Origin of the sequence: Clostridioides sp. ES-S-0108-01 (genome assembly GCF_020662285.1) — a bacterium.
Classification (GTDB): domain Bacteria; phylum Bacillota; class Clostridia; order Peptostreptococcales; family Peptostreptococcaceae; genus Clostridioides.
On record NZ_JADGMN010000003.1, the window covers coordinates 230,687 to 271,157 of the forward strand.

At 29.5% G+C, this 40,471-nt stretch carries 41 protein-coding genes (1 of these 41 only partly in view); 36 read left to right on the forward strand and 5 right to left on the reverse strand.

Annotated features, from left to right (window positions below):
* From IR152_RS04930 to IR152_RS05020, 19 genes are all read left to right on the forward strand, one after another.
* On the forward strand, positions 1-2 hold a 2-nt sliver of the coding sequence (locus tag IR152_RS04930) for a 1-propanol dehydrogenase PduQ (RefSeq protein WP_227450688.1). The gene continues 1,129 nt to the left of window position 1, outside the view; just 2 of its 1,131 coding nucleotides fall inside the window; its start codon lies beyond the left edge, outside the window; its stop codon straddles the left edge of the window (only 2 of its three bases are visible, at positions 1-2).
* A 240-nt stretch (positions 3-242) separates the two neighbouring features.
* Positions 243-593 carry an ethanolamine utilization microcompartment protein EutS gene (eutS, locus tag IR152_RS04935; protein ID WP_003423973.1) on the forward strand — a complete coding sequence of 117 codons (351 nt, stop codon included), beginning with the start codon at positions 243-245 and terminating at the stop codon, positions 591-593.
* Between the two features lie 6 nt (positions 594-599).
* Complete coding sequence (locus IR152_RS04940; RefSeq protein WP_227450689.1) at positions 600-1,049, forward strand: EutP/PduV family microcompartment system protein; 450 nt, start codon at positions 600-602, stop codon at positions 1,047-1,049.
* 100 nt (positions 1,050-1,149) lie between these two features.
* On the forward strand, positions 1,150-1,725 hold the full coding sequence (locus IR152_RS04945) for an ANTAR domain-containing response regulator (RefSeq protein ID WP_227450690.1): 576 nt from the start codon (positions 1,150-1,152) through the stop codon (positions 1,723-1,725).
* The gene (locus IR152_RS04950; protein WP_227450691.1) at positions 1,718-3,127 is read left to right on the forward strand and encodes a histidine kinase N-terminal domain-containing protein; all 1,410 of its coding nucleotides are present in this window, start codon (positions 1,718-1,720) and stop codon (positions 3,125-3,127) included. The genes IR152_RS04945 and IR152_RS04950 overlap by 8 nt, the downstream gene beginning before the upstream one ends.
* A 183-nt stretch (positions 3,128-3,310) precedes the next feature.
* Positions 3,311-4,744 carry an ethanolamine ammonia-lyase reactivating factor EutA gene (gene eutA, locus IR152_RS04955; protein WP_227450692.1) on the forward strand — a complete coding sequence of 478 codons (1,434 nt, stop codon included), beginning with the start codon at positions 3,311-3,313 and terminating at the stop codon, positions 4,742-4,744.
* A gap of 17 nt (positions 4,745-4,761) precedes the next feature.
* Positions 4,762-6,126 carry an ethanolamine ammonia-lyase subunit EutB gene (locus IR152_RS04960; RefSeq protein WP_227450693.1) on the forward strand — a complete coding sequence of 455 codons (1,365 nt, stop codon included), beginning with the start codon at positions 4,762-4,764 and terminating at the stop codon, positions 6,124-6,126.
* Positions 6,127-6,138: 12 nt separating this feature from the next.
* Complete coding sequence (eutC, locus tag IR152_RS04965; protein WP_227450695.1) at positions 6,139-7,020, forward strand: ethanolamine ammonia-lyase subunit EutC; 882 nt, start codon at positions 6,139-6,141, stop codon at positions 7,018-7,020.
* A 19-nt stretch (positions 7,021-7,039) separates the two neighbouring features.
* Positions 7,040-7,693 (forward strand): ethanolamine utilization microcompartment protein EutL, encoded by a 654-nt coding sequence (gene eutL, locus IR152_RS04970; RefSeq protein ID WP_003423987.1) that lies wholly within the window; start codon positions 7,040-7,042, stop codon positions 7,691-7,693.
* Between the two features lie 9 nt (positions 7,694-7,702).
* The gene (locus IR152_RS20215; protein ID WP_285894786.1) at positions 7,703-8,410 is read left to right on the forward strand and encodes a BMC domain-containing protein; all 708 of its coding nucleotides are present in this window, start codon (positions 7,703-7,705) and stop codon (positions 8,408-8,410) included.
* 2 nt (positions 8,411-8,412) lie between these two features.
* Positions 8,413-9,882: an acetaldehyde dehydrogenase (acetylating) gene (locus tag IR152_RS04980; RefSeq protein ID WP_227450696.1), complete on the forward strand. Its 1,470-nt coding sequence runs from the start codon at positions 8,413-8,415 to the stop codon at positions 9,880-9,882.
* A gap of 94 nt (positions 9,883-9,976) precedes the next feature.
* Positions 9,977-10,264: an ethanolamine utilization microcompartment protein EutM gene (gene eutM, locus IR152_RS04985; RefSeq protein ID WP_003423991.1), complete on the forward strand. Its 288-nt coding sequence runs from the start codon at positions 9,977-9,979 to the stop codon at positions 10,262-10,264.
* 126 nt (positions 10,265-10,390) lie between these two features.
* Positions 10,391-11,152, forward strand: a complete 762-nt coding sequence (locus tag IR152_RS04990; RefSeq protein ID WP_227450697.1) for a cobalamin adenosyltransferase — start codon at positions 10,391-10,393, stop codon at positions 11,150-11,152.
* 12 nt (positions 11,153-11,164) lie between these two features.
* Entirely contained in the window at positions 11,165-11,794 is a 630-nt protein-coding gene (gene eutD, locus IR152_RS04995) for an ethanolamine utilization phosphate acetyltransferase EutD (protein ID WP_227450698.1), read from the forward strand.
* A 41-nt stretch (positions 11,795-11,835) separates the two neighbouring features.
* Positions 11,836-12,561 (forward strand): TIGR02536 family ethanolamine utilization protein, encoded by a 726-nt coding sequence (locus tag IR152_RS05000; protein WP_227450699.1) that lies wholly within the window; start codon positions 11,836-11,838, stop codon positions 12,559-12,561.
* A gap of 12 nt (positions 12,562-12,573) precedes the next feature.
* On the forward strand, positions 12,574-12,846 hold the full coding sequence (locus tag IR152_RS05005; protein ID WP_003428697.1) for a EutN/CcmL family microcompartment protein: 273 nt from the start codon (positions 12,574-12,576) through the stop codon (positions 12,844-12,846).
* Positions 12,839-13,390 (forward strand): BMC domain-containing protein, encoded by a 552-nt coding sequence (locus IR152_RS05010; RefSeq protein WP_227450700.1) that lies wholly within the window; start codon positions 12,839-12,841, stop codon positions 13,388-13,390. The genes IR152_RS05005 and IR152_RS05010 overlap by 8 nt, the downstream gene beginning before the upstream one ends.
* Before the next feature lie 11 nt (positions 13,391-13,401).
* Positions 13,402-14,493: an ethanolamine utilization protein EutH gene (gene eutH, locus IR152_RS05015; RefSeq protein ID WP_227450701.1), complete on the forward strand. Its 1,092-nt coding sequence runs from the start codon at positions 13,402-13,404 to the stop codon at positions 14,491-14,493.
* Position 14,494: 1 nt separating this feature from the next.
* Entirely contained in the window at positions 14,495-14,968 is a 474-nt protein-coding gene (locus IR152_RS05020; RefSeq protein WP_227450702.1) for a cupin domain-containing protein, read from the forward strand.
* A gap of 194 nt (positions 14,969-15,162) precedes the next feature.
* Here the strand turns inward: IR152_RS05020 and IR152_RS05025 are convergent, their stop codons facing one another.
* A complete protein-coding gene (locus tag IR152_RS05025) occupies positions 15,163-16,212 on the reverse strand; it encodes an AraC family transcriptional regulator (RefSeq protein WP_227450703.1) in 1,050 nt (349 codons plus the stop codon).
* Positions 16,213-16,383: 171 nt separating this feature from the next.
* Between IR152_RS05025 and IR152_RS05030 the strand changes: the two genes are divergently transcribed.
* The 14 genes from IR152_RS05030 to IR152_RS05095 all read left to right on the forward strand — a co-directional run bounded on the left by IR152_RS05030 (position 16,384) and on the right by IR152_RS05095 (position 32,963).
* The gene (locus tag IR152_RS05030) at positions 16,384-17,742 is read left to right on the forward strand and encodes an MFS transporter (protein ID WP_227450704.1); all 1,359 of its coding nucleotides are present in this window, start codon (positions 16,384-16,386) and stop codon (positions 17,740-17,742) included.
* A 26-nt stretch (positions 17,743-17,768) separates the two neighbouring features.
* Positions 17,769-19,337 carry a sugar hydrolase gene (locus tag IR152_RS05035; RefSeq protein WP_227450705.1) on the forward strand — a complete coding sequence of 523 codons (1,569 nt, stop codon included), beginning with the start codon at positions 17,769-17,771 and terminating at the stop codon, positions 19,335-19,337.
* 138 nt (positions 19,338-19,475) lie between these two features.
* Complete coding sequence (locus tag IR152_RS05040; RefSeq protein ID WP_227450706.1) at positions 19,476-19,997, forward strand: MarR family transcriptional regulator; 522 nt, start codon at positions 19,476-19,478, stop codon at positions 19,995-19,997.
* A gap of 388 nt (positions 19,998-20,385) precedes the next feature.
* On the forward strand, positions 20,386-21,555 hold the full coding sequence (locus IR152_RS05045; RefSeq protein WP_227450707.1) for a M20 metallopeptidase family protein: 1,170 nt from the start codon (positions 20,386-20,388) through the stop codon (positions 21,553-21,555).
* Between the two features lie 40 nt (positions 21,556-21,595).
* Positions 21,596-23,134: an AbgT family transporter gene (locus IR152_RS05050; RefSeq protein ID WP_227450708.1), complete on the forward strand. Its 1,539-nt coding sequence runs from the start codon at positions 21,596-21,598 to the stop codon at positions 23,132-23,134.
* Between the two features lie 31 nt (positions 23,135-23,165).
* The gene (locus IR152_RS05055) at positions 23,166-24,368 is read left to right on the forward strand and encodes a MalY/PatB family protein (RefSeq protein WP_227450709.1); all 1,203 of its coding nucleotides are present in this window, start codon (positions 23,166-23,168) and stop codon (positions 24,366-24,368) included.
* A gap of 362 nt (positions 24,369-24,730) precedes the next feature.
* On the forward strand, positions 24,731-25,729 hold the full coding sequence (locus tag IR152_RS05060) for a LacI family DNA-binding transcriptional regulator (RefSeq protein ID WP_227450710.1): 999 nt from the start codon (positions 24,731-24,733) through the stop codon (positions 25,727-25,729).
* Positions 25,730-25,830: 101 nt separating this feature from the next.
* A complete protein-coding gene (locus IR152_RS05065; RefSeq protein ID WP_227450711.1) occupies positions 25,831-28,188 on the forward strand; it encodes a glycosyl hydrolase family 65 protein in 2,358 nt (785 codons plus the stop codon).
* Positions 28,189-28,289: 101 nt separating this feature from the next.
* The gene (gene pgmB / locus IR152_RS05070) at positions 28,290-28,958 is read left to right on the forward strand and encodes a beta-phosphoglucomutase (RefSeq protein ID WP_227450712.1); all 669 of its coding nucleotides are present in this window, start codon (positions 28,290-28,292) and stop codon (positions 28,956-28,958) included.
* A 73-nt stretch (positions 28,959-29,031) separates the two neighbouring features.
* On the forward strand, positions 29,032-30,003 hold the full coding sequence (locus IR152_RS05075; RefSeq protein WP_227450713.1) for a carbohydrate ABC transporter permease: 972 nt from the start codon (positions 29,032-29,034) through the stop codon (positions 30,001-30,003).
* A gap of 19 nt (positions 30,004-30,022) precedes the next feature.
* Positions 30,023-30,847 carry a carbohydrate ABC transporter permease gene (locus IR152_RS05080; RefSeq protein ID WP_227450714.1) on the forward strand — a complete coding sequence of 275 codons (825 nt, stop codon included), beginning with the start codon at positions 30,023-30,025 and terminating at the stop codon, positions 30,845-30,847.
* A gap of 18 nt (positions 30,848-30,865) precedes the next feature.
* Positions 30,866-31,162: a hypothetical protein gene (locus IR152_RS05085; RefSeq protein WP_227450715.1), complete on the forward strand. Its 297-nt coding sequence runs from the start codon at positions 30,866-30,868 to the stop codon at positions 31,160-31,162.
* 38 nt (positions 31,163-31,200) lie between these two features.
* A complete protein-coding gene (locus IR152_RS05090) occupies positions 31,201-31,548 on the forward strand; it encodes a hypothetical protein (protein WP_227450716.1) in 348 nt (115 codons plus the stop codon).
* Positions 31,549-31,700: 152 nt separating this feature from the next.
* Complete coding sequence (locus IR152_RS05095; RefSeq protein WP_227450717.1) at positions 31,701-32,963, forward strand: ABC transporter substrate-binding protein; 1,263 nt, start codon at positions 31,701-31,703, stop codon at positions 32,961-32,963.
* A 93-nt stretch (positions 32,964-33,056) separates the two neighbouring features.
* Here IR152_RS05095 and IR152_RS05100 read toward each other — a convergent pair whose 3' ends face one another.
* Positions 33,057-33,689 (reverse strand): ABC transporter ATP-binding protein, encoded by a 633-nt coding sequence (locus tag IR152_RS05100; protein WP_227450718.1) that lies wholly within the window; start codon positions 33,687-33,689, stop codon positions 33,057-33,059.
* 169 nt (positions 33,690-33,858) lie between these two features.
* On the opposite strand from IR152_RS05100, the gene IR152_RS05105 reads away from it, so the two are divergent.
* From IR152_RS05105 to IR152_RS05115, 3 genes are all read left to right on the forward strand, one after another.
* Positions 33,859-35,217 (forward strand): hypothetical protein, encoded by a 1,359-nt coding sequence (locus IR152_RS05105; protein WP_227450719.1) that lies wholly within the window; start codon positions 33,859-33,861, stop codon positions 35,215-35,217.
* Positions 35,210-35,842: an OmpA family protein gene (locus IR152_RS05110; RefSeq protein WP_227450720.1), complete on the forward strand. Its 633-nt coding sequence runs from the start codon at positions 35,210-35,212 to the stop codon at positions 35,840-35,842. Before IR152_RS05105 ends, IR152_RS05110 begins: the two co-directional genes overlap by 8 nt.
* Positions 35,843-36,170: 328 nt before the next feature.
* A complete protein-coding gene (locus IR152_RS05115; protein ID WP_227450721.1) occupies positions 36,171-37,328 on the forward strand; it encodes a ComEC/Rec2 family competence protein in 1,158 nt (385 codons plus the stop codon).
* Positions 37,329-37,442: 114 nt separating this feature from the next.
* Here the strand turns inward: IR152_RS05115 and lexA are convergent, their stop codons facing one another.
* The 3 genes from lexA to IR152_RS05130 form a co-directional block, all read right to left on the reverse strand.
* Positions 37,443-38,078, reverse strand: a complete 636-nt coding sequence (gene lexA, locus IR152_RS05120) for a transcriptional repressor LexA (RefSeq protein WP_227450722.1) — start codon at positions 38,076-38,078, stop codon at positions 37,443-37,445.
* 103 nt (positions 38,079-38,181) lie between these two features.
* On the reverse strand, positions 38,182-39,309 hold the full coding sequence (locus tag IR152_RS05125) for a tyrosine-type recombinase/integrase (RefSeq protein ID WP_227450723.1): 1,128 nt from the start codon (positions 39,307-39,309) through the stop codon (positions 38,182-38,184).
* 321 nt (positions 39,310-39,630) lie between these two features.
* Positions 39,631-40,278, reverse strand: a complete 648-nt coding sequence (locus IR152_RS05130; protein ID WP_227450724.1) for a hypothetical protein — start codon at positions 40,276-40,278, stop codon at positions 39,631-39,633.
* Between the last annotated feature and the right edge of the window lie 193 nt (positions 40,279-40,471).

Consider the following 40,471-nt stretch of genomic DNA (forward strand, 5'->3'; position numbering starts at 1 on the left):
AACTATATTTTATTACATGTAAACATAATATTATACAAGTAGGGAAAATGTTTTTAAAAATATAAATTATATATTGACAAATATAAAACATAAAACTATAATGAAAGTATCACAAAGGCGTGATACTTTAGTAGAAAGCAATGGAGCTTCTTAGGAATATTAATATTATTCTTATGAAGCTTCTTTTATTTTAAGCAAATAACTTTTTAGTAAACTATATTTAAAGAAAGCAGGGAATAAATTTGACTGAAGAATCTAAGCAAAGAGTTATTCAAGAATATGTTCCTGGAAAGCAGGTTACATTAGCACATATAATAGCTAACCCTAATGAAGATATATATAAGAAGTTAGGATTAGTACTTGATAAAAAAGATGCAATAGGAATACTTACAATAACACCAAGTGAAGCATCAATAATAGCAGCAGACGTTGCCACAAAAGCTTCAAATGTATCTTTAGGTTTTATAGACAGATTTAGTGGTTCTGTAGTAATATCAGGTGATGTAAGTTCTGTAGAATCAGCGTTAAACGATGTTTTAGAAGTCTTAGGAAATATGTTAAACTTTTCATCTACAAAAATAACAAGGACATGATGTACAATGAAGAATATAATATTTATGGGAAAGACAGGTAGTGGCAAAACTACTTTATGTCAAAAACTAGACCAGTTAGAATTGAAATATAAAAAAACTCAGTCAGTAGAACTTTATAATAATGCAATAGACACTCCTGGTGAGTATATGGAAAATAGAAGCCTATACAATGCCTTAATAACAACATCAGCAGATGCTAAAATTATAGCAATAGTGTATGATGCTACACAAGAAGAAAATTATATAGCACCAGGTTTTGCAAGTATGTTTTGTAAAGATGTAATAGGGATTATAACTAAAATAAATAAAGCTACTGAAAACGAGGTAAATATAGCTTATGAAAGACTATCACTAGCAGGAGCAAGCCAAATCTTTAAAATAGACACAGTTGATGATATAGGACTTGAAAAATTATTTAAATATCTAGAAAAATCTAAAAATATAGAGGAAATTTAAGGGGAAATATTTTTTTACTCAAAAATATGATAAAAATATGATAAAATAAAAGATATATAAACTATTCTAAGAAGATTTAATCTTTAAGTGAGGTAGGAACATGGGGAAAAAAATACTATTGGTTGATGATGAACCACTGTTAAGGATGGATACAAAAGATATACTAGAAAGTTATGGCTATGAAATAATAGGAGAAGCAAGTGATGGGTTTGAAGCTGTTGAAATGTGTAAAATGCACAAACCTGATTTAGTTATAATGGATATAGAAATGCCAATATTTGATGGGATAAAGGCAGGCAAAATAATCTGTAAAGAAAATCTAGCGGGTGGAGTACTTTTATTAACTTCATTTGAAGATAAAGAATACGTAGAAAAGGCCAAAAGCATAGGTGCTTATGGATACTTAGTAAAGACAGCAAGTGAAAAATCACTTATACCAACTATAGAAATGTGTTTAAATAAGGTGAATGAATTTGAAAAAATGAAAAAGGATTTAGAAAAGGTAAATTCTAAATTGAATGAAAGAAAATTGGTAGAAAGAGCAAAAGGTATACTTATAAGAGAGTTTAAAATTTCTGAGGATGAAGCATACACTAGAATAAGAAAATTAAGTATGGATAAAAGAACTACAATGATGGAAATTGCCAAAATGATTATAATAGGATACGATGACTAATACGATAAAAAAAATAGCAACTACACAAACATACTTAAATAATAATGAAATTGAAAAAATTATAGAAGTATCAAAATCCTTAGATTTAATGGCTTCCTTTTATGAGGCTGATGTTTTTATAGATGTACTAAGTAAAATTGATGATGAAGCAATTGTTGTGGCACATAGTAGACCTAAAGAGAAGTCAGTGTACTGTGAAAATGTTATAGGCAAAAAGGCTCTACTTGAAAATGAACCAGGAGTTATAAAGTGCTTAAAAACAGGAGAAAGAGTAAGAGATATAAAAGCTTTAACACAAGAATATAAACTGGTTAAACAAAATATTCAGCCAATAACATTGGATGACAAAGTTTTAGCAGTATTAATAGTTGAAAAAGATATAAGTAGTGAAGTTAAAAATGAGTTTAACACTAGTGAAGATGAAGAAAATAAGAATTTGCATCAGTTTATAAAACTAATAGGAAATAATGATTTTTTAGTTGATAATTTAAATTCAGCTATACTCATATTTGATAAAAATGGAAAATTAAAAATTAAAAATCGTATTGCAACTGAGATATATAAAAATCTTGGATTTGAATGTGATATACAAGATATGCATTATAACGACTTGTATATAGAGACTAAATTATTTGAAGATATATTAATGGATGAAAATTATGATGAGACAAATGAAGTTTCAATAGGTAATATGTTTTTCAAAATAAAAACCATGTACATCAAAGATGATGAATTTAAGGTTTGTAAAATAGTACAAGATATAAGTGATTTAAAGAGAAAAGAAGAAGAACTAGTTTTGAAAACAGTAGCTATAAGGGAAGCTCATCATAGGGTAAAAAATAATCTTCATACAGTAATATCTATAATAAAAAAACAAAGTAGATTATCTCAAAACGACGAGGTTAAACAGTGTTTAGATAATATAATAAACAGAGTATTTGCAATACTTTCGACTCATTATTTATTATCTAAGGAAGTGGATAATAATATATCTATACGAGAAGGTATCAATTTATTAGTGTCAAATATTCAAGGCGGGTATTTATTTAGTAAGGATATAGATATACGTATAACAGGTGAAGATTTTAAAATTAGTGGAGAAAAAGCAACAGCAATACTTTTGGTTATAAATGAAATACTACAAAATTGTTATGACCATGCCTTTACTGATAGGGAATATGGTAGTATACAAATATTAATAAACAAAGATAATGATTCGAGAAACATTGCCATTATAGATGATGGAATTGGATTTGATAATAATAATATAAATAAAAATAGTTTAGGGACATATATAATAGATAGTTATATAACACAAATGTTAAAGGGAAGTATAAATAGAAAAAGTAGTAAAAATGGTACAGAAGTATTAATTACTATACCTACACAAATTAATATTTAAATAATAACTCATCTACAAAGTAGTAGTTTTAATTGAGCAAAGAGGCTTAAGGTTATTAATAGATTAAGTTAGTTGAATGTATTTATAAAAATTATAAGTATATATTCAATTTAACAGATATTTATTATAACTTTGAGCCTCTTTGCTTGTTTAAGACATACTTAAATTTTAGGAGGTGAGAAAATGAGAGAAGAGTTATTAAGTGTTGGTATTGACATTGGAACAAGTACTACTCAGTTGATTTTTTCTAAATTAATAGTAGAAAATACTGAATCAAATTTTTCGGTACCTAGAATAAGTATAGTAGACAAAGAAATTATTTATAAAAGTAAAGTTTATTTCACTCCTCTTATTTCAAATAATGAAATAAACGGTCAACAGATAAAAGATATAGTTGAAAATGAATATAAAAAAGCAAATATATCTAAAGTGGACATACATACAGGAGCAGTAATAATAACTGGTGAAACAGCTAGAAAAGAAAATGCAAATGATGTACTTCATACTTTAAGTGGATTTGCTGGAGACTTTGTTGTTGCAACAGCAGGACCTGATTTAGAAAGTATAATATCAGGAAAAGGAGCTGGAGCTCATATCTATTCAAAAGAACATTCAACTACAATTGTAAATATAGACATAGGTGGGGGAACTAGTAATATAGCTTCATTTAAAAGGGGAGAAGTAACTGATACTGGGTGTTTGGATATAGGTGGAAGGCTTATAAAGATAGATAAAATAAGTAAAAAAATAACTTATATATCACCTAAAATAGATAAAATCATAAAAGATAATAATTTAAATCTTCAGGTAGGTACAGTAGCTACAGTAGAAAATACAAAACCAATAGTTGACATAATGGTTGATTTATTAATGGAAAGCATAGGATTAAAAAAACAGACACCTTTGTTTGATTTTATAATAACCAATAAGTCAATAAGTGTAGATGAAAATATTAAAAATGTTTCATTCTCTGGTGGAGTAGCTGATTATATTTACTACGATGGAGAAATAAATGATTATTTTGAATATGGTGACTTGGGAATTTTACTGGGGCAAGCAATAAAAAATTGCGAATACCTTAAAAAAGTAAATGTAGTTAAATCTATGGAAACAATAAGAGCCACAGTAGTTGGAGCAGGTTCTCATACTACTGAAGTAAGTGGAAGTACAATAACTTATACTAGCGAAAAGTTTCCACTTAAAAATTTGCCAGTTTTAAAATTGTCAATTGATGAAGAAACAGGTACTTCAAAACAAATCAGTGAAGCTATAAAAAACAAACTTAACTGGTTTAAACTAGAAAATGATTTACAGAAAGTTGCTATAGCTATGATAGGAAAGAAAAATCCAACCTTTTTAGATATACAAGAGTATGCTAAAGGTTTTGTAGATGGAATGCAACAAATCCTAGAAAATGATTTGCCTTTTATAGTAATCGTTGAAAATGATATGGCAAAAGTATTAGGTCAAGCTATATATGCATTATTAAATTATAAAAAAGAGATTGTTTGTATAGACAGTGTCAAGGTTGAAAATGGAGACTATATAGACATTGGAAAACCTATAGTTGAAGGTAAAGTTTTACCTGTGGTAATAAAAACATTAGTTTTTAATTAATAGAAGGAGGTAAGTAAATGATTTTAAAGACAAAATTATTTGGACGTACTTATCAGTTTAAAGGCTTATATGATGTAATGGCTAAAGCTAATGAAGAAAAATCAGGAGATAAATTAGCAGGTCTTGCAGCAGAATCAGCTGAAGAAAGAATAGCAGCAAAAGTTGTTTTATCACACATAAAGTTAGAGGATATAAGAAATAATCCTGCAGTAGCATATGAGGAAGATGAAGTAACAAGAATAATACAAGATGCTGTAAATGAAAAAGTTTATGAAGAGATAAAAAATTGGACAGTATCTGAACTTAGAGAGTGGATATTAGATTCAAATACTACAAGTCTTGATATAAGAAGAATATCAAGAGGATTAACTTCTGAAATGATAGCAGCAGTTGCAAAATTAATGTCAAATATGGACTTAGTTTATGCAGCTAAAAAGATAAAGGTTACTGCTCATTGTAATACAACTATAGGAGAACAAGGAACATTATCAGCAAGACTTCAGCCTAATCATCCAACGGATGACCCAGATGGAATACTTGCATCGCTTCTTGAAGGTTTAACTTTTGGTATAGGAGATGCAGTACTTGGATTAAACCCAGTTGATGACTCTGTTGAAAGTGTTACTAAAGTATTAAAGAGATTTGAAGAAGTAAAACAAAAATATCAAATACCAACTCAAACATGTGTATTAGCACACGTTACTACACAAATGGAAGCAATAAGAAATGGTGCTCCTGCAGATTTAATCTTCCAATCTATAGCAGGTTCTGAAAAAGGAAATGAAGCATTTGGATTTAATGGCAATACCCTAGAAGAAGCTAGAAAGCTAGCTTTAAAACATGGTACAGCTACGGGTCCTAATGTTATGTATTTTGAAACTGGACAAGGTTCAGAATTATCTTCAGAAGCACATCATGGAATAGACCAGGTTACTATGGAAGCTAGATGTTATGGATTTGCTAAAAAGTATGAACCATTCTTAGTGAATACAGTTGTTGGATTTATAGGACCTGAGTACTTATATGATGCTAGAGAAGTTGTAAGAGCAGGGCTTGAAGACCATTTTATGGGTAAATTACATGGATTACCAATGGGTGTTGATGTTTGTTACACTAACCATATGAAGGCTGACCAAAATGATATGGAAAACTTAGCTATACTATTAACAACAGCAGGATGTACGTATTTTATGGGAATACCTCATGGAGATGATGTTATGCTTAACTATCAAACAACAGGATACCATGAAACAGCATCACTTAGAGAAATGTTTGGACTAACAGCAATAAAAGAATTTGATGCTTGGATGGAAAAGATGGGATTCTCTAAAGGTGGTAAGTTGACAGAGTTAGCGGGAGACGCATCTGTATTATTAGGATAGGAGGTATTTAGTATGAATGAGAAGGATTTAAAAGCATTAGTAGAACAGTTAGTTGGACAAATGGTTGGAGAATTAGATACTAATGTTGTATCTGAAACTGTTAAAAAGGCAACTGAAATTGTAGTAGACAACAATGCTTGTATAGATGATATAACAGAAGTTGATATAAGAAAGCAATTACTAGTAAAAAATCCTAAGGATGCAGAAGCTTATTTAGATATGAAAGCAAAGACACCTGCAAGATTAGGTATAGGAAGAACTGGTACTAGATATAAAACAGAAACAGTTTTAAGATTTAGAGCAGACCATGCTGCTGCACAAGACGCTGTATTCTCTTATGTAGATGAAGAATTTATAAAAGAAAATAATATGTTTGCAGTAGAAACTTTATGTAAAGATAAAGATGAATATTTAACAAGACCAGATTTGGGAAGAAAATTTTCTCCAGAAACTATAAATAATATAAAATCTAAATTTGATACAAATCAAAAGGTTTTAATATTAGTGGGAGATGGACTTAGTTCAGCTGCGATAGAAGCAAATTTAAAAGACTGTGTGCCAGCTATAAAACAAGGTCTAAAAATGTATGGTATAGACTCAAGTGAAATTTTATTTGTTAAACATTGTAGAGTTGGTGCTATGGACCACTTAGGTGAAGAACTAGGTTGTGAAGTTATATGTATGTTGGTTGGAGAAAGACCAGGATTAGTTACTGCTGAATCAATGTCAGCATATATAGCATACAAGCCATACATAGGAATGGCAGAGGCAAAGAGAACAGTTATATCAAATATTCACAAAGGTGGAACAACTGCAGTTGAAGCAGGTGCTCATATAGCTGAACTTATAAAAACTATGTTAGATAAAAAAGCTTCAGGAATAGACCTTAAATAAAGTCGAGGGAGTGTAGAATATGAAAAACGATGTAATTCGTCCTAATATACTAGGAATTAAAATAATTTCGAATATAAGTCCAGAAATGGCACAAAAACTAGAACTAAAATCACATCATAAAAGTTTAGGTTTAATAACTGCAGATTGTGATGATGTTACGTACACAGCTCTTGATGAAGCAACTAAAGCTTCAGAAGTTGATGTTGTGTATGCAAAATCAATGTATGCAGGTGCTGCAAATGCTTCAACAAAACTTGCTGGTGAAGTTTTAGGAATAATAGCAGGTCCAAGTCCAGCTGAAGTAAGAAGTGGTCTAAATGCAGTAGTTGATTTTCTAGAATATGGAGCAACTTTTATAAGTGCAAATGATGATGATTCAATAGCATATTATGCTCACTGTGTATCAAGAACAGGTACATACCTTTCAGAGGTAGCAGGAATAAGAGAAGGTGAGGCGTTAGCTTATTTAGTTGCACCACCACTTGAAGCAATGTATGCTCTAGATGCAGCAATGAAGGCTGCTGACGTTAAGATGTGTGAATTATTTGCACCTCCAACTGAAACAAACTTTGGTGGAGCATTACTTACAGGTTCTCAATCGGCTTGTAAAGCAGCATGTGATGCATTTGCAGAAGCAGTAAAATCAGTTGCAGACAATCCAACAGGATTTTAGGATAGTTAGATGGATGCTATAGGCTTAATAGAAGTAATAGGATATGTTGCTGCAATAGAAGCTTCTGATGCTTGTTTGAAATCTGCAAATGTTAATATTGTAAGAATTGATAAGGTTGGAGCGGGTATTGTTACTTTAACAATATGTGGAGACGTTGGTGCTGTAAAATCTGCTCTAGAAGCAGGTGAAATTGCAGCTTCTCGAGTTGGTACATTAAGAACATCACATATTATACCAAGAATCCATAATGAAGTAACAGATGCTTTATTTAAAAATAAAGAACCTAAAGTCTGTGAAGTTTCAGAAGATAAAGAGAAAAACTTTGAAATTACATTAGAAATAACTGATAATGTATCGAAAAGTTTATTGGAAAAAAATAATGTAATTTTAGATGTCACTGGGAATAGTGAAAATAATGATGAAAAACTATATAGTGATGTAAATAAAATTAACAAAGAAATTGAAATAGTTGATAATAGTTTAACTGAAATTAATGAAGAAAAAATAGAAAATACTAATGATAATAAAGAAGTATTAGAACAAGTTAAAATAGAAAATTCTGATTTTGATAGAGATGATTTATCAAAGAACAGCGTGAAAAAACTTAAAGCTATGGCTAAGAAATTAGACTCTTCAATAACTTATAAAGATTTAAATGTTCTTAAAAAAGAAGAATTGATAAACTTAGTTAAAAATCTTAGCAGAGGGGATAGATAGTTATGACACTTTTAGATAAAGATTTAGTATCTATACAAGAAGTCAGAACTCTTGTAAAAAGAGCTAAAGTGGCTCAAGAAAAACTTTCTAAAATGAGCCAAGAGCAAATAGATAAAATAGTGAAGTCTGTTGCAGATGCAGCATTTAACAATGCTACTAAATTAGCTAAAATGGCAAATGAAGAAACTGGATTTGGAAAATGGGAAGATAAAGTAATTAAAAATACTTTTGCATCTATGGGAGTTTATGAAACTTTAAAGAACACAAAAACTATTGGAATAATTAGGGAAGATAAAGAAGCAAATACAATAGATATAGCTACACCAGTTGGAGTTGTAGCAGGTCTTATACCTTCAACAAACCCTACATCAACAGTAATATACAAAACTATAATATCTTTAAAAGCAGGTAATACTATAGTTTTCTCTCCACATCCAAATGCAAAAAAATGCATACTTGAAACAGTTAATATAATAAGTGAAGCAGCTATAAAGGCTGGAGCTCCAGAGGATTCAATATTATGTATAACTAATCCAAGTATCGTTGGAACGAATGAATTAATGAAACATAAAGATACAAACTTAATATTAGCAACTGGAGGAGAAGCAATGGTTAGAGCTGCTTACTCTTCGGGAACACCGGCTATAGGAGTTGGACCTGGAAATGGACCAGCGTTTATAGATAAATCTGCAAATGTTAAGTTGGCAGTTAAAAGAATTATAGATTCTAAAACTTTTGATAATGGTGTTATATGTGCATCAGAACAATCTATAGTAATAGAAAAATCTATGGAAGAAACTGTTTTAAAAGAACTTAAAAATCAAGGTGCATATGTTTTAAATGAAGAGGAAAGCGAAAGATTAGCAAAATTCATATTAAGAGCTAATGGTACTATGAATCCACAAATAGTTGGAAAGAGTGTTGAGGTAATAGCAAATTTAGCAGATTTAACAAATGTGCCTAAAAATACAAAGGTCTTAGTTGCAAGAGAAAATAAAGTTGGTCATAATGTAGCCTATTCAAGAGAAAAACTCACACCAATACTAGCGTTCTATGTTGAAGAAAATGTAGAGGCTATTATGAATAGATGTAGAGAAATATTGTTAAATGAGGGTGCAGGTCATACCTTCTCAATGCATGCAAATGATGAAGAGTTGGTAAAGAGATTTGCTCTTAACATGCCAGTATCAAGAATACTTGTGAATACTCCTTCAGCACTTGGAGGAATAGGTGCATCAACAAACCTTGTCCCAGCATTAACACTTGGTTGTGGTGCAATAGGTGGAAGTTCAACTTCAAACAATGTAGGTCCACTTGATTTAATAAATGTTAAAAGAATAGCTTATGGAGTCAAAGAAATAGAAGAACTTGGAAGAGATAAATCTCAAGTTGAAAAATCAATGTTTGACTCAATGGATAAAGAAGAATTGATAAATCTTCTAGTTCAAAGATTAGTCAAAGAACTAGCATAACTAAAATAAACAATGAAACTTATAGCTATAGCTATAAATTTCTAAAATATAAACTATATAAAACTATAAAATTAAATTTTTGGAGGATAAGATTATGGCAAGTGCAAACGCATTAGGAATGATAGAAACTAAAGGATTAGTAGGAGCAATAGAAGCAGCAGATGCAATGGTTAAAGCTGCAAATGTACAATTAGTAGGAAAAGAACAAGTAGGTGGAGGATTAGTTACTGTAATGGTAAGAGGAGATGTTGGAGCTGTTAAAGCTGCTACAGATGCAGGAGCTGCAGCTGCTGAGAGAGTTGGAGAACTAATATCAGTTCATGTTATACCAAGACCACATTTTGAAGTAGATGCTATATTACCAAAAGTATCAGCTGAGTAATATAAAAGTAATTTTAAAATTTAAATTTTGATTAAAAAAGAGGCTATCTCAAAAATGAGTCTTACTAATAAACTCAATGTATTTTGAGGTAGTCTTTTTTATACATCTAATAGGAGATGTGATAAAATGGGTGTTTTAACAGAAAATGAAGTAAAAAGAAAACTTGGAAAAAACAAAGATAATATAACTGAATTCTATATAGAAAAAGGTCAAATAATAACTCCTTCTGCAAAATCTTATTTAGCTGAGAGAAGTATTGAACTTAAATATGTTGATAAACTTTCAGATATAAATAATGAACCTAAGGAAGTTATAAAAGAAGTAGTTAAAGAGAAAACATATAGATATACTACTGTGTTTGGTGCTAAACTAGATGAAAAACCAGAACATATGACTCAATTAAATGGAAATCTTTTAGTCTTTAAAGACCATAAAAGAATAATACTAAGAGGTAAAATCGACTCTCTTGAATCAGAAATACTAAAAGCACAGATTCTTTGTCAAAAACTAGGTATGCCAAAGCTTGTTAAGGAATTACAAGAAGTATTAGACTTTGTAAGAAATATAATGAGATGTGAAGTTTTGGAAGAGAAACTAGAAGACTTTAAACTTTTAGGGTTAACTCCACAAGAACTTAGAGAACAATCTCACTATCCTAAAAAATATTTTGGCATAGGACACGAATTCCCAAGTTATGAAATGGGGGAAGTAGTAGTAGCTATAAACAGTATAAGAAGTAATACACGAGAGGTTGAACTTGCAGCTTATGAAGCATTTAAAGGTGAGTATGGAAATGTTCACAGAGAAGATTTAATAAAGGCACTTAATAGATTATCATCAGTATTTTGGATAATGATATATAAAGTTAGAACTAATAAGTATAAGTAGTTGGAGGACACAATGGAGAGTCTATTAAATGAAATAGTAGAAGAAGTAATAAATAGAGTTAAAAAAGAAGCATTCATAGAAGTTGAAGCATCAGGAAGACACGTTCATTTAAGTAGAGAAGATGTAGATAAACTATTTGGAGAAGGATATACTCTTACAAAATTAAAAGACTTATCTCAACCAGGTCAATATGCTTGTAAGGAAAGAGTTACAATAACTGGTCCTAAAGGAAGTATAAAAAATGTAGTTGTACTTGGACCATGTAGAAATGAAACTCAGGTAGAAATATCTTTAACAGATGGTTCAACTCTTGGATTAAAAGCTCTTATAAAACAAAGCGGAGACTTAGAAGGTACTTTAAGTATTAAAATATCAACACAACATGGTGAAGTTGAACTTGACAAGGGGTTAATGGTTGCTAAAAGACATATACATATGACTCCTAGTGATGCTGAAAAATTCAATGTATGTGATAAAGAAATAGTTGAAGCTAAAGTTATGGGTCAGAGACCTTTAACATTTGATGATGTAGTAATAAGAGTTAGTGACAGCTTTAAAACTTACATGCATATAGATTATGATGAGGCCAATGCATGTGGTTATTCTAAGGGAACTGTTGCTAAAATAATAAAGAAAGCATAAATTTAACCTACTATATAGATTACCTCTAGGGAGGATTTAATATGAATTATGATAACCTTGTAGATTTAATAATGGAAGAAATCTATAAAAAAATAAACAGTAATGAACTAAAAGTATCTAATAAACCTAAGGCTGTGATTGTATTTGAACAAGACAACAATAAATTTAACTTATTAAAAGATGAATTTGAAATAGTAGAATTTGATAAAAGTATAAAAGAATGTGAAATAGTGATAGTTTCAAGACTTTGTATGAGAGGATTATCAAATATAGCACTTGGAAATTCAACAAGTGAGGAAGAAAGATTTATACTAAAAATGATTATGAAGGGCAAAAAGGTATATGTCCTAGATGAAGGAATTGAATATAAAAAATATAAGGATACTGCACCAAAAGCGCTATATAAGAAATTTATGTCATTTGAAGATGAAATGTGTAAATTTGGTATAGAAATTATAAAAGACTTAAATACTATAACTAAAAATAAGTTAAGTATAAAAAATGAAGTATCAAGTGCTATAGTTTCTAAAATAGAAAATACAAAAGCTTTAAATAAAGATACTGTAAATTTAACCAGTGTAGAAAGTATGAAAATAGATAATGAATTTAGTTTAGATTTAAGAAATAAAAAACTTATATCAGAAGCTGACTTAAGAAAACCAACTATAAATGGGGTCAAAAACATACTAGTTAATAAAAAAAGTATAATAACACCATTAGCTGTAGATTTTATGAGAATACACCATCTCAAACTAAAGAGAGTGTAAGGAGGTAATTTTATGGATATAGGAAAAGTTGTAGGTAATGTTTGGGCCACAAGAAAAGATGAAAAATTATGTGGTCAAAAACTTTTAGTTGTAAAAATTTTAAAAACTAAAGACACATACAAGGAAGGCTTCATGGTTGCAGCCGATAATGCAGGAGCAGGAAATGGAGACTTAGTTCTTATATCCAAAGGTTCCTCAGCTAGAGAATCGATTGAAAAAGCTCATGTTCCAGTAGATGCAACTATAGTTGGAGTAGTCGATTCATTTGAGGTGTTTGATGAATAAAAGTATAGGAGCTATAGAGTTTAAAAGTATTGCTAAAGGTATAGAAGTATCTAACGAAATGGTAAAGAAATCTTCAGTTGATGTATTGTACTTAAAAAGTATTTGTCCGGGTAAATTTTTAATAATAGTAGGTGGAGAAACTTCTTATGTAAATGAATGTGTAGACTATGGAATAAAACTTGGAGAAGGATATATTGTAGATAACTTTGTAATAAATGCAATTTCTAAAGAAATATTAGATGGATTTAAAAATAAGTACCAAGAGTTAGATAATATAGTCTCTATAGGCGTTGTCGAAAGTAGTAAAGTATGCGCTGGAATAAAAATGCTTGATAAGACTTTAAAATCAGGAGACTTAGTATTAGTAAAACTTCAATTATCTTTTGCTATAGGAGGAAAATTAGTATATATAGTAGCAGGGGATTTAAGTAGTTTAGAATATGCATTAAAAGAAAGTGAAAATGTAGTAAGAGAAAAGGAAGTAATATATAAGACTGTAATATCATCAGTAGACAGTCAAATAGTAAAAAGTCTTATAAAATAATGGGGGTAATTATGAGTATAAACGAAATTATAATCTATGTAATGGTAGTCTTCATGGTATTTGGAGCTATAGATAAATGTATAGGTAACAAATTTGGTCTTGGAGAACAATTTGAAGAAGGTATAATGGCAATGGGTTCACTTGCAGTTGCAATGGTTGGTGTTATATGCCTAGCTCCAGTGCTTGCTAATGTATTAAGACCAGTTGTAGTACCAGTGTTTAATATTCTTGGAGCTGACCCAGCTATGTTTGCTGGAAGTTTATTAGCTAATGATATGGGTGGTGCACCACTGGCACTTGAACTTGCCAAAGACCCTAATGCTGGGTTATTTGGTGGATTAATAGTAGGTGCTATGATGGGACCTACAATAGTATTTATAATACCAGTTGCACTTGGAATAATCGAAAAAGAAGACCAAAAATTCTTAGCAACAGGAATCCTTGCAGGGATAATAACAATACCTATTGGAGCATTCGTTGGTGGATTAGTTGCAGGATTTGAAGTAATGATGGTTCTTAGAAATTTAATACCAATAATAATATTTGCAGTAGTTATAGCACTTGGATTATTGAAATTTGAAAATGCTATGATAAAAGGATTCACATATTTTGGAAAAGGTGTAGTAATAGTTATAACTTTAGGACTTGCTGCAGCAATAGTTGAAGCTTTAACAGGAATAGTTGTAATACCTGGAATGAAACCAATAGGTGAAGGTATAAAAATAGTTGGAGATATAGCAATAGTCTTAGCAGGAGCATTCCCATTAGTATTTGTTATAACAAAGGTATTTAATAAACCATTAATGGCTTTAGGAAAAGTTCTTGGAATGAATGACGTATCAGCAGCAGGGCTTGTTGCAAGTTTAGCTAACTGTATACCAATGTTTGGTATGATGAAAGACATGGACAATAGAGGAAAGATAATAAACGTAGCATTTTCTGTATCAGCAGCATTCGTATTTGGAGATCACTTAGGATTTACAGCAGGATTTAATGCTAATATGATAACACCAATGATAGTTGCTAAATTAGTTGGTGGTATAACAGCAGTATTATTAGCTATGGTTATCGCAAATAAGACACTAAAAAAGGAGAATGCATAAGATGGATATAGCAAATATAGATAAAAATTTAATTGAAACATTAGTAAGACAAATAATAGAAGAAAAAATAAATGGAACTAAAGATACTGTAGACTTTGTTAGAAATAAAGATGTTAGTGGAATCACTTCTATAAAATTACCAACTGTAAAGGTTAGTGAGTCTGATAGATTAGATACAGGAAACCCAAGTGATGTAGTTTACACAAAAGATTTATTTACATTAGAGGAAAGCCCAAGATTAGGCTGTGGTATGATGGAAATGAAAGAAACAACTTTTGACTGGACTCTAAACTATGATGAAATAGATTATGTAATAGATGGAACTTTAGATATAATAATAGATGGAAGAAAGGTTTCTGCTTCTTCAGGTGAGTTAATATTTATACCAAAAGGAAGCAAGATACAATTTTCTGTACCTGATTATGCTAGATTTATATATGTAACATATCCAGCAGATTGGGCATCTCAAAATTAACAAGAAACTAAATTAAGTTAATAATAATCAAATAAATAATTTAAAACACAAACTATCAATAATTAGGGGTGTCTCAAACTGAGCTTTTTAGTTCATGAGGCACTCTTTTTGTATGAAATCAAATATATTTTCATAATTTCAACAATAAGAAGCTTATCTCTATTTAAGACAACCCTTTTTAATTATGAAGAGTGTTAGACTTTAGGCGTGCTTTTTCTATATTTACTAGGAGACATATTATATTTTTTATTAAACAATCTAATAAAATGCTCTACATTTGGATAGCCGACATTGTTGCTAATATCAGCAATAGGAATATTTGTGTTAATTAACAAACTTTCAGCTCTTTCAAGTCTAATTCTTTGTAATAATTGAGTAAAATTACAACCGGCAATCTCTTTAATAATCTTAGAACAATAAGGTATAGAAAAGTGAAATTCATTAGCAAGTTCTTCTAGAGTTATATCAACATAATTATCTTGAATATAAGTAAGAATATTTGTATGTTTTAAATTATCTTTCTTCGTCATATTAGGAACTTCTATACTATCTTCATAGTCTCTAAGTAACTTTGCAAAAAACACCATTATTAAATGATTAAGTATACTATTGTAATACCTATCTTGTTTATTATATTCTGAAAACATCTCTAAAATAGATACTTCTATTGATTTATCATCATTTGTATGAAAAAGGATATAGTCATTTTGCTTGTCCTTATAAATACTATTTAAAAAGAAGGAGGAAAGTAAATTGTTGTTTCTTAAAAAATCAAAGAAAGCATCTTCAAAAGTACTTCTACGTATTAATACATTGATAATAATACTATCATCAAATACTCCTACAGAATGTTTTACTCCAGGTGAAACTATACAAATATCTCCTTCTTTCATATGTATGCTATGATGACTAATTACCTGGTGACACTTACCTGATAAAACATAAATCATTTCAAAGAATATATGCTCATGCATAAATTGAGGTGTGTAGCGATTATGTTTTATAAGTATAACATTATCCTTGCTATTACACTTAAAATAAGTTTCATCTCTCATAAGTTGGGGAATCTTTTCATTATAAATATGTGGAATAATTAGATTATTCTTAATTATGTAATCTTCATTTAAGTTATCAATAAATAGCTTTAGGGATTCTGGATTTTGCTTTGCAAAATAATAATTTTTATAAAATAACTCAGATTCATTGTAAATATAAAGACTTTGAAATAATTTAGTCAAACTCATAAAATCTCCTTCACCTCTATGATTGTTAAGTATAAAATAAAAATATCATAAATATAAAAATAAATCAATTAAATTGGTTAAAAACGACAATAGTACAAACGTTTTCTAAAGGATATAATGATGTTAAGTCATTAGAAATAATAAAAACGACAAAATAAGGGGGATAACAAAATGACTACTTTAGAAGTTGTTAATGAAAAGAATGGACCAGGAATTTGGCGTCAAAGAATAGGCTATGGGGTATCCGACTTAGCTTGCAATTTAATTTGGCAAATGATATCGTTATATCTTCTATATTTTTACACAGATGTTATGGGATTAAGTGCAGTAGCAATAAGTTTTATGTTTGTTGTCACAAGGGTAATTGATGGAGTTACAGATTTATTGGTTGGTTACTGTATAGATAAAACAAATACTCGTTGGGGTAAATCAAGACCGTATTTCTTATTTGGTGCAGTGCCATTTGCATTGTTTGCAGTACTAGCATTTAGTGTTCCAGACATATCGTTAAATGGAAAATTAATTTATGCTTATGTTACATATATTGGATTATCTTTAACTTATACTATAGTAAACATTCCAATGGCTTCAATATTACCAAGTTTAACAGATGACACTAACGAGAGAACAGCATTATCAACATCAAGAAAATTCTTTGGATTCTTAGGTTCAACAATAGTAAGTTATAGTGCTTTAACTTTGGTAGCAAAGTTTGGGGGTACTGATGAAGCTCTAGGGTTTAGATTAGTTATGATGCTATTTGCATTTATAGGATGTGCAATATTCTTATTTACTTTCTCAAATGTAAGAGAACGTGTTGAAATAAAGTCTGAAAATGTAACCTTATCCCAAACTATAAAATCATTAAAAGAAAATAAACCTTGGAAATTATTTGCTTTAAATATATTATTCATGTGGACTGGATTCTTTATTCAATCTAGTGCATTAATATATTACTTCTCATACAATGTTGGAAGCAAAACTTTGGCAACAACAGTAGCTACAATTATGTCAATGGTACCAATACTTGCAAACTTCTTAGTACCAATTTTAGCTAAAAGATTAGGAAAACGTAATCTATACATAACTTCAGCAGCAGTACAATTTATAGGTCTAGGAATAATACTAATAGCTAATTTAAATACAAGTTTGATTATAGCAGGCTCTATAGTTTCTGCTTTTGGTTATGGAATAAAAGAAAGTATATATTTCTCAATGCAAGCTGACCCTGTTGATTATGGAATTTGGAAAACAGGGGTAAATACAACTGGAACATTAAACTCAGTAAATGGATTTTTAGGAAAATGTGCACAAGCTATATCAGGCGGGTTAGGTGGAGCGCTTCTAGCTTGGGGTGGATACATAGCTAAGGCAGAAGTTCAACCAGCTAGTGCATTAGTAGCAATTAAAGTAATGTATGTTTATATTCCAATGGTTCTTTTAATATGCTCAATGATAACTATGAAATTTTATGACTTAGATAAGCAATATCCTAAAATAAAAGCAGATTTAGATGCGAGAAATAAATAATAATAGCGTAGTTAAGGAGAAAAAATATGTCCAGTATTACAAATAGTATAAAAGACTTTAAAATGGAGATTAATCAAGATTTCATAGATAAAGCAGAAAGACTAAAACCAAACCTTGTAGAAAAGTTAGTTAAACCTAAGCAAATTGTTAATATTAAAATGGGTAAAAATGATTGGGAAGTTGTAGATACAAAGTCAATAAATGAACTATCTAATATAAGTTTAGGCAAGGGTGAGAGCATTTGTATTGACTTTGGGAATCACCAAGTGGGATATGTAAGCTTTAAAATAAAGCCAATAGGTAGCCCACCAGATGCACCTGCTCATTTAAGAATTAAGTTAGGAGAAACATTATGTGAAATAGGAGAGGATAGTTCAACTTACAAAGGAAGTATAAGTGGTAGCTGGATTCAAGAAGAGACTATGCATATAGATATTTTACCTTATAAAATTAATATGAAAAGAAGATATGCATTTAGATATTTGGAAATAAAGGTATTAGATACATCTCCTAAATATAAAGTAATAGTAGAAGATGTGTATTGTAATTTTGTATCATCAGTGGATATGTCAAAGATAAATTATTTATCAAATATTGATGATGACTTAATTCAAATAGATAAAATAGCTTTGAAAACTATGCAAGATTGTATGCAAACTGTTTTTGAAGATGGTCCAAAACGTGATAGACGCCTTTGGATAGGAGATTTAAGACTACAAGCTATAACAAATTATGAAACTTTTAAAAATAATGATTTAGTAAAAAGATGTTTATATCTTTTCGCAGGGTTAACTCAAAATAGAGGTCAAGTAGGAGCATGTTTATTTATAGAACCTAAATTATTAGTGGATGATACTGCTTTATTTGACTATTCATTATTCTTTATATCATGTTTATATGACTATTATGAGGCAACTAAGGATATGGAAGTTTTAAAAGAATTATGGAAAGTTGCATACATTCAAGTTCAGTTAGCTTTAGAAAGAGTTGGAATTAATGGTGTGGTTTATGATAGTAATGATTGGTGGTGTTTCTTAGATTGGAAAGAGGGATTAAACAAACAGGCAGGGGCACAAGGAGTATTAATATATACTTTAAAACAAGCTCATAAGTTAGCTGTAATATTAGGCGATAGTGAAAAAAAAGAAGAGCTTGAGTATGAAATAGATAGAGTGGTTCAAGGTGCTAAAAATCATTTATGGGATGAAAAACAAGGATTCTTTGTAAGTGGCAGTGAAAAGCAAGTTTCTTGGATATCTCAAATATGGTGTGTTCTTGCTGATGTATTTGATAAAGAAACAAATACAAAGATATTAGATAATTTATTAAATAATCCACCTGATGTGGATATAGTTACTCCGTATGCATATCATCATCTAGTTGAATGTTTAATATTAAATAATAGAAAAGAAAAAGCTCTTGAATGTATAAAAGGTTATTGGGGTGAAATGGTTAAGGATGGAGCTGATTGTTTCTGGGAGTTATATAATCCAAACGATAAGTTTGTATCTCCTTATGGTTCAAGGATAATAAACAGTTATTGTCATGCCTGGAGTTGTACACCTTCTTATTTTATAAGAAAATATTTTGTATAGATTACAGAATAAATAAGAAACTTTTCCAATAGCTTCCTTTATTGATTGAAATAAAAGTTAATATGGTATAATATCTAAAAAGAGAATCTTATCAATTAGAATATATATAGAAACAAGTGACTTAAAAGGAGACGCTATATGGAAGAGATAGTAAAGAAAGAACAAGCAAGTATGAATGATATTTTTTTGTATCTTAAAGCGAAATCAAACTCATTATATAAATTTGTAATATTATATAATGAGTTTATCAATAAGCCTAAAGATTATGGTACTGGTGAACTTATAAACATGGCTGAGGTACATATACTAACAGCGATTGAAGAAAATCCAGGAATAACTCCAACTCAATTAGCTAAAATGTGGAATAGAACTAAAGGTGCAATATCTCAGACTATATCTAAATTAGAGAAAAAAGGTTATATAACTAAAGAAAAAAAAGAAGGAAATGCAAAAACTATATTACTATATCCGACAACATCAGGAGTAGAGTTAAGTAAGGCACATAAGCTATATGATACCATAGATGTTACAAGAACGTTTGAATACTTAATCAAAGAATGTACATTAGAGGAAATAGATAGTTTTTATAAAGTAATTGATTTGTTTATTAATTTATTAGAAGAATCTCCACAGGAAAATAATGATTCTGAAAAAGAGTAGCTAAGATTGAAACTAAATAGAAAGAAATAGATGATATATAGCTAATATATGGAGGTAGTGATTAAGTACATATTATATGAATAATACTTATAGAATTAAAAAGTTTAGTGGTTTAAAGTTTAACTGCTAAACTTTTTTGATGTTTAGAATCTAGTATTATATAATTTGTTACAAATAAAAAAATTTCAATAGATTAATATGAAAATAGAAATATAAATAGAAAAATGCTATAACTTATCGACTTAATGCAGAAAAAAATTAAAATGATTGAGAAAAACAAAAATGAAAACGTTTTATATTGACATGAGGAAAAAGTAGTGCTACTATTTAAATATAGTTTAGACACTAAACTATATTTAAATTATAATAACTATTTTAGGGGGATGTTATGAATTTAAAACAATTAAGTGAAAAATATGAAGACTATGTAATTCAGATGAGAAGAGAATTCCATAAGTATCCAGAATTATCTTTTAAAGAAATAAGAACAGCTCAAAGAATAAGGGAAGAACTACAAAAAATAGGGGTACCTTTTGTATCTATTGAACCAAATATTGTAATAGCTACGATAAAAGGTAAAAAAGAAGGTAAGACAATTGCAATTAGAGGAGATATAGATGCGCTTCCAATGAAAGAAGATTCAGATGTAGAATACAAATCAGAATATGATGGAATAATGCATTCTTGTGGACATGATGCTCATGGAGCTATGTTACTAGGACTTGCACATATGTTAAATGACATAAAAGAAGATTTAGAAGGTAGAGTATTATTAGTTTTCCAAGCAGCTGAGGAAGTTGGTGGAGGATACAATGAGATAATACAGTACTTTAAGGAAAATGGAGGGCCAGATAGATTAATAGCTACTCATGTTTGGTCAAATATTGAAGCTGGTAAAATTTCTGTTGAACCAGGACCTCGTATGGCTGGTGGTTCTGGTTGGAGAATAGATATAACAGGTAGAGGTGGTCATGGTTCTAGACCGGATCAAAGTATAGACCCGATAAAGCCAGCTTGCGATATAGTTTTAAAAGTATCCTCTATACCAGTTAATCATGTAAGTGTACTAGAACAATGTGTTGTACATGCATGTGCAATACATGGAGGAACTACAATAGGAAATATTATTCCAAACAGTGCAGAGGTAATAGGTGGATACAGACATTTTACTGAAGAGTCAGGTAAAAAAGTGTTTGATACTATAAAGCAAATAAGTAAGGGTGTTGGACAAGTTTACGGAGTGGATGTGAAGGTTACTCATACTGGAGGTATAGGACCTGTTATAAATGATGAAGAAGCAGTTAAGATGGCTAAAGAAGTAGTTTCTAATATAGATGGATTAGAGTTAGATCCTTATGAGCCAATATGTGCATCAGATTGTTATGGTGAAATATTAAAAGAGTATTCCGGTTTTTATTGTTATCTAGGGGTAGGTAACAAAGAAAAAGGAATAATATATGCACAACATCATCCTAAGTACAATATAGATGAAGATACATTAAAGTTAGGTTTAGAATTTATGGCTAAATATGCAGTTGAATTTTTAAATAAAAAATAATAACTAAAATAAATCTAATTTTATAAATGGGGGGATAAAAATGCAAAGTACATTAAAGGAAGATAAGAAAAAAAGCGATGGAGGATTTTTAGGGTGGATTGAAAGAGTTGGAAATAAAATGCCACATCCACTAGCATTATTTACATATATTACATTGATAGTAGTAGTATTATCTGCAATAGCAAGCTTTTTAGGTTTTTCAGCAACAAGCCCTGCTACAGGCAAGTTAATAGAAGTTATGAACTTAATAAGTGCAGAAGGTTTAGTACTATTTATGCAAGGGTTTGTTAAGAACTTCCAAAACTTCCCTGTACTGGGGGTAGTTCTAGTTATGGCAGTTGCAACAGGGGTCTGTGAAAAAACAGGATTTTTCTCAACTGCTATAAAAATGAGTTTATCAAAAGTTAAGGGGAATGCCGTTGTATTTATAATAGCTTTTATAGGAGTATTTGCTAATCAAGCTGGTGATGCTGCTTTCGTATTAGTACCAACTCTTGCAGGGGCAATATTTTATGGATTAGGCAAAAATCCATTAGCTGGTATATTCTGTGGATTTGCATCAGTTGGTGGTGGATTTGCAACAGCTGTAATTCCTGGGGGATGGGATGTTACGCTAACACCAATAACTGTATCAGCAGCTCAAACTATTAAACCTGCGTTTGATATGACATTATTAGCTAGTTATTATGCACTATTTGTATCTGCATTTATAGTAGCTATAGTATCAACAATAGTAACTGTTAAATTTATAGAACCTAAATTAGGTAAATATACTGGTAAGCCAGAAGGCATGGATGATAATCAAGGTTTTGAGGTTACAAAAGAACAAGCAAAAGCAGCAAAGTCAGCAGGTTTTACCGTGTTAGCTTACGTAGCATTATTAGTTGCTTTATGTATACCGGCTAATAGTTTTTTAAGAAGTCCAGAAGGTTCTTTAATATTTGGGGCACCACTTATGTCTTGCTTACAGTTCTTTATAGTGATACTATTCTTCTTACCAGGGATTGTGTATGGAATGAAGGTTGGTAAAATCAAGACTGTAAAAGACTTAAATGATATATTATGTCAATCAATGGCAGCAATGACACCGTTTATCGTACTTGCAATAGTTATAGGTCAGTTCTTAACACTATTTTCAGTGTCTAACCTAGCACAGGTACTAGCTATAAAAGGTGGAGCATTACTTAACTCATTGCCATTACCACCACAAGCTATAATACTGCTATTTTTAGTGCTAGTAGCATTTATAAATATATTTGTTATAAGTGGAAGTACAAAATGGATGATATTTGGACCAGTATTTGTTCCGATGTTAATGCAATTAAACATACATCCAGCATTTACTCAGTTTGTATATAGATTAGGGGATTCTGTAACTAATCATTTATCACCATTAAATGCATTCTTTATAATACTTTTAGCAACAGTTCAAAAATACGATAAAAATGCAGGTATGGGAACTATATTCTCAGCTATGATACCTTACACTATAGGATACTTTGCAGTACTTGCAGTTTTAGTAGTAGTTTGGATGACAATAGGTATACCAGTAGGAATAGGTGGACAAGTTTGGTTATAAAACACATTTAATAATTTTGGGAGGAAAGAAAATGGAAACAACTGAAGTAAGATACAATTTTGATGAAGTAATAGATAGAAGTGGAACAAACTGCCTTAAATATGATCTTAAGACTCAATTTATGCCAGGGTCTTCAGAAGATGCACTACCACTATGGGTAGCAGATATGGATTTTGCATGTGCTCCTGAGATAATTAATGCAATGCATGAAAGAATAGACAGAAAAATATTTGGATATAGCTCTCAACAAACTGATGATTATTATAAAGCTGTATGCGGATGGTTTAAGAGAAGATTTGATTGGAAAATAGAAAAAGAGAATATATTCTTTAGCCCAGGGGTTGTACCTGCATTAGGCTTTTTCATACAAATATTGACACAAAAGGGTGATGGTATAATAATAGAAAAGCCTGTATACTATCCTTTTGAAGCTAAGATAACTAATAATGAAAGAAAGGTAGTCAATAGTCCTTTAAAGTTTGAAGATGGTCATTATTCTATGGATTATGATGGATTTGAAGAGTTGGCTAAAGATGAAAATAATAAGGTGTTTATATTATGTAGTCCTCATAACCCAGTTGGTAGGGTATGGAAAAAAGAAGAGCTTAGAAAAATAGTAGATATATGTAAGAAATATGATTTATGGATAATATCTGATGAAATACACTGTGATATTATTCGTAAAGGTGAAAAGCACATACCATTAGAAGTAGCATGCCCTGATTATAAGGATAGAATAATAACCTGTACAGCTCCAAGTAAGAGTTTTAACTTAGCTGGTATGCAATTATCAAATATAGTAATCAATAATAAAGAATTACAAGAAAAATGGATACTTGAAACAGATGCTAAATTAGCCATATTCTTACCCAATCCATTTGCAATAGTTGCTACTAAAGTTGCTTATAATGATTGTGAAGATTGGATGAATCAAGTAAATGAGTATATAGATGGCAATATTAAATATGTAGAAGATTTTGTTAATGAGTATATGCCTAAAGTAAAAATGACAAAATCTCAAGGGACTTACTTAGTTTGGTTAGACTTTAGAGGGTATGGATTAGATGCAAAACAGCTTGAAGATATAATGTTTAACAAGGCGAAGGTATTACTAGATGAAGGATACATATTTGGAGAAGAAGGAGCAGGATTTGAAAGAATAAATGTTGCTTCACCTAGACCAATTATAGAAGAATGTATGAATAGAATAAGAAGTGCATTTGAAGAGATATAGAGGTTGTAAAAAAGCTTAAAAACGAAACTTTAAGTTAGAAAAAATTTGGTTTGATATTAGTAAGGTAGAAATGCTCCTGGGTCGATAAAACAGACAGAGGGCTACTTCTACCTTATTTTATATGTATTATATTTGAATAGGAGATATCTTTGTTCATAATATCCTCAGTTCATTTAAGTTACCACCATGAATTTTTGTGGTATATATATTAATTAAGTGCATGATTTGTACCATCTATGGTAAAATAATGAAGTGTATAGTAGTACTAGAAATTATATGACTGTAATTTTTAGTATATAAGTCTAGATTTTATTATAGCTAGACTTTATAATCATATTAAGAAAAAATGAGAGGGATGAAAAATGGTAACATTAAAAGATATTTCAAAACATACTGGATTATCTTTAACACAGGTATCTAGAGCAATAAATAATCATAGTGATGTAAGTGAAGCTAGTAAAAAAAAGGTAATGGAAGCTGTAAAAGAACTTGGATACGTGCCGAATTTATCAGCTAAAAAACTAGCCACTAAAGTGGATAATTCTATAGCACTTATAATAGTAGGATTTGAAAGACATAACATAAGTGTAAATGATATGTTTATAGAAATTATGAGTGGAGTGTTCAATTTTGCTACAGAAAATGAATATGAAGTAGTTCAATATTTATACTCTGAAAAACTTAGGAATAAAAAGGGGTATCTTCAGTTTTGTAAAGAAAGAAATGTAAGTGGAGCGATACTTTGTGGGGTAAAAAGAGATGATCCAAGTTTAAAAGAATTAATAAAATCAGATTTTCCGACTGTATTTATAGATATACCATATCTTACTGAAAGTGTGGGGTCTGTAGTAATAGATAATGATAAATATGCTTACATAGCAACGAAAACATTAATTGAAAATGGAAGAAAAAATATTGGTTTTATAAATGGGCATGAAAAAGCACATGTATCTATAGGAAGAAAATCTGGATATACAAAAGCTCTTAAAGAATCTGGATTAGCTATAGAGGAGTCTAAAATAAAAAATGGTGAGTATGAACTTGAAAAAGCCAAACAATGTGCGATAGAATTAATAAATGAAAATGTAGATGCAATATTTTGTGCAAGTGATATAATGGCACTAGGAGCACTAAATGCATGTAAGGATTTAAATAAAGGTGTCCCAAATGATGTATCTATATTTGGATTTGATGGTATTACTTTGCTTGATTATATAACCCCTTCTATATCTACAATAAAGCAAGATAGTTATGATAAAGGATATAAGGCGTGTAAGTTACTTATAAATTATTTAAAAAAAGAAGAACCAATGGGTATTATAGAATCAGAATGTAGTGTTTTGATACGAGAATCTATTTAAAGAAAAAATAAATTGATATTTTTTCTTTTTTTTCTTTACAAACCCGAAACGTTTCGGTAGAATGTGCTTATAAACAAAATATATATAACGAGGTGGAGTAAATGACTTTAATGAAATATGATTTAGGTCAAGGAGAATACAAAAACTGGATAGTTTCTGAAATCGATTTTAAATCTAAATTCTTAGGTAAGTGTGAATCTATAATGTGTTTAGGAAATGGTTATCTAGGGCTTAGATCAGCAACAGAAGAAAAATATGTTGGTGAATCAAGAGATATGTTTGTAGCTGGAACTTTTAATAAATTCGAAGATGAGGTAACAGAACTTCCAAATGTGGCTGACCTAACTGAGATAAGGATATATATAAATGGCGAAAGATTTAATCTTTTAGAGGGCGAATTTAGAGATTATAAAAGGGAATTAAATATCAAGACTGGAGAATTAATAAGACATTTTATATGGTCTAGTGAAAATAGTGGAGAGGTAAGATTTGAATTTAAAAGATTTGTATCTTTAGAAAATATCCACTTAATAGCACAAAGTGTAAGTATAACTCCTTTAGAAAAAGACATCAAAATAAATCTACAATCAGGTATAAATGGACAGGTATCAAATACAGGAGTACAACACTTTACAGAAGGAAAAAAAAGAGTTTATGATTCTAAGTTTGTTCAATATACTCAACAGACTACAGAATCAAAAATAGATTTTGTATTAAATACAGTTCACAATTTTAAGATAAATAATGCGTCTTGTAATGTGAATAGTTTAATAGCTATAGATAGAAGAAAAATTTTCTATAATTATGATATAGAATTAAAAGCTAATGAAAATTTAATGCTTGAGAAAATATCTAATGTATTTACTTCAAGAGACAAAGAGTGTAAAGGTTTATCATATGAACAGCTAAAGACTAAGTCACTAGAAGAGCTAAAAACTGAAAGCGCTAAGGGATATGAAATACTACAAGTAGAGTCTGCTAAAGCTTGGGAATATAAAATATGGTCAAATGCGAAGATCATAATAGATTCACAAGATGGATATGAACAATTAGCAATGAGATTTGCTCAATATCATTTAGTGATAATGACACCTGCTCATGATAATAGAATGAACATAGGCGCAAAAGGATTATCAGGAGAAGGATACAAAGGTCATACATTCTGGGATACTGAAGTATTTATGTTACCATATTTTATATATAATGACCCTAAAGTGGCAAGATATTTATTAGAATATAGATACTTAACATTAGATGGAGCTAGAAAAAAAGCTAAGGAAAATGGATATGAAGGAGCACAATTCCCTTGGGAATCAGCATGGCTTGAAGATGGAGAAGTTACACCGGTATGGGGGGCTGTTGATATAGTAACAGGAAAACCTGAAAAAATCTGGACAGGATTTATAGAAATACATGTTACAAGTGATGTAGTATATGGAACATGGCAATATTACAACGTTACTAATGATCAAGAATTTATGGATAATTATGGATATGAAATCATATTTGATTGTGCTACATTCTGGCAATCAAGATTAGAATGGAATGAAGAGGAAAATAGATATGAAATAAATGGAGTAATAGGTCCAGATGAGTATAAAGAACATGTAGATAATAATGCATTCACAAATTATATGGCAAGATGGAACTTAGATTTAGCTGTAAAATATTACAATGAGTTAAAAGAAAATAGACCGGAACTTTTTGTTAGTTTAAATGAAAAATTAAATCTGGTTGAAAGTTTTATAAAGTGGGAATCAAAGAAAGATAAAGTATATCTTCCAGAACCAAATGAAATTAATGTGATACCTCAAGATGATACCTATCTAGAGAAAGAAATAATAGATTTAACAAAATATAAAAATCAAGAAATTGTAGGTAGCTTCTTCAAAGATTATAATATGAAGCAAGCTAATGAAATACAAGTGTCAAAGCAAGCTGATATAATGGTATTATTCTTATTATTAGAAGATTTATTCTCTGAAGAAACAAAAAGAGCTAACTGGGATTACTATGAGCCTAAAACACTGCATGATTCATCTTTAAGTTTATCTACGCACTGTGTACTTGCAAATGATTTAGGCTATAATGAACTTGCATACAAATTATTTAGAAAAGCTTGTGATATAGACTTAGGTCCAAATATGAAAACTTCAGATGCAGGTATACATGCAGCTTCTTTAGGTGGAGTATGGCAATGTGTAGTTAATGGATTTGGTGGAGTAAGGATGATAGATGGTAAATTAAGAATAAATCCATCTATACCAAGTACATGGAATGAGTTGAAGTTCTCGATACATTGGAAATCAGATGTATTAGAAATTAGTATAACTAGAGATAAATTATATATACAAAATACTACAAATAATAAAGAAGTAAGTTTTATACATGAAAATAAGGAATACACTTTAGTTGACGACATCACTATAGAATTAAAAAAGGCTACTTCATTAGCCTAATTTAACTGAATTAATTAGAAGATGGGTTTATGGGAGGGGCAATCCTATAAACCTATTTTAGAAATAATATAAGATAAATAGATAAAAGAGAGGTAGAAAGAATGAAAATTAAAGGAGTAATATTTGACTTAGATGGAGTTATAACAGATACAGCTGAGTATCACTACATAGCATGGAAAGACTTAGCTAATAAAATAGGTATAGATATAGGTAGAGAATTTAATGAAACATTAAAGGGTATATCCAGAGGAGAATCATTAGAAAGAATACTTGAAAAAGGTAACAAAGCAGAGTTTTACACAAATGAACAAAAAGAAGAGTTAGCAAAATATAAAAATGATTATTATTTAACATTGCTGGAAAGATTAACACCGAATGATATTATGGATAATATAGAGGAAACATTACTGTATTTAAAAGAAAATGATATAAAAATAGCTCTAGCATCAGCTAGTAAAAATGCACCACTTATATTAGAAAAATTACAATTGAGGGAGTATTTTGAGGTAATAGTGGACCCAGCGAGTGTTAAAACTGGAAAGCCATCACCGGATATATTTTTAGAAGGTGCTAAGCTTATGAACTTAAATCCGAAAGAATGTATAGGTGTAGAAGACTCGGAAGCTGGAGTTATAGCCATAAATGATTCTAATATGTTATCAATAGGTATAGGAAGTGAAGAAAATTTAGGTCATGCTAAAATTATCATACCAAATACGAGTAGATTAAAGGAAACTATAGAAAAAATAGAACAGAAACAATTAACGTAATATATTGTATTCCAAAACGTTTTGGAATATAATAGGATTAAAAAATAAAATATTTCATAGGGGAGGTTTAAAAATGGGGAAAAGATATGCATCAGATCCGAAAGACTCAGAAATAAAAAATATAAAATCTTTTTATGAGATAAAAGATAAGAAAATAAGTTCAAATAAAAGAAAAGGAGAATTATTACACGCATATGGATTTATCACTCCAACTGTATTAATACTCGGTACATTTGCACTATTTTCTGTAATTTATTCATTATATATATCATTCACAAGAGTAAATTTACTAGGAGATGTATCATATGAGTTTGTAGGATTAAACAACTATATAAACTTACTGAATGATGAGCGTATATGGACTGCATTTAAAAATACATTTAATTATGTTATAGTGGTTGTTCCAACTCAAACATTTATAGCTTTAGTGTTAGCATACGTACTTAATCAAAAGTTAAAGGCTAGAAACTTGATAAGAACAGTATTGTTTTTACCAACTCTAACATCATCCGCAGTGCTTACGATGATATTTATGTTTTTATTTAGTGTAAATGGTCCAATAAATCAATTTCTATTGTCATCACGAATAATGCGAGAAGCAATAAACTTCTTAGGAGATCCAGATTTTTCACTTAAGGTCATAATGGTCATGAATATATGGTCTACAGTACCATTTTTTATGACTATATACTTAGCAGGCCTTCAAGATATACCAGATGCCTTATATGAAGCAGCTTCTATAGATGGTGCAAATGCTATACAAAAATTCTTTAGAATAACTATACCAAATATTGCACCAGTAACAGTATTTGTTGTATTACAAGGGATAATAGGATGTTTCCAAATGTTTGACCAAGCATACATATTCTCAAATGGTTCTGGTGGACCGCAAAACTCTACACTTACAGTTGCATTAACAATGTATCAATATGCATTTAAGACTAATGGAACAATGGGATATGCAGCATCTATAGCAGTAGTACTTGCAGTGGTGATATTTATAGTATCTATGATTGCAAGAAAATTACAAAAAGAAGAAATATAGAGTTTGAGGGGTGATGTAAATGAAAAAAGGTAAAATAGGAAAAACGTTAGTTTATACTATATTGGTAATATATTCATTAATAACGCTATATCCATTTTTATGGGGGTTGTCAGCATCATTTAAGCCATACAATGAAATTGTAGGTGGAGGACTTAGCATTTTATCTGAGAACTTTAGCTTGGATAATTATAAATATATATTTAGTACAGCATCTGATTTTGGAAAGTGGTTCTCAAACTCTTTTACTATAGCTTTAGTAGGAACTGTTTTAAATATAATATTTAACAGTATGGCAGGATATGCTCTTGCTAGACTTAGTTTTCCTGGAAAAAAACAATTATTTCATATTATACTTGCTATAATGATGGTACCAGGTCAAATACTTATAATACCAAACTACTTAATAATAAAGCAGTTAGGTATGTTGAATAGTTTTTCAGCCATAATAATACCAGCTGCAGTAAATGCAACATACATATTTATGATGAGACAGTTCTTCCTAAACTTCCCTAAAGAAGTAGAGGAAGCCGCATCAATTGATGGACTAAACAGAATTCAAATATTCTTTAAAATAGTATTACCAATGGCAAAACCAGCACTTTCAACACAAGCTATATTTGTATTTATGGGATTCTGGAATGAATTTATGAAGCCAATGCTTTATTTAAATGATCCAAATAAATATACTTTAACATTGGGACTTCAAATGTTTCAGACTCAATATGTTGCACAGTGGCACTATATAATGGCAGCATCTATTATAACAATAACTCCTATACTTATAATGTACGCACTATTTAACAAATACTTTATGGAAGGTGTAAGAATGGGTGGAGATAAATAATATTAATAAGGGGTAAATATGAAAAGTATAACTAAAACTCAAAATTTAAATGATCCATATATAGTAGTAGGAAATAGGATGTACTCTATAGCAAATCAAAATGGAAAATTTCCAAGAATAGGATGTCATGTAGAAGGAGAGATGGCAGGTGTTTGGGCATATCCTATAAAGTTATTTAATGAATATAGTCTAAGTATATTTGAAAATAATGAAAAATTAGATTTAGAGGCGACTACTTTTAATATAGAACCAACTAAAGTTAACACTACTTTTAGAGCTTTTGATATAGAAGTTGTAAAAAATGTGAAGAATTAATACCAAGAATAAAAGAAGAAATAGATAAAAAATTCTGGGTGGAAGAAGAAGGGCTATATGCTAAAAAATTATCTAAACTATTATATTGTGGTATGCCTGGTGCTATAAGCGAAAACTTACCTGATAAGGGATGTTTCTTACAATCTTGGTCAAGCTATGGTGTAAACTGGACAATAGCAAGTGGAATAATGGGAATAATCCCTGATGCGTATCATAGGACTATAACTATAAAACCAACTCTTCCTAGAGAATTAGACTATATAGAGATAAAGAAAATGCTTATAGGAGCAGAGTACTTTGATATAAAAGTAGAAAGATTAGATGACGAAGTAGTTGTATATGTAGATGGTATGAATAAAGAAGGTTGGATAATAAATATAGGATAATTATTAGAAGAAGTATTTAAAGATACCTCTTCTAATATAAGTTAGAGTATGAAAACATGGAAAATGTTTTCAAAAACATTGACTTCCGAAACGATTCGGTATAATATTGAAGTATAAGAAAAAAAGATTGTATATTTGAGGGGGAAAACTATATGAAGTTCAAAAAATTAACAACGCTAGCTATGGTAGCGATATTAAGTACAAGTTTAGTCGCATGTAGCTCAAAGAATGAAGGAGAGAGTGAATCAACAGAAAATAAAGAGGTAACAGTTGGTGTATGGAATGGAAATCAAGGAGAAGAGAAAGCCCTTACACAAATGATATCTGAGTTTGAAGAGAAAACAGGAGTAAAAGTAGAAAAGAAAATTTATACAGATTATAATACTCAATTAAAAACAGATTTAATAGGTGGAACAGCTCCAGATGTATTTTATTTAGATGTTAACTTATCACCAGAAATGATGGATTCAGGTGTACTAGAGCCGTTAAATCAATATGTAGATGAAGAATATGATGTTAATGATATATATCCAAATTTAATAAATGGGTTCAAAGATGAATCTGGGGAAACTTACGCAATACCAAAAGATTACTCATCTTTATCAGTATATTATAATGAAAGTTTATTAGAACAAGCTGGATATACTAAGGATGACATACCAACAGAACTTAAAAAGTGGCCTGAATTTTTTAGTGAGCTACAATCAAAGCTACCAGAAGGTAAAAAAGCAGCTATGATAGACCCCCTATTACCTAGAGTTATGGGATTTATTGAAGCTAATGGAGGAGAAGTTGTAGATAGTGAAGGATATTCAAATTTAAGTGATTCTAAAGTTACTGAAGTTTTAGATTTAGTTAATTCATTATATCAAAGTGGATCAACTCAACAAGCAGCAGAATTAGGCTATGGATGGAATGGTGATGCGTTTGGATCTGAAGCAGGAGCAATAATGATAGAAGGTAACTGGGTAGTAGGTCATTTAAGAGATAATTTCCCTGATGTTAAATATGGAACTTTAGAGATGCCAACATATAAAGGTGAAAAATCTAGTCTGTTATTTACAGTTGGTTATGCTATGAATAAGGAATCTAAAAACAAAGAGAATGCTTGGAAATTTATAAAATATGCAACAGGTAAAGAAGGTATGACAACTTGGACAACGGGAAGTGGAACTTTGCCATCTAGAAAGTCTGTAGCAGTTGATACTAAGGTGGATGAAAATGACGTATTAAAGTCTCATATAGCAGGAGCGGATTATGGTACAGTATGGCAAAAAGGATTAACTTTACCAATCATAGATAGAGAATTTTCTAACTGGATGCCTGCTGTTATATTAGGTGATGAAACACTAGAAAATGCTATGAAAAAAGCTACAGAAACGGCTAATAAAGATATAGATGCTCAAATGAAGTAATATAAAAATAATAATTTCAACAAAATCACTTTGATAATATTATCAAGGTGATTTTTTGCTGAAAGATTCAAATGAATAGGGCGGGAATATTGACTACCGAGAGGTAGAGAAATGAAAAGGTAATTTCTGATGTTGCACTTTTATACATAGAGCATCACCAATATCATGTGTAACTAAAATAGTGGACTTATTCTCATTTTTAATAATACTATAAACATCATCACAAACTAACAGTCTAGTCTGATAATCAAGAGCTGAAAAAGGTTCATCTAAAAGTAAAATATCTGGATTTACAGAAAGTGTTCTAATAAGGGCAACTCTTTGTCTCATACCTCCAGATAATTCTTTTGGATACATACTTCTAAAATCCCATAATCCATAAGTCTTTAAAAGGCTTTCAACTCTATCTAAAGATTTCTTATCTTTTTTGCCTTGAATTTCTAATCCAATAGTTATATTGTCCATTATATTTCTCCATTCAAGCAAATTATCTTTTTGAAACATATATCCAATATTTCCAGTAATCTTTATATCGCCACTAGTCGGTTTTAAAAGATTAGTAAGAATATTTAAGATTGTAGATTTACCACTTCCAGAAGGACCAAGCAAAGTTAATATTTCTCCTTCTTTCAAGTTAAAATTGACATCCTTTAATACTTCAAGCTCGCCTTCCTTAGTGTAGAAGTTCATATTTATATTTTTAACTTCTACTATGTTGTCATTCATTATGCCACCCCCTATAACTTTTAGCTCGTATATATTATGTTATTAACAATATGACCTATTTGTACCATTTTTCATAAATATAATATAAATATTTTGTTTATTTACGTATTTTCTTAGTAACTTGTACGTATAAATTATAGATAAATAAATTATAAGGTAGGGGATAAAATTGAGTAACATAATAACTAATTTAATAGAGTCAATATTTACTAATCCAATAACTATATTGTTTTTACTTGCAATAACTGTATATTCTGTTTTTAAAATACTAGAAAATAACAGAGTATATTCATTTGTAAGTTCAAAATTAGAAGAAATCAATAGAGATTATAAAACGAGTGAGTTTTATAAAAAGGTAAGGGATGATTACTATGTATATAGTAAAGAAAATCCTTATGCAGACGTAAATATAACGTCATTCATAGAAGAAGTTGTATCTGATTTAAAGCATAATGATTTGCCATTGTTAGAGAAGATTAGAAGCATAAAAAATTCATCTTCAATAAGTATATTACTTGGAGTTTTAGGTACATTTGTTGGGCTTTCTGCAATGCTTTTATGTGTTGATACTAAAGACATTATAAATTCACTTCCTTCAACTATTAGTAGTATGCAAACTGCATTTACAACTAGTATATTTGGAGTTGTATTTTCTCTAATTATAGGTTACTTTACTAAGATAAAAGATTGTGAACATGTTTTGATACAAATAATGTTAAAGTCTGAAAATTTATTAACATCTGAGATAACTCATTTTAAATCAGAAAGAATGGATTTAAAAGTAGAAGATGTAAAAAATACGATAAAACAAATAAGTAAGTCTATAGAAGCTATTGAAAAATTTGATAAAATATCTAAAGATTTAAATGACTTTAATGATGAATTTATCAGCGGTATAGAAGCTTTAAAAAGCCTTTTAGAAGGTTCTCAGAGTTCTATTAAGACATTTGACCAGAGTGTAAGAAAATTAGATAAACAGTTTAATATTTTAAATCTAAAATTTGTAAAGTTGTTTGATAAATACGATAATCAAGATAATATAAATAAAGAGATTTTATTTGACATAAAAGAATCTTCAAAAAATATATATAATGCAACTGAAAGCCAGTTCAAAATTAGAGATTATATAAAAAATATAAATGCAGGATTTGCTCTATATGAAAGAAGTGCTCAAGATTTATTAACTAAATTAATGACTCATGAAAGTAAAATATCTCAAAACCAAAAAATCCTTTTAGATGAAAAATTTACATTAGATGACTCAATAAAAAATCTTTCAAGTATTATTGAAAACTTTTCTAATGACCTACAAGTTAAACTGGATATAATGTTTGAGAATTCTTTAGATATTCAAGATAAGTTAGATGTTATGTTTAATAATTCTTTTATGCACGATGAAGTTCCTCTTGATAGTGAAGAATTATTTAATGATGATGTTGACAGTGTATTTAATCCTTTTAGTGAGGAGATTTATGAGATAGAAGGTAAAGAAATAAAGGTCGTAGGTGAGGATGAGTTAAATGAATAATAAATATAGAAGAACTATTAACAGAGAATTTGAAAAGAGTAGTTTTTGGCCAACATTTACAGATTTATTATCTACTGTATTGATGGTTGTGATTCTTATCCTATTTAGCTCAGAAAGTATTTCAGGTTCTGTCGAACAAGATTTAGCTAAAAACGTCAATGCTTCTGTTGAGGAAACCTTTAAAAAAAGCGGAATACCTGTGAAAGTAGATAAAACTAATGGTCAAGTAACTTTTGGTGAAAGAACTATGTTTGATGTAGATAGTGATGTTTTAAAACCAGAGGCCAAAGAAATGTTAAAAATATTCGTTCCAAAGTACATAGAAACTATTTATAAGGATTATGGTGATTATATATCCAAAATAGTTATAGAGGGTCATACAGATGATGTGGGAAGTTATATATACAACTTAGATTTATCGCAAAGAAGAGCATATAGCGTTGCCAAATTTATAGTAGGAGATGAAATAGGTGATTATAAATACAAAGATAAGGTGACTAAACATATTATCGCAATAGGAAGATCAAAAGCTGAACTCATAAAAAATGGTGATAATAATGTAAATAGAGATGCATCTAGAAGAGTAGAACTAAAATATGAAATAAATATTAATCAAAATAAATAATTAAATTTTTGTAAAAAAAAAGAAGGCAGTTGGTGTGAGCTTTAAGCCTTCTTTAAGGAAAAAGTTTATTTATTTTTGTTGATACTTAACATATTATAGTTTTTGGGAGAAGTTTGCAATATATTAAACGTAAATGGTCGTTTAAAATGCATAACTGGGTACTACTGATGTAAAATGTTTCATTTTATATAATATAAAACTTATACAGTGTCAATTTTCTATGTTATTGTACTATAATCTATTATTTAAAATATTATGTAAAAAAATATCATAAAAACGCATATCATGTTATAATTACTAGTATATTGTGAATATGGAGGCGTAGTTTGTGATAGAAAGAAGTATAAAAAATAAAAAAAATTCTAAAATTAAAGCTTTGATACTTTTATTGATAGTATTTACATCAATTTATTTAACTGGTTGTGCTACATCAAACAATGGAAATAATCAATCAAATAATCAAGATTCTTTATCTAGTAGTATATCAAGCGATAAGAATGTAAAAATTCATTTTATTAACACTGGAAATAGTGATGCAATATTAATTCAAGATGGCAAAACTTTTACATTGATAGATGGAGGAGATAACGACGATGAGAATTTAATGGTAGACTATCTAAATAATCAAGGTGTAAAAGATATTAAATATCTTATAGCTACCCATTCTCATGCAGACCATTTAGGTGGACTTGATTCTGTTGTCAAAAACTTCAATATAGAAAATGTTTTTGTATCGAATGGTTCAGCAGAAACAAAGAGTTATAGAGATTTTATAAATGCTTTGGCAAATAAAGATTTATCTCCAAGTGTACCACTTGAAAATAATAAGTTTTATTTAGAAGATTCTTATTTTGAAGTTTTAAATACAAATGGAGGAGATACTACTAATGAGCAATCTCTAGTCCTTGTATATACTAATGGGAATGATAAAGTTTTATTTACAGGTGATGCTGAAGAAGGCACTGAAAAAGAAATACTACCGAAACTTGGTAAAGTAGACCTTTTAAAAGTAGCTCATCATGGTTCTCGTAGCAGTTCATCTCAAGAGTTTTTGAATAAAGTAGACCCTGAATATGCAGTTCTTTTAGTAGGCAAGGGTAATTCATATGGTCATCCACACCAGGAGACAATGAATAAATTAGAAAAAATGGGAGTAAAAGTACATAGAAGCGATGAATGTTCAGATATAATATTTGAATCAACAGGTGATGGAGTATTTACAAGTTGTGAAGATGGAAGTTATAACAAAGGTGTTAGGGAAGATGGAAACTATGGAAAATCAAATAATAATACAATTAAAAATGAATCTTCAAATAAAGAACAAAATGTATTAAATTCAGCAGAAGTAGTGTATTTTACTCCAAAAGGAAAGAGTTATCACTCGACAAAAAATTGTAGTGGTCTTTCAAGAAGTAAAAAAATATTATCAGGAACAATTGCAGAAAGTAAGAAAAATGACCCATGTGATATATGTTATGGAAAATAATAAAAAGAGTTACAAATAAAAAATAAAATAAATGAATAAAAAAATAAGCTATAATCAATAGATAACACACTTTATCTATACGAATAGCTTATTTTTTTATGCATTCTTTAATAGCTATTTTATAACTCTAAATACACCAGTTACAATACCTACAATTTCAACTTCTGAGTCATTGAGCATAATTGGTTCCATAAAATCATTTTCTGGCTGAAGTCTTATTAAATTTCCTTCTTTAAAAAATCTCTTAACTGTAGCAGAGTCACCATTTATAAGTGCAACTACTATCTGAGAATTCAAGGCTGTATTTTTTTTGTCTACTACAACGTAATCTTCATCTAAAATTCCTGCATTAATCATACTTTCGCCTTTTACTCTTAATACAAAATTATTACTGCCCTTTACTAAACTGGCAGGGAATGGAATGTATTCCTCTATGTTTTGTTGAGCTAAAATGGGTTCTCCAGCTGTTATTTGACCTACTAAAGGAAGTTCTATTATTTCTTGATTAGCTCCAGAAACATCATTTACTTTACTACGTTCTAAAACTTCAATAGCTCTTGGTTTAGTAGGGTCCTTTCTTATGTATCCCAGTTTTTCAAGTTTATTTAGATGAGAGTGCACAGTTGAAGTAGATCTTAATCCTACAGCAGTACATATTTCTCTTACAGCAGGTGGATAACCTTTTAATGTGATTTGAGACTTTATAAATTCCAATATCAAGACTTGCTTTTCAGTTAGATCTAAATACATAACATCACTCATTTCCAAACATATTTTGTTTTTATTTCCATACACTTTATATTTTTAATTATAACATAATCCATTTATATCTGCAAACATTTGTTCCTAATTTTTAATCATCCTCAATCCATTCAAAATTCTTAACTATATCACGTTTTACATTCTTCTTATGAGCTGAATAAAGCTGAGTAGTTGTGACATTATCGTGGTCAAGTAAGTTTTGAACATCATATATAGAAAATCCTGTTTGGATTAGAGAAGTCGCAGCTGTTGCTCTTAGTTTGTGAGGACTATATCCATTATTTCTAGTAGTATCAAGTGGAATAGATGTATATTTTTTTACTAGTGTTCTTATAGCTTTTGCTGTAATTCTCTTATTTTGAAGAGATAAAAATAAAGCATCTTTTTCCTCATCATTTAATAAATCATCCCTTGTTCTTTCGTTTTGCAAATAGTCTTTTATTACATGTTCACAAGTGTGATTTATAGGCATTAAAACTTCTTTTCCACGCTTTCTATATATTTTAAATTCACCTCTTGAAAAATTAAAAGAGGATACATTGAGTTCTCTAAGTTCATTTAATCTAAGCCCATATGTAACAAATAAGGCCAATATAGCTTTATCACGTAACTTAGTTTTTCTCCAGTATACCTTTTCTTTTTCTGTAAGCCCTTCACCTGTTTCTACTGATTCAAGCATCTTAGCAACTTCATCTATCTCAAGACGCTTAATAGCATCTGGCTGAGGTTTAGGAAGCTTTATTGGATTGAAGCCATCAGTTATATTGTTATCTATTTGGGAGTTTCTGTATAAGAACTTAAATAGAGTAGAGATGGATGATTTTTTTCTTGCCAAAGCTCTATTGTTATTTTCAAAAATTAATGTATTTTTTTCTGTATTTTTATAATATCTACTACAATAGTCACCTAAGAATAAATTTATATCTCTTGATTTTATTTTATTAAAATCATTTTCTGTAATATCTTTTATACAATCTGCATTTGTTAATTCTTTGGTTTCAATCAAATACGAACAGAAAAAATTTATGTCTTCTAAATAAGCAAGTCGTGTGGAAACTGCAACAGAACCTTTTAGATATATAAAATAGTCCTTCATAAATACGGGAAGTTTATTTTCCAAAAGTAGACATTTTTCTATGAGTTCATTTTCTTTGATGACAATATTGTCAGGTTTATCTGATTTATTATGTATTTTTATAATTTTCTTATCATTATTCAAAATTAAACCTCCTAAAACTAAAATATAAATCTTTTATATTATTTTTTGATATTTATACCAAGTGAGTATAAATATTTAATTTAATCATTTTTTACATTTTTAAGAGATTAGCAGTGCTTTAGATGAAATTATAACTAACTATTCCCTAAATCCACATTTAAAGACTAGTTTAATTTAAGTACTCTTTTTTTATTTCTCAATATATTTATAGAAATATTTTAAAATATATTGAGAAATTTTTTATGCTCTACTAAAATCTTTTTTATATAATATTTTTATATGTTTCTAACGAAACCAAATATTAGTAAAATATGTATTTATTTAACTAAAGTTTTTAAATGGGCTGACTAAGCTTAAAATATAGGATATTATGAGAGTTACTATTGAAAAAATAAACCCTATTGCCATAAAGAAACTTATAAATATGTTATACTTAACTATTAAACTGGATATATTCAAGTTATCAAATCCAAATAAGTATGCAATTGAACTTATTACAAAAATAACTATAACTATAAAGCTCAGACCATTTAAGCTATTTTTTAAATCAGCACTACTAAGTGACATATGTGTAGATATAGAATACATTAAAAACATAAATATAAAATACTTCAATGAATATACACTAGGTGTTAACAACATTATTCTTATAAAATTGGAAATATCACCTAAAATAATGTGTATAAAACCATTTATATTTAAATTATTAATCATACTTACATATAACTTTAAATCTATATTTTGAGTCACTTTCATATAACTATCTGGCAGTAATATCTTAAAAATTAAAATAATCATTATTGTTCCACCTATAATAGGTGCAATTCCTATAAAGAAATTTCCTATACTTTGATAAAGATTATCTTTTTTATAGCTATGACTTACATATCCTAGTATACCATCATTTTTACTTTCTATTGGTCTGAAAAACTTAACTGAATTTATTTTATGCATGAAAATCAAACACATTCTGAACCTCCCATGACTAAAGTCACAAGGTTCCTGCTTCATAGAATTTTGCATACTAAAATATGTATTCTCCACAGGCTATCCCCGTAGTTCCTACGGTTCTTACATAAGTTATTTATTTTGAATTGTTATTAGTCTTAATCCTTCTTTTAATATATTTATACTTGCATTTATATCTCTATCGTGAGTTTCA

What these genes read in the sequence shown, in the direction of transcription:
- IR152_RS04940 (WP_227450689.1), top strand. Translation starts at nt 600, where the DNA reads ATGAAGAATATAATATTTATGGGAAAGACAGGTAGTGGCAAAACTACT.
- IR152_RS04945 (WP_227450690.1), top strand. Translation starts at nt 1,150, where the DNA reads ATGGGGAAAAAAATACTATTGGTTGATGATGAACCACTGTTAAGGATG.
- IR152_RS04950 (WP_227450691.1), top strand. Translation starts at nt 1,718, where the DNA reads ATGACTAATACGATAAAAAAAATAGCAACTACACAAACATACTTAAAT.
- eutA (WP_227450692.1), top strand. Translation starts at nt 3,311, where the DNA reads ATGAGAGAAGAGTTATTAAGTGTTGGTATTGACATTGGAACAAGTACT.
- IR152_RS04960 (WP_227450693.1), top strand. Translation starts at nt 4,762, where the DNA reads ATGATTTTAAAGACAAAATTATTTGGACGTACTTATCAGTTTAAAGGC.
- eutC (WP_227450695.1), top strand. Translation starts at nt 6,139, where the DNA reads ATGAATGAGAAGGATTTAAAAGCATTAGTAGAACAGTTAGTTGGACAA.
- eutL (WP_003423987.1), top strand. Translation starts at nt 7,040, where the DNA reads ATGAAAAACGATGTAATTCGTCCTAATATACTAGGAATTAAAATAATT.
- IR152_RS20215 (WP_285894786.1), top strand. Translation starts at nt 7,703, where the DNA reads ATGGATGCTATAGGCTTAATAGAAGTAATAGGATATGTTGCTGCAATA.
- IR152_RS04980 (WP_227450696.1), top strand. Translation starts at nt 8,413, where the DNA reads ATGACACTTTTAGATAAAGATTTAGTATCTATACAAGAAGTCAGAACT.
- eutM (WP_003423991.1), top strand. Translation starts at nt 9,977, where the DNA reads ATGGCAAGTGCAAACGCATTAGGAATGATAGAAACTAAAGGATTAGTA.
- IR152_RS04990 (WP_227450697.1), top strand. Translation starts at nt 10,391, where the DNA reads ATGGGTGTTTTAACAGAAAATGAAGTAAAAAGAAAACTTGGAAAAAAC.
- eutD (WP_227450698.1), top strand. Translation starts at nt 11,165, where the DNA reads ATGGAGAGTCTATTAAATGAAATAGTAGAAGAAGTAATAAATAGAGTT.
- IR152_RS05000 (WP_227450699.1), top strand. Translation starts at nt 11,836, where the DNA reads ATGAATTATGATAACCTTGTAGATTTAATAATGGAAGAAATCTATAAA.
- IR152_RS05005 (WP_003428697.1), top strand. Translation starts at nt 12,574, where the DNA reads ATGGATATAGGAAAAGTTGTAGGTAATGTTTGGGCCACAAGAAAAGAT.
- IR152_RS05010 (WP_227450700.1), top strand. Translation starts at nt 12,839, where the DNA reads ATGAATAAAAGTATAGGAGCTATAGAGTTTAAAAGTATTGCTAAAGGT.
- eutH (WP_227450701.1), top strand. Translation starts at nt 13,402, where the DNA reads ATGAGTATAAACGAAATTATAATCTATGTAATGGTAGTCTTCATGGTA.
- IR152_RS05020 (WP_227450702.1), top strand. Translation starts at nt 14,495, where the DNA reads ATGGATATAGCAAATATAGATAAAAATTTAATTGAAACATTAGTAAGA.
- IR152_RS05025 (WP_227450703.1), bottom strand. Translation starts at nt 16,212, where the DNA reads ATGAGTTTGACTAAATTATTTCAAAGTCTTTATATTTACAATGAATCT.
- IR152_RS05030 (WP_227450704.1), top strand. Translation starts at nt 16,384, where the DNA reads ATGACTACTTTAGAAGTTGTTAATGAAAAGAATGGACCAGGAATTTGG.
- IR152_RS05035 (WP_227450705.1), top strand. Translation starts at nt 17,769, where the DNA reads ATGTCCAGTATTACAAATAGTATAAAAGACTTTAAAATGGAGATTAAT.
- IR152_RS05040 (WP_227450706.1), top strand. Translation starts at nt 19,476, where the DNA reads ATGGAAGAGATAGTAAAGAAAGAACAAGCAAGTATGAATGATATTTTT.
- IR152_RS05045 (WP_227450707.1), top strand. Translation starts at nt 20,386, where the DNA reads ATGAATTTAAAACAATTAAGTGAAAAATATGAAGACTATGTAATTCAG.
- IR152_RS05050 (WP_227450708.1), top strand. Translation starts at nt 21,596, where the DNA reads ATGCAAAGTACATTAAAGGAAGATAAGAAAAAAAGCGATGGAGGATTT.
- IR152_RS05055 (WP_227450709.1), top strand. Translation starts at nt 23,166, where the DNA reads ATGGAAACAACTGAAGTAAGATACAATTTTGATGAAGTAATAGATAGA.
- IR152_RS05060 (WP_227450710.1), top strand. Translation starts at nt 24,731, where the DNA reads ATGGTAACATTAAAAGATATTTCAAAACATACTGGATTATCTTTAACA.
- IR152_RS05065 (WP_227450711.1), top strand. Translation starts at nt 25,831, where the DNA reads ATGACTTTAATGAAATATGATTTAGGTCAAGGAGAATACAAAAACTGG.
- pgmB (WP_227450712.1), top strand. Translation starts at nt 28,290, where the DNA reads ATGAAAATTAAAGGAGTAATATTTGACTTAGATGGAGTTATAACAGAT.
- IR152_RS05075 (WP_227450713.1), top strand. Translation starts at nt 29,032, where the DNA reads ATGGGGAAAAGATATGCATCAGATCCGAAAGACTCAGAAATAAAAAAT.
- IR152_RS05080 (WP_227450714.1), top strand. Translation starts at nt 30,023, where the DNA reads ATGAAAAAAGGTAAAATAGGAAAAACGTTAGTTTATACTATATTGGTA.
- IR152_RS05085 (WP_227450715.1), top strand. Translation starts at nt 30,866, where the DNA reads ATGAAAAGTATAACTAAAACTCAAAATTTAAATGATCCATATATAGTA.
- IR152_RS05095 (WP_227450717.1), top strand. Translation starts at nt 31,701, where the DNA reads ATGAAGTTCAAAAAATTAACAACGCTAGCTATGGTAGCGATATTAAGT.
- IR152_RS05100 (WP_227450718.1), bottom strand. Translation starts at nt 33,689, where the DNA reads ATGAATGACAACATAGTAGAAGTTAAAAATATAAATATGAACTTCTAC.
- IR152_RS05110 (WP_227450720.1), top strand. Translation starts at nt 35,210, where the DNA reads ATGAATAATAAATATAGAAGAACTATTAACAGAGAATTTGAAAAGAGT.
- lexA (WP_227450722.1), bottom strand. Translation starts at nt 38,078, where the DNA reads ATGTATTTAGATCTAACTGAAAAGCAAGTCTTGATATTGGAATTTATA.
- IR152_RS05130 (WP_227450724.1), bottom strand. Translation starts at nt 40,278, where the DNA reads ATGTGTTTGATTTTCATGCATAAAATAAATTCAGTTAAGTTTTTCAGA.